Annotated in this window: 54 protein-coding genes, 4 tRNA genes and 1 pseudogene (2 of these 59 cut by a window edge); 42 read left to right on the top strand and 17 right to left on the bottom strand. The window is 57.1% G+C overall.

The window, feature by feature from the left end:
• The 3 genes from TU79_RS12695 to TU79_RS12685 form a co-directional block, all read left to right on the top strand.
• On the top strand, positions 1-96 hold the end of the coding sequence (locus TU79_RS12695) for an MFS transporter (RefSeq protein ID WP_057008298.1). Its footprint begins 1,104 nt before the window's first position; 96 of the gene's 1,200 nt are visible here — the last part of the coding sequence; its start codon lies beyond the left edge, outside the window; it ends in the stop codon at positions 94-96.
• Positions 97-173: 77 nt separating this feature from the next.
• Positions 174-1,322, top strand: coding sequence for a TDT family transporter (locus tag TU79_RS12690; RefSeq protein ID WP_057008297.1), 1,149 nt, complete (start codon positions 174-176; stop codon positions 1,320-1,322).
• A gap of 58 nt (positions 1,323-1,380) precedes the next feature.
• On the top strand, positions 1,381-3,255 hold the full coding sequence (locus TU79_RS12685; RefSeq protein WP_057008296.1) for an MFS transporter: 1,875 nt from the start codon (positions 1,381-1,383) through the stop codon (positions 3,253-3,255).
• A gap of 102 nt (positions 3,256-3,357) precedes the next feature.
• Here TU79_RS12685 and sugE read toward each other — a convergent pair whose 3' ends face one another.
• The 3 genes from sugE to rdgC all read right to left on the bottom strand — a co-directional run bounded on the left by sugE (position 3,358) and on the right by rdgC (position 5,798).
• A complete protein-coding gene (gene sugE / locus TU79_RS12680) occupies positions 3,358-3,672 on the bottom strand; it encodes a quaternary ammonium compound efflux SMR transporter SugE (RefSeq protein ID WP_015371673.1) in 315 nt (104 codons plus the stop codon).
• A 107-nt stretch (positions 3,673-3,779) separates the two neighbouring features.
• A complete protein-coding gene (locus TU79_RS12675) occupies positions 3,780-4,745 on the bottom strand; it encodes a bile acid:sodium symporter family protein (protein WP_057008295.1) in 966 nt (321 codons plus the stop codon).
• A gap of 132 nt (positions 4,746-4,877) precedes the next feature.
• Positions 4,878-5,798 (bottom strand): recombination-associated protein RdgC, encoded by a 921-nt coding sequence (rdgC, locus tag TU79_RS12670; RefSeq protein WP_057008294.1) that lies wholly within the window; start codon positions 5,796-5,798, stop codon positions 4,878-4,880.
• A 159-nt stretch (positions 5,799-5,957) separates the two neighbouring features.
• Between rdgC and TU79_RS12665 the strand changes: the two genes are divergently transcribed.
• From TU79_RS12665 to TU79_RS26590, 4 genes are all read left to right on the top strand, one after another.
• A tRNA-Val gene (locus TU79_RS12665) sits at positions 5,958-6,033 on the top strand.
• Between the two features lie 19 nt (positions 6,034-6,052).
• Positions 6,053-6,129 (top strand) — tRNA-Asp (locus tag TU79_RS12660).
• 233 nt (positions 6,130-6,362) lie between these two features.
• Positions 6,363-6,632: an Arm DNA-binding domain-containing protein gene (locus tag TU79_RS26595; RefSeq protein WP_231986791.1), complete on the top strand. Its 270-nt coding sequence runs from the start codon at positions 6,363-6,365 to the stop codon at positions 6,630-6,632.
• Positions 6,577-7,041, top strand: a complete 465-nt coding sequence (locus TU79_RS26590) for a tyrosine-type recombinase/integrase (RefSeq protein WP_414896169.1) — start codon at positions 6,577-6,579, stop codon at positions 7,039-7,041. Before TU79_RS26595 ends, TU79_RS26590 begins: the two co-directional genes overlap by 56 nt.
• Positions 7,042-7,448: 407 nt before the next feature.
• On the opposite strand, the pseudogene TU79_RS25290 reads toward TU79_RS26590, so the two are convergent.
• From TU79_RS25290 to TU79_RS12645, 3 genes and pseudogenes are all read right to left on the bottom strand, one after another.
• Positions 7,449-7,836: pseudogene (locus tag TU79_RS25290) on the bottom strand (FAD-binding oxidoreductase); the annotation flags it as partial.
• Positions 7,837-7,839: 3 nt separating this feature from the next.
• Positions 7,840-9,090, bottom strand: a complete 1,251-nt coding sequence (locus TU79_RS12650; RefSeq protein ID WP_057008293.1) for a 2-aminoadipate transaminase — start codon at positions 9,088-9,090, stop codon at positions 7,840-7,842.
• A gap of 228 nt (positions 9,091-9,318) precedes the next feature.
• Complete coding sequence (locus tag TU79_RS12645; RefSeq protein ID WP_057008292.1) at positions 9,319-10,224, bottom strand: LysR substrate-binding domain-containing protein; 906 nt, start codon at positions 10,222-10,224, stop codon at positions 9,319-9,321.
• A 141-nt stretch (positions 10,225-10,365) separates the two neighbouring features.
• Between TU79_RS12645 and amaB the strand changes: the two genes are divergently transcribed.
• Positions 10,366-11,856 carry an L-piperidine-6-carboxylate dehydrogenase gene (gene amaB / locus TU79_RS12640; RefSeq protein WP_057008291.1) on the top strand — a complete coding sequence of 497 codons (1,491 nt, stop codon included), beginning with the start codon at positions 10,366-10,368 and terminating at the stop codon, positions 11,854-11,856.
• Positions 11,857-12,132: 276 nt separating this feature from the next.
• The gene (amaA, locus tag TU79_RS12635; protein WP_057008290.1) at positions 12,133-13,419 is read left to right on the top strand and encodes an L-pipecolate oxidase; all 1,287 of its coding nucleotides are present in this window, start codon (positions 12,133-12,135) and stop codon (positions 13,417-13,419) included.
• Between the two features lie 61 nt (positions 13,420-13,480).
• Here amaA and TU79_RS12630 read toward each other — a convergent pair whose 3' ends face one another.
• Positions 13,481-14,473, bottom strand: coding sequence for a GlxA family transcriptional regulator (locus TU79_RS12630; RefSeq protein WP_057008289.1), 993 nt, complete (start codon positions 14,471-14,473; stop codon positions 13,481-13,483).
• Positions 14,474-14,609: 136 nt separating this feature from the next.
• On the opposite strand from TU79_RS12630, the gene TU79_RS12625 reads away from it, so the two are divergent.
• Both TU79_RS12625 and TU79_RS12620 read left to right on the top strand, forming a co-directional pair.
• Entirely contained in the window at positions 14,610-15,722 is a 1,113-nt protein-coding gene (locus tag TU79_RS12625) for an S-(hydroxymethyl)glutathione dehydrogenase/class III alcohol dehydrogenase (RefSeq protein WP_057008288.1), read from the top strand.
• A 70-nt stretch (positions 15,723-15,792) separates the two neighbouring features.
• On the top strand, positions 15,793-16,176 hold the full coding sequence (locus TU79_RS12620; protein WP_057008287.1) for a VOC family protein: 384 nt from the start codon (positions 15,793-15,795) through the stop codon (positions 16,174-16,176).
• Between the two features lie 180 nt (positions 16,177-16,356).
• Here TU79_RS12620 and TU79_RS12615 read toward each other — a convergent pair whose 3' ends face one another.
• Positions 16,357-17,016, bottom strand: coding sequence for a TetR/AcrR family transcriptional regulator (locus TU79_RS12615; protein ID WP_057008286.1), 660 nt, complete (start codon positions 17,014-17,016; stop codon positions 16,357-16,359).
• 137 nt (positions 17,017-17,153) lie between these two features.
• Here TU79_RS12615 and TU79_RS12610 point away from each other — a divergent pair, with 137 nt between their 5' ends.
• From TU79_RS12610 to TU79_RS12585, 6 genes are all read left to right on the top strand, one after another.
• Positions 17,154-19,190, top strand: coding sequence for an NADH:flavin oxidoreductase (locus TU79_RS12610; protein WP_057008285.1), 2,037 nt, complete (start codon positions 17,154-17,156; stop codon positions 19,188-19,190).
• Between the two features lie 403 nt (positions 19,191-19,593).
• Positions 19,594-20,403: an amino acid ABC transporter ATP-binding protein gene (locus TU79_RS12605; protein WP_057008284.1), complete on the top strand. Its 810-nt coding sequence runs from the start codon at positions 19,594-19,596 to the stop codon at positions 20,401-20,403.
• Positions 20,403-21,044 (top strand): amino acid ABC transporter permease, encoded by a 642-nt coding sequence (locus TU79_RS12600; protein WP_057008283.1) that lies wholly within the window; start codon positions 20,403-20,405, stop codon positions 21,042-21,044. Before TU79_RS12605 ends, TU79_RS12600 begins: the two co-directional genes overlap by 1 nt.
• Positions 21,041-21,703 (top strand): amino acid ABC transporter permease, encoded by a 663-nt coding sequence (locus TU79_RS12595; RefSeq protein ID WP_057008282.1) that lies wholly within the window; start codon positions 21,041-21,043, stop codon positions 21,701-21,703. Before TU79_RS12600 ends, TU79_RS12595 begins: the two co-directional genes overlap by 4 nt.
• A 52-nt stretch (positions 21,704-21,755) precedes the next feature.
• A complete protein-coding gene (locus TU79_RS12590) occupies positions 21,756-22,589 on the top strand; it encodes a substrate-binding periplasmic protein (protein ID WP_057008281.1) in 834 nt (277 codons plus the stop codon).
• A gap of 30 nt (positions 22,590-22,619) precedes the next feature.
• Positions 22,620-23,246, top strand: coding sequence for a TetR/AcrR family transcriptional regulator (locus tag TU79_RS12585; protein ID WP_082638483.1), 627 nt, complete (start codon positions 22,620-22,622; stop codon positions 23,244-23,246).
• 28 nt (positions 23,247-23,274) lie between these two features.
• Here the strand turns inward: TU79_RS12585 and TU79_RS12580 are convergent, their stop codons facing one another.
• On the bottom strand, positions 23,275-24,186 hold the full coding sequence (locus TU79_RS12580; protein ID WP_057008279.1) for a LysR family transcriptional regulator: 912 nt from the start codon (positions 24,184-24,186) through the stop codon (positions 23,275-23,277).
• A gap of 148 nt (positions 24,187-24,334) precedes the next feature.
• Between TU79_RS12580 and TU79_RS12575 the strand changes: the two genes are divergently transcribed.
• The 4 genes from TU79_RS12575 (at position 24,335) to TU79_RS12565 (ending at position 27,975) form a co-directional block, all read left to right on the top strand.
• Positions 24,335-25,588 (top strand): aromatic ring-hydroxylating oxygenase subunit alpha, encoded by a 1,254-nt coding sequence (locus TU79_RS12575; RefSeq protein ID WP_057008278.1) that lies wholly within the window; start codon positions 24,335-24,337, stop codon positions 25,586-25,588.
• Entirely contained in the window at positions 25,578-26,666 is a 1,089-nt protein-coding gene (locus TU79_RS25285) for an FAD-binding oxidoreductase (protein ID WP_069665361.1), read from the top strand. The genes TU79_RS12575 and TU79_RS25285 overlap by 11 nt, the downstream gene beginning before the upstream one ends.
• Before the next feature lie 57 nt (positions 26,667-26,723).
• Positions 26,724-27,068 carry a cupin domain-containing protein gene (locus TU79_RS12570; protein WP_082638481.1) on the top strand — a complete coding sequence of 115 codons (345 nt, stop codon included), beginning with the start codon at positions 26,724-26,726 and terminating at the stop codon, positions 27,066-27,068.
• A 70-nt stretch (positions 27,069-27,138) separates the two neighbouring features.
• Entirely contained in the window at positions 27,139-27,975 is an 837-nt protein-coding gene (locus TU79_RS12565; protein WP_057008276.1) for a substrate-binding periplasmic protein, read from the top strand.
• Between the two features lie 102 nt (positions 27,976-28,077).
• Here the strand turns inward: TU79_RS12565 and TU79_RS12560 are convergent, their stop codons facing one another.
• Positions 28,078-28,998 carry a LysR substrate-binding domain-containing protein gene (locus TU79_RS12560; RefSeq protein ID WP_057008275.1) on the bottom strand — a complete coding sequence of 307 codons (921 nt, stop codon included), beginning with the start codon at positions 28,996-28,998 and terminating at the stop codon, positions 28,078-28,080.
• Between the two features lie 103 nt (positions 28,999-29,101).
• Between TU79_RS12560 and TU79_RS12555 the strand changes: the two genes are divergently transcribed.
• Positions 29,102-29,806, top strand: a complete 705-nt coding sequence (locus TU79_RS12555; RefSeq protein ID WP_057008274.1) for an SDR family oxidoreductase — start codon at positions 29,102-29,104, stop codon at positions 29,804-29,806.
• Positions 29,807-29,976: 170 nt separating this feature from the next.
• Positions 29,977-30,357, top strand: a complete 381-nt coding sequence (locus tag TU79_RS12550) for a Rid family detoxifying hydrolase (protein ID WP_057008273.1) — start codon at positions 29,977-29,979, stop codon at positions 30,355-30,357.
• A gap of 334 nt (positions 30,358-30,691) precedes the next feature.
• Here the strand turns inward: TU79_RS12550 and TU79_RS12545 are convergent, their stop codons facing one another.
• Positions 30,692-32,116, bottom strand: coding sequence for a methyl-accepting chemotaxis protein (locus TU79_RS12545; RefSeq protein WP_428839032.1), 1,425 nt, complete (start codon positions 32,114-32,116; stop codon positions 30,692-30,694).
• Positions 32,117-32,146: 30 nt separating this feature from the next.
• On the bottom strand, positions 32,147-32,635 hold the full coding sequence (locus TU79_RS26915; protein ID WP_414896171.1) for a hypothetical protein: 489 nt from the start codon (positions 32,633-32,635) through the stop codon (positions 32,147-32,149).
• A 440-nt stretch (positions 32,636-33,075) separates the two neighbouring features.
• On the opposite strand from TU79_RS26915, the gene TU79_RS12540 reads away from it, so the two are divergent.
• Positions 33,076-33,151: transfer RNA gene (locus TU79_RS12540), tRNA-Val, on the top strand.
• 19 nt (positions 33,152-33,170) lie between these two features.
• Positions 33,171-33,247 (top strand) — tRNA-Asp (locus TU79_RS12535).
• 280 nt (positions 33,248-33,527) lie between these two features.
• Here TU79_RS12535 and TU79_RS12530 read toward each other — a convergent pair.
• Positions 33,528-34,538 (bottom strand): LysR substrate-binding domain-containing protein, encoded by a 1,011-nt coding sequence (locus TU79_RS12530; protein WP_231986793.1) that lies wholly within the window; start codon positions 34,536-34,538, stop codon positions 33,528-33,530.
• A gap of 81 nt (positions 34,539-34,619) precedes the next feature.
• Between TU79_RS12530 and TU79_RS12525 the strand changes: the two genes are divergently transcribed.
• A complete protein-coding gene (locus tag TU79_RS12525) occupies positions 34,620-35,555 on the top strand; it encodes a DMT family transporter (RefSeq protein ID WP_057008272.1) in 936 nt (311 codons plus the stop codon).
• A 34-nt stretch (positions 35,556-35,589) separates the two neighbouring features.
• Here TU79_RS12525 and TU79_RS12520 read toward each other — a convergent pair whose 3' ends face one another.
• Positions 35,590-36,213, bottom strand: coding sequence for a helix-turn-helix transcriptional regulator (locus TU79_RS12520; protein ID WP_057008271.1), 624 nt, complete (start codon positions 36,211-36,213; stop codon positions 35,590-35,592).
• A gap of 186 nt (positions 36,214-36,399) precedes the next feature.
• Between TU79_RS12520 and TU79_RS12515 the strand changes: the two genes are divergently transcribed.
• From TU79_RS12515 to TU79_RS12505, 3 genes are all read left to right on the top strand, one after another.
• The gene (locus tag TU79_RS12515; RefSeq protein ID WP_057008270.1) at positions 36,400-37,347 is read left to right on the top strand and encodes an ornithine cyclodeaminase family protein; all 948 of its coding nucleotides are present in this window, start codon (positions 36,400-36,402) and stop codon (positions 37,345-37,347) included.
• 30 nt (positions 37,348-37,377) lie between these two features.
• On the top strand, positions 37,378-38,388 hold the full coding sequence (locus TU79_RS12510) for a membrane dipeptidase (RefSeq protein WP_231986795.1): 1,011 nt from the start codon (positions 37,378-37,380) through the stop codon (positions 38,386-38,388).
• Positions 38,389-38,490: 102 nt separating this feature from the next.
• On the top strand, positions 38,491-39,117 hold the full coding sequence (locus TU79_RS12505; RefSeq protein WP_057008269.1) for a TetR/AcrR family transcriptional regulator: 627 nt from the start codon (positions 38,491-38,493) through the stop codon (positions 39,115-39,117).
• A gap of 20 nt (positions 39,118-39,137) precedes the next feature.
• On the opposite strand, the gene TU79_RS12500 is transcribed toward TU79_RS12505, so the two are convergent.
• Positions 39,138-41,894, bottom strand: coding sequence for a beta-glucosidase (locus TU79_RS12500; RefSeq protein WP_057008268.1), 2,757 nt, complete (start codon positions 41,892-41,894; stop codon positions 39,138-39,140).
• Between the two features lie 509 nt (positions 41,895-42,403).
• Between TU79_RS12500 and TU79_RS12495 the strand changes: the two genes are divergently transcribed.
• The 12 genes from TU79_RS12495 (at position 42,404) to gspD (ending at position 52,602) form a co-directional block, all read left to right on the top strand.
• The gene (locus tag TU79_RS12495; RefSeq protein WP_057008267.1) at positions 42,404-42,625 is read left to right on the top strand and encodes a hypothetical protein; all 222 of its coding nucleotides are present in this window, start codon (positions 42,404-42,406) and stop codon (positions 42,623-42,625) included.
• A gap of 63 nt (positions 42,626-42,688) precedes the next feature.
• Positions 42,689-44,419, top strand: a complete 1,731-nt coding sequence (gspE, locus tag TU79_RS12490) for a type II secretion system ATPase GspE (RefSeq protein WP_057008266.1) — start codon at positions 42,689-42,691, stop codon at positions 44,417-44,419.
• Positions 44,416-45,618: a type II secretion system inner membrane protein GspF gene (gspF, locus tag TU79_RS12485; RefSeq protein WP_057008265.1), complete on the top strand. Its 1,203-nt coding sequence runs from the start codon at positions 44,416-44,418 to the stop codon at positions 45,616-45,618. Before gspE ends, gspF begins: the two co-directional genes overlap by 4 nt.
• A gap of 19 nt (positions 45,619-45,637) precedes the next feature.
• Positions 45,638-46,063 (top strand): type II secretion system major pseudopilin GspG, encoded by a 426-nt coding sequence (gspG, locus tag TU79_RS12480; RefSeq protein WP_003231965.1) that lies wholly within the window; start codon positions 45,638-45,640, stop codon positions 46,061-46,063.
• A gap of 10 nt (positions 46,064-46,073) precedes the next feature.
• Positions 46,074-46,505: a type II secretion system protein gene (locus TU79_RS12475; protein WP_057008264.1), complete on the top strand. Its 432-nt coding sequence runs from the start codon at positions 46,074-46,076 to the stop codon at positions 46,503-46,505.
• Entirely contained in the window at positions 46,502-46,864 is a 363-nt protein-coding gene (locus TU79_RS12470) for a type II secretion system protein (protein ID WP_057008263.1), read from the top strand. Before TU79_RS12475 ends, TU79_RS12470 begins: the two co-directional genes overlap by 4 nt.
• On the top strand, positions 46,861-47,490 hold the full coding sequence (locus tag TU79_RS12465) for a prepilin-type N-terminal cleavage/methylation domain-containing protein (protein ID WP_057008262.1): 630 nt from the start codon (positions 46,861-46,863) through the stop codon (positions 47,488-47,490). The genes TU79_RS12470 and TU79_RS12465 overlap by 4 nt, the downstream gene beginning before the upstream one ends.
• Positions 47,487-48,212, top strand: coding sequence for a type II secretion system protein GspK (locus tag TU79_RS12460; RefSeq protein ID WP_057008261.1), 726 nt, complete (start codon positions 47,487-47,489; stop codon positions 48,210-48,212). The genes TU79_RS12465 and TU79_RS12460 overlap by 4 nt, the downstream gene beginning before the upstream one ends.
• Positions 48,209-49,252, top strand: coding sequence for a PilN domain-containing protein (locus tag TU79_RS12455; RefSeq protein WP_057008260.1), 1,044 nt, complete (start codon positions 48,209-48,211; stop codon positions 49,250-49,252). The genes TU79_RS12460 and TU79_RS12455 overlap by 4 nt, the downstream gene beginning before the upstream one ends.
• Positions 49,227-49,838 (top strand): type II secretion system protein GspM, encoded by a 612-nt coding sequence (gene gspM / locus TU79_RS12450; RefSeq protein WP_057008259.1) that lies wholly within the window; start codon positions 49,227-49,229, stop codon positions 49,836-49,838. Before TU79_RS12455 ends, gspM begins: the two co-directional genes overlap by 26 nt.
• Positions 49,835-50,359 carry a hypothetical protein gene (locus TU79_RS12445; protein ID WP_057008258.1) on the top strand — a complete coding sequence of 175 codons (525 nt, stop codon included), beginning with the start codon at positions 49,835-49,837 and terminating at the stop codon, positions 50,357-50,359. Before gspM ends, TU79_RS12445 begins: the two co-directional genes overlap by 4 nt.
• Positions 50,356-52,602 (top strand): type II secretion system secretin GspD, encoded by a 2,247-nt coding sequence (gene gspD, locus TU79_RS12440; protein ID WP_057008257.1) that lies wholly within the window; start codon positions 50,356-50,358, stop codon positions 52,600-52,602. The genes TU79_RS12445 and gspD overlap by 4 nt, the downstream gene beginning before the upstream one ends.
• Positions 52,603-52,613: 11 nt before the next feature.
• On the opposite strand, the gene TU79_RS12435 is transcribed toward gspD, so the two are convergent.
• The gene (locus TU79_RS12435) at positions 52,614-53,477 is read right to left on the bottom strand and encodes a hypothetical protein (RefSeq protein WP_057008256.1); all 864 of its coding nucleotides are present in this window, start codon (positions 53,475-53,477) and stop codon (positions 52,614-52,616) included.
• A 60-nt stretch (positions 53,478-53,537) separates the two neighbouring features.
• Complete coding sequence (locus TU79_RS12430) at positions 53,538-55,316, bottom strand: sigma-54-dependent Fis family transcriptional regulator (protein ID WP_057008255.1); 1,779 nt, start codon at positions 55,314-55,316, stop codon at positions 53,538-53,540.
• Positions 55,317-55,797: 481 nt separating this feature from the next.
• Between TU79_RS12430 and TU79_RS12425 the strand changes: the two genes are divergently transcribed.
• Positions 55,798-56,009: the 5' portion of a benzaldehyde dehydrogenase gene (locus TU79_RS12425; RefSeq protein ID WP_057008254.1), read on the top strand. 1,264 nt of this gene lie beyond the right edge of the window; 212 of the gene's 1,476 nt are visible here — the first part of the coding sequence; its start codon is at positions 55,798-55,800; its stop codon lies off the right edge, out of view.

The following is a 56,009-nucleotide window of genomic DNA, read 5'->3' as shown; positions in this document are numbered from 1 at the left end:
GGCGCGGTGCTGATCCTGCTGGCGTTGGGCGCCCTGGCTGCGCTGATGTGGCAGAGCCGGCAGTCGGTGTATATTGGTAAAACAGATAACAGTTAGAGATATTACCCGTTATATAGATATTCGATCAGGTTCTACCATGGGCTCAACCTCATACGAGGAAGAGGATCGCCAGCATGACCTGTCCGAATACCATCAGTTACAAGCCGTTCAGCCACCTGACCCGCCCCCGGGAAGTGATTCGCCAGTTCACCCCCAACTGGTTCGCCGCCACCATGGGCACCGGCGTGCTCGCGCTGGCCCTGGCCCAATTGCCGGTCAACCTGCCCGCGCTGCGCACGCTGGGTGAAGGGTTATGGCTGTTCACCATCGGCCTGTTCATCCTGTTCAGCGTGTTGTATGCCGCGCGCTGGGTGATGTTTTTCCATGAGGCGCGGCGCATTTTCGGGCACTCCACGGTGTCGATGTTCTTCGGCACGATCCCCATGGGGCTGGCGACCATTCTCAACGGCCTGCTGGTGTTCGGCCTGCCGCGCTGGGGCGGCGACGTGATCGCGCTGGCTGAAGTCATCTGGTGGCTCGATGTGGCGATGGCCCTGGCCTGCGGCGTATTGATCCCATTCATGATGTTCACCCGCCAGGAGCACAGCATCGACCAGATGACGGCCGTCTGGCTGTTGCCGGTGGTCGCCGCTGAAGTCGCGGCGGCGAGCGGTGGGCTGCTGGCGCCGCACCTGGCGGATGCCCATTCGCAGTGGGTGATGCTGGTGACCAGCTATGTGTTGTGGGCGTTTTCCCTGCCGGTGGCGTTCAGCATCCTGACCATCCTCATGCTGCGCATGGCCCTGCATAAACTGCCCCACGCCAACATGGCCGCGTCGAGTTGGCTGGCGCTCGGGCCTATCGGCACCGGCGCACTGGGCATGTTGCTGCTGGGCGGCGATGCGCCAGCGATTTTTGCCAGCAACGGGTTGCCCGGGGTCGGCGAGATGGCGAACGGCCTGGGCCTGGTGGCGGGCATAACGCTGTGGGGTTTCGGTTTGTGGTGGATGTTGATCGCCGTGTTGATCACCCTGCGTTATCTGCGCGCCGGCATTCCGTTCAACCTCGGTTGGTGGGGCTTTACCTTTCCTTTGGGGGTGTATGCGCTGGCAACGCTGAAGCTGGCGAATCTGCTGCACCTGCAGTTTTTCAGCGTGTTCGGCAGCGTGCTGGTGGTGGCGTTAGCGCTGATGTGGCTGATCGTGGCCAGGCGTACCGTGCAGGGCGCCTATAAAGGTGAGCTTTTTGTTTCACCTTGTATTGCAGGGTTAGCGAATAAGTAGGCGGAGTTAGGTAAAGTCGTGGCCTGACTCGATAACAGGCCACGCAGGAACACGGACGATGAGCCACCCCTCACAATTCACCTTGCTGCGCACTCGGCGTTTTCTGCCGTTTTTCATCACCCAGTTGCTGGGCGCGTTCAATGACAATATCTTCAAGCAATCGCTGATTCTGGCGATTCTCTACAAGCTGACCCTCGACGGTGATCGCTCGATCTGGGTCAATCTCTGCGCCTTGCTGTTTATCCTGCCGTTCTTCCTGTTTTCGGCGCTGGCCGGGCAGTTTGGCGAGAAATTCAACAAGGATGCGTTGATCCGCGCGATCAAGATCGGCGAAATCGTGATCATGGCCGTGGGCGCCACCGGCTTGCTGATCAATCACCTCGAGCTGATGTTGCTGGCGCTGTTTGCCATGGGCACGCACTCGGCGCTGTTCGGTCCGGTGAAGTATTCGATCATGCCCCAGGCCTTGCACGACGATGAGCTTGTGGGCGGCAACGGACTGGTGGAGATGGGCACCTTCCTCGCGATCCTCGCCGGCACCATTGGTGCGGGCATCATGATGTCATCCGCCCATTACGCACCCTTGGTGGCCACCGCGATTGTCGGCGTGGCGGTGCTGGGCTATCTGGCCAGCCGCAGCATTCCACGAGCGGCGGCGTCCACCCCGCACTTGCGCCTGGACTGGAACATTTTCACCCAGTCGTGGGCCACCTTGCGCATGGGGCTTGGGCAGACGCCGGCGGTGTCGCGCTCGATCGTCGGTAACTCATGGTTCTGGTTTGTCGGGGCGATTTACCTTACGCAGATTCCGGCCTACGCCAAGGAGTGGCTGTACGGCGACGAAACCGTGGTGACGCTGATCCTCACGGTATTCTCGGTGGGCATCGCGCTGGGCTCGATGCTCTGCGAAAAACTCTCCGGGCGTAAGGTGGAGATCGGTCTGGTGCCGTTCGGCTCGTTCGGGTTGACGGTGTTCGGCCTGCTGCTGTGGTGGCATTCCGGCGGTTTCCCGCAGAACGTTCAGCCCAATGATTGGCTGGCCGTGCTCGGCTACGGCCAGGCGTGGTGGGTGTTGCTCGATATTCTCGGCCTGGGCGTGTTCGGTGGTTTCTACATCGTGCCGCTGTATGCGCTGATCCAGTCGCGCACCGCCGAAAACGAACGTGCACGGGTAATTGCCGCCAACAATATTCTCAATGCGTTGTTCATGGTGGTATCGGCCATCGTGTCGATCCTGCTGCTGAGCGTGGCCAAGCTGTCGATTCCCGAATTGTTCCTGGTGGTGTCGCTGCTCAATATTGCGGTCAATACCTACATCTTCAGGATCGTCCCCGAGTTCACCATGCGCTTCATGATCTGGCTGCTCAGCCATTCCATGTACCGCGTGGAGCATCGCCATCTGGAACAGATCCCGGACGAGGGCGCCGCCTTGCTGGTGTGCAACCACGTGTCGTTTGTTGATGCGCTGTTAATCGGCGGTGCGGTGCGTCGGCCGATCCGGTTCGTGATGTATTACAAGATCTACCGGCTGCCGGTGCTGAACTTCATCTTCCGCACCGCCGGGGCGATTCCGATTGCCGGGCGGCATGAAGATATCCAAATCTATGAAAAGGCCTTCACACGCATTGCCCGGTATCTGCAAGAGGGCGAACTGGTGTGCATCTTCCCCGAGGGCAAGTTGACGTCTGACGGCGAGATGAATGAGTTTCGCGGTGGGCTGACGCGCATTCTCGAGGAGACGCCGGTGCCGGTGATTCCGATGGCGCTGCAGGGGTTGTGGGGCAGTTTTTTCAGCCGGGATCCGCACAAGGGATTCTTCCATCGCATCTGGTCGCGGGTGGTGCTGGTGGCGGGCGAGCCGGTATTGATCGAGTCAGCGACGCCGGCGCATTTGCAGGCGGTGGTGGGTGGGTTGCGCGGGAGTATCAGGTAGTTGTGTGTCGGCAGTGAGGGCCTCATCGAAGGCCAGCCAGCTCCCACATTTGAAATGCATTCCAAGTGTGGGAGCTGGCTTGCTCCCGATAGCGGCAGTGGCTTAGGTGGAGATCTTGAGGCCAATGAGCCCGCAGATAATCAACGCTACACTCGCCAATCGGAACAGCGCCATGGATTCCCCAAACAGAACAATCCCGGCAATCACTGTGCCCACCGCACCCACGCCGGTCCAGATGGCGTAGGCAGTGCCCAGCGGCAGCTCCTTCATGGCCAGGCCCAGCAGGCCGAGGCTGATGGCCATGGCGGCAATCGTCAGGGCGGTGGGCAGTGGCTTGCTGAAACCGTCGGTGTACTTCAAACCCACGGCCCAGCCCACTTCAAACAGGCCGGCAAAAAACAGGATGATCCAGGACATGATGACCTCGCTTTCTCAGGCGGGGTCGTCCCCGGATTCGGCGCTTTGACAGCGTCGCGAGGTCGTCCCCGCGAAGCTCGGTAGAGTGCCGAAGATTGATCGAACGATCAAGTTTGCGGCGCGTTCTCCAGCGCGCGACGGTCTTCCTTCTCGCTCATGCGCCGGAAGTAGGTCGACAGCAACGCCCCGGAAATATTGTGCCAGACGCTGAACAATGCGCTCGGCACCGCCGCCAGTGGCGAAAAGTGTGCGCTGGCCAATGCCGCGCCCAGCCCGGAATTCTGCATGCCCACTTCCAGGGCCAGCGATTTGCGTTGCGCCAGCGGCAGCTTGAACACACGTCCGGTGAAGTAGCCCAGCAGGTAGCCGAAACTGTTGTGCAGCATCACCACGGCCATGATCAGCAGGCCAGACTCGGCGATTTTCGCCTGGCTGGCAGCCACCACTGCGGCGACGATGATCACGATACTGATCACGGACACCAGTGGCAGCACGTCCACCGCATGGCGCACCCGCGCGCCGAGCACGCGTTGCGCCACCACGCCAAGCACGATCGGCAGCAGCACCACTTGCAGGATCGACCAGAACAGCTCCATGAACGACACCGGCAGCCAGGCCGAGGCCAGCAGCCAGATCAACGCGGGCGTGAGCAGCGGCGCGAGGAGGGTGGTGACGGCGGCAATTGCTACCGACAACGCCAGGTCGCCCCGGGCCAGCCAGGTCATCACGTTGGACGAGGTGCCGCTCGGGCAGCAGCCGACCAGGATCACGCCGACGGCAATTTCCGGCGGCAGGTTGAAGGCCTGGCACAGCAACCAGGCCACGCCCGGCATGATCACGAAGTGCGCAACCACGCCCAGGGCCACGCGCCACGGGTGGCGGGCGACCTCGGCGAAGTCTTCGAGTTTCAGGGTCAGCCCCATGCCGAACATCACCAGGCCCAGCAGCGGGACGATGGCGCTTTTCAGGCCGATGAACCAGCCGGGTTCGAGGAAGGCGAGCACCGCAAAAATCAACACCCAGTAAGCGAAGGTATTGCCGACGAAGCGGCTCAGGGAGGCGAGTGCGCGCATGGGGATGTCCTGGTTATTGGATTCTTGAAGTGTAAACACACATCAAATGTGGGAACGGGCTTGCTCGCGAAGGCGGTGTGCCAGTCAATAGAGTTGCTGATTGATCCACCGCTTTTTGATCTTCACATGGTTTTAGATGCCCTGCGGGGTCTCTTCGCCGCCCAACGCTTCGATCAGCGCCGGCAGGAAATCACCGAACGTCAGCATCATCAGGGTAAAGCTGGCGTCCAGTTGACCCAGGGCTTCGTCGCCGCCGTCCTGTTCGGCCTGGTCCTGCAGCAGGTCTTCAAACTTCAGGCGCTTGACGGTCATCTTGTCGTCGAGCATGAACGACAGCTTGTCCTGCCAGGCCAGCGACAACTGGGTCACCACCTTGCCGGTGGTCAGGTGCAGCTGGATTTCTTCGCTGGTCAGGTCCTGGCGCTTGCAGCGCACGATGCCGCCGTCTTCGTGGGTATCGCGCAGTTCGCATTCGTCGAGCACGAAGAAATCGTCGGCCGGTTTCTGGGTAGTGACCCAGTCGGTCATGATCGCGGTCGGTGCGGTTTTCACCGTGAGCGGGCGTACCGGCAGGGTGCCGATCACTTCGCGCAGGGTCGACAGCAGGTCTTCGGCGCGTTTCGGGCTGGCCGAGTTGACCAGGATCAGGCCCTGTTTCGGCGCAATGGCGGCGAAGGTCGACGAGCGACGAATGAAGGCCCGCGGCAGGAACGCCTGGATGATTTCATCCTTGATCTGATCGCGTTCCTTCTTGTAGACCTTGCGCATCTGCTCGGCTTCGATCTCTTCGACTTTCTCCTTGACGGCATCACGCACCACACTGCCCGGCAGGATACGTTCTTCCTTGCGCGCAGCGATCAGCAGGAAGTCGCCACTGACGTGAACCAGAGGCGCGTCCTCACCTTTACCGAAAGGGGCGACGAAACCGTAGGTGGTCAGCTCCTGGCTCGCACACGGGCGCGCCAGTTTGGTGGCCATGGCCGCTTCCAACGCCTCGGCATCAACAGGCAGATCTTGGGTCAGGCGATAGATAAGCAGGTTCTTGAACCACATGGGGTGAGTCTCTCCTCTACACAAAGGGGGGCATTATTCTCTTGATATGGTCGCAGGCCAACCCTGCGTAAGCCATTGGAAGGGCTGAAAAAAAAGATTCAAGAAAGTGCTTGCCAGACCCAGGGTCGCTCCGTAGAATGCGCGCCACACCGAAACGAAGGGTGATTAGCTCAGCTGGGAGAGCATCTGCCTTACAAGCAGAGGGTCGGCGGTTCGATCCCGTCATCACCCACCATTCGCTTTACGTGTTACGCGCAGCGGTAGTTCAGTCGGTTAGAATACCGGCCTGTCACGCCGGGGGTCGCGGGTTCGAGTCCCGTCCGCTGCGCCATATTTGCTTCCACCAAGGCCCACTGAACGCCTGGAAGCCACGGAAATAGCGGCCTTGAGCCGCTTTTTTCGTTTTCTGAATTCCACTGGAATCCATCTCCAGCCACGGTTTTTAAGTACACATTTAAGTACACCGCTGGCACAGCCTTTTACGATTCCTTGCGCATCAATTTTCGTATTGGTCCGTCTACCGCTGGGTTGTATTCCCCTCCTTGATGCAAAAGGAGGTGTCTGATGGCTCTGACAGATACAGCGATCAAGCAAGCCAAGCCCGCCAGCAAGCCTTATACGTTCACTGATGGGGATGGCTTATCTCTGCAAGTGCCCACGACGGGGTCGAAGCGCTGGCATTTCCGTTTCTATTGGCATGACAAGCAATTGCGTATTTCCCTTGGCATCTATCCCAACGTCAGTCTCAAGGAGGCTAGCCAGCGGAGAGAGGCTGCACGTGCGCTGGTGGCCGACAATATCGATCCCCGCTCACGCCGCCAACAATACGCTTGAAGCGGTTGCTGGTCGCTGGCATGAGTTCCGAAGTAAAAAGCTGACGAAAAGTAGGAAGGGCAGTGCAGGACAAGTGAGCAGATACCTGAAGAAGGACATGCTGCCGTGTTTGGGCGATCCTGCGATCTCAGATATTTCTCGTGGTGACGTGCTGGAGGTCATTAGGCGAATTGAGCGCAGAGGGGTGCTGGTCTCTGCTCGAAAGGTACGCACCTGGCTCAACCAGATCTTTCGTCTTGCCATGGCGGAAGGGCTCGTTGATGTGAACCCAGCAGCAGACCTTGATATTGTTGCCGAGACGCCGCGGCCAGTTCGCCATAATCCCTTCCTCCAGGTAAATGAACTTCCAGGACTGCTCAGGACCGTTACCCACTACGGGTGTGGCTTGGTATTCGTCTATTGCTGTTGACAGGAGGGTGTACAGGAGAGCTGCGGTCGGAGACGCCAGACCAATTCGACCTCGACAAAGGGATCTGGTTGGTGCCGCCGGAGGGTGTCAAGCAACTCTGGAGCCGTGTTCGAACCCAGGGCAATGAGATCCCACCTTATGTGATTCCACTGTCTACCCAAGCAATTGCAATTGTGCAGCGGCTAATGCAGTTAAGGGCGCGCGGTGCGCGGTGCCCAAATATTGCACTGCTGAGTTCCACTGAATTCTGTTGGCGATTGAAATCAGGACCTTCGGGTCCTTTTCTTTTATGAGGGCCGACTCGAATCTCATCGCAAGGGGAAGGACTGGCTGCCAACTTGCGCCAGGCTGGGTTCGTGGACGTTCCGACATGGCCAGCTATCGATACAAAAAGGCAGTGAACGGTGATGTGGCTTGGTCTTACTCAACACGCAGGCCAGAGCCCATCGGCTACTTTGCCCGCTGGCATCAGTGTTGATCATGCCGCCGATAGTGGCCCGATTCGATGTTGAAAGCTCTGCGGCAAAAAACAAACCATGAGGTTTCAAGGCCGCATTGAGCTGGTCTTTGACAACACCAGCCTGTACTCGAACCCAACGCTCCTGGACGTTGATTTCCAGGATTTGGTTGAGGTGTTTCGAAAGATCGACGATAGATCGAATGGTTGGTCGCGAGCACCATCCGGTTGGCGTAGTCAGGCGTTATGTCTCCCTTAAAACCTTGCGCATGAAGTGAGTTGAGGAAAGTACGATATATCCTTGTGAGCTCTATCGGTGCAGCAATCTGGGCGATCATGTTTTAGCGAATTCCAGCCAGGCAGCTCTCGAAAATATCGAGACCTTCGTTCAAGATTTCCGGTTCGATAGTGAGTGGTGGTAGCAATCGGATGATGTGGCGGGATTTTCCACTGGGCATTAGAAGCAGACCGTTCTGTCTGGCGCTTTCAAGTAGCTGTGCTAATACCGACGTAGCTGGCGTTCCCTCAGGCGTTATCAGCTCGATACCTCTCATTGCCCCGACGCCAGTCAATCTTCCGAGATAAGGAGAGATCTTCTTTTGCTTCCATGCGAAATACCGGTCAACGATTGCCTTTTCCTGATTTTCGCCCCAGGAAGAAAGGTTTGTGTCTGTCATCTCGTCCAGTGTGGCGAGCGCAGCTGCGCAGGCAATTGGGTTGCCTGAGTACGTCCCACCCAGTCCACCTTTGGGCAAGGTGTCGAGCAGATATTTTTTTCCGACCACCGCTCCCAGTGGAAGGCCACCGGCAATGCTTTTGCCCAGCAGGATCAAATCGGGCTCGATGCCCAGCCTTGTAAAGGCAAAGCGCTGTCCGGTGCGACCGAATCCGGACTGAATTTCATCGGCTATCAGCAAAATACCCTTTTCGTCGCAGAACTTGCGTAACGCTTGCGCAAATTGAGGGTCGAGAGCAAGGAATCCGCCTTCGCCCTGGACGGGTTCCAGAATGAAGCAGGCGACTTCATCGACATCGATTTCGACGCTGAAGAGCCGATCCATCGCGTTGAGCGCTTCCTGTGCCGTGATACCAGTGTCTTCACTCGGGTAGGGCAGGTGATAAACAGGGCCTGGCAATGTGCCGACACGCTGTTTGTAGGGGGCCACTTTGCCGTTCAAATTCAGGGTGGCCAACGTACGTCCATGAAAGCCGCCGTCGAATGCAATAACTGCAGTGCGACCGGTAGCGGCGCGTACGATTTTCAGCGCATTCTCTGCTGCCTCGGCGCCGCTGTTGGTCAACATGCCACTGACCGGATAGGACACAGGGATGAACTCGGCCAGTCGAACCATCAGTTTCTTATAGGGGGCGTGAGGCGCTGCATTGAATGCGTAATGCGTCAGCCTGGAGGCTTGCGCGCACACTGCCTCAACTATGCGTGGATTGCAGTGGCCTAGATTCAGCACGCCAATGCCGCCTACGAAATCGATATAGCGCTTGCCGTCTGTGTCCCATACTTGCGCGTTGATGCCGTGGCTCAATGTGATCGGATGGACGATTGAGATGGACTCGCTGATGGAAGAAAGTGTCATGGCAGTACGCTTTCCATTGCCTCAGGTGACATGTTTTCGCTGCGCTTTTTCTCGTACGGAGAACTGGCAAACTTCAGACTGAGAGGTGTCGTCCATAGGTAATTGTTAGAGGCAAGCGTTCGCATTTTGATATTCCTGACGGCATAGGTTTTTTCTATGTAAGCGAGGAATGCTTGGTCACGACAAGCGAAAAGAAATTACAGAATCATTCCGTAAACTCTTGAAGGGTCAAGTCGGGTAGTTTCCAAATTCGGCTTGCTCCAGTACCCACTCGGCAAAATTGCGTACCTTTGGGATGTCGACAGCGTGTTCTGAATAGGCCATGAAATGCGAGCCGGAGCTTCGCACGGAGTAGTCCCAGGCAACGACCAGTTTCTTGTCGGCGATCTCGTCAGTGACAAGAAACTTTGGTACCAAGGCTACTCCGCAGCCTGCCTGGGCTGCGCGAATGCACATGTAAAAAGTGTCAAAGCGTGGCCCGTGGTAGCTGTTTTCAGTATGCAGATTCTGCTCAAGAAACCATTCATGCCAAGCCTCGGGTCGAGAAGTGCATTGCAGCAAGATCAGATCAGTGAGGTCCGCTGCACTCTTGATAGGTTTGTTTTCAAGCGTTTCAGGAGAGCACACGGGAACTACATCCTCTCCGAAAAGCCTGGTGCAGACGGCTCCAGGCCACGAGCCCTGTCCGAAAAAGAAGGCCACATCCGCCTTGGCCTTCAGCAGGTCGAAAGGCTCCAGTTCGCTGCGAATTTCCAGATGGATATTAGGAAAACGCTTACTGAAACCTTTGAGATTAGGCACTAGCCAGCGTGCGCCGAAAGTCGGTTGGGTTGCCACCCGCAGGACTTCTGTCTCGCCTCCGTATGAAAGAATGTACCGACTGGACATATCAACCTGGGTCAATATTTTATCAACCTCCGCAAGGTAGAGCTCGCCCGCCGGTGTTAGCTGCAGGCGTCGGCGCACCCTGTGAAAGAGAAGGTGTCGCAGCATTTCCTCCAATTGAGCCACCTGTTTACTGACTGCGCTTTGGGTCAGGTGAAGTTCTTCGGCTGCACGAGTGAAGCTCAGATGACGAGCGGCAGCTTCGAAGCACTGTAGGGCAGCCATTGAAGGAGTAAGGCGTTTGGACATGTCTCTCTCTATCTAGTGAAGGCCGAGCTCATTAGCTCAGGGAATGATGTGCTGAGTAAACGTCGTTTGTTGAACGGGGAGGGCGGTTTAATACTGAACTAGATAAATAATTTCGACCACCATCAGATACAGGAGAAAAAAATGGTTGATGGACTGCTTAAAGGCCTTGGCGTTTCCGAGGTTACATTCACGAATGGCGGTTATCCCGTTCATACACCAATCGATGGTAGTCAAATCGCTTCCGTGGCTTTGGAGGGCAAAGCCACGGTCGCCAGGAAGATCGATCTTGCCCATCAGGCCTTTCTGGCTTGGCGTGATGTTCCGGCGCCACGCCGTGGTGAACTCGTGCGTGTGTTCGGCGAAGTGTTGCGCAAAAACAAAGAACAGCTTGGTGAATTGGTCTCGGTAGAAACCGGGAAAATCCTTCAGGAAGGTCTGGGCGAAGTTCAAGAGATGATTGATATATGTGATTTCGCAGTCGGTCTCTCTCGCCAGTTGTACGGCTTGACTATCGCGTCCGAGCGTCCGGGTCACCATATGCGTGAAACATGGCAGCCTCTGGGCGTAGTCGGCGTGATCAGTGCGTTCAACTTCCCGGCCGCTGTGTGGGCCTGGAACACGACTCTGGCGTTGGTTTGCGGCAACTCTGTACTGTGGAAACCGTCCGAAAAAACCCCTCTGACTGCTCTGGCGTGCCAGGCACTGTTCGAGCAAGCACTGAAGATCTTTGGGCCGGCACCAGAGGGGCTTAGCCAACTGCTCATCGGTGATCGTGAGGCTGGTGAGGTTCTCGTCGATGATCCGCGCATTCCTCTGATCAGTGCGACTGGCAGCACCCGCATGGGTCGTGAAGTCGGCCCACGAGTGGCTGCTCGTTTCGGTCGTAGCATCCTTGAGCTCGGTGGCAACAATGCGATGATCCTGGCGCCAAGTGCCGACCTTGATTTGGCCGTGCGTGGCATCCTGTTCAGTGCTGTCGGGACTGCTGGTCAGCGCTGCACTACGCTGCGTCGTTTGATCGTGCACCGTTCGATCAAGGATGACGTTGTTGCTCGAGTGAAAGCTGCATACGCCAAGGTGCGTATTGGCGATCCACGCAAGGACAATTTGATCGGTCCGCTGATTGATAGGCACGCTTTCGATTCGATGCAAGGTGCATTGAACCAGGCACGTGACGAAGGTGGCCAGGTATTTGGTGGTGAACGCAAGTTGCAGGATCAGTACCCGAACGCTTACTACGTTGCGCCGGCCATTGTCGAGATGCCAGGCCAGTCCGACGTCGTTCGTCACGAAACCTTTGCGCCGATTCTTTACGTGTTGGCTTATGACGAGTTTGAAGACGCACTTCGTCTTAACAACGAAGTTCCGCAAGGCCTGTCGTCCTGCATCTTCACGTTGGACGTGCGCGAAGCTGAGCGTTTCCAAAGCGCGTCCGGCAGTGATTGCGGTATCGCCAACGTCAACATCGGTACCAGTGGTGCCGAAATTGGCGGTGCATTCGGCGGCGAGAAAGAAACCGGTGGCGGCCGTGAGTCCGGTTCGGATTCCTGGAGAGCCTACATGCGTCGTCAGACCAATACGATCAACTATTCTCGCGAGCTGCCTCTGGCTCAAGGTATTGTCTTCGATTGATCACGTTACCCCCGCGCCGGTTTTGATCGGTGCGGGAAGCTTCAATTTTCGAGAGCAAAATCAGTCGTTAGGATGTAAATGAGCGAAGCCGACAAACACCATATGTATGCTTGTCCAGGCTGTAATGTCTTCTTTCTTCGAGTCTCGAATCCCACTGCGGACGCTTTTAAAGCCAGGCCCAGGTGTCGGGCGAGTCGTGTGAGTTCATCCTTCCTGAACCTCTGGTTCTATAAACCTATGTGTTTCACTGCGAGTTGCGGTAGAGAGGTCGAGTGTATGGTTGAGTTACGTCGAGAGTGTCTCTGGGAGCATGTAACTCCCCAACTTGCATCGCCAACTGTTCTGGCAAGTACTATCAAGGTGGACGTCTGTGTCATTGGTGGCGGTATCACAGGGTTGTCTGCTGCGCTGAAGCTGCTCGAGAAAGGCAAAAGCGTTGCTGTACTTGAAGCTCATCAAGTGGGGCACGGTGGATCTGGGCGCAACGTAGGTTTGGTCAATGCCGGTACCTGGATTCGACCCGATGATGTTGAGGCTACGTTAGGGACTAAGGTGGGTGCTCGCCTTAACCAGGTTCTTGGAGACGCACCCGCGCAGGTTTTTGCCACGATCAACAGACTGGGTATCGATTGCCAGGCGCGTAACGACGGTACCCTTCATATGGCGCACAACGCTTCAGGTGTCGCTGATTTGCAAGCCCGTCATGATCAGTGGAAGCGTCGAGGGGCGGATGTTGAACTGCTGACAGGACCCCAATGCCAGGAGTATTGCGGTACGGATAAGATTTCAGCGGCCTTGCTGGATCGTCGCGCGGGAACAATCAATCCAATGGGCTATACCACTGGATTGGCCGAAGCTGTGCAGCGACTGGGTGGGCGATTGTTCCAGAACTCGGCCGTTATCCGGTTGGAGAAGCAGGGGAGTTCCTGGCTGGTCAAAACTGCGGATGGAATGATTGTGTCAGACAAAGTCGTCATTTCGACCGGCGCCTATACTGAGGGAGATTGGTCTGAGCTGCAGAAGAATTATTTTCGCGGCTATTACTATCAAGTGGCCTCGAAACCTCTGGTGGGTGCAGCGGCTGACAACGTTCTGAAGCATGGCCAGGGTTCCTGGGACACGCGTACGGTGTTGAGTAGTATCCGCCGGGATGCTGACGGGCGACTGTTGCTTGGCAGTCTTGGACGAACAGATAACAAGCCGACCTGGTTTATAAAAAGTTGGGCGGACAGGATTCAGCGTCACTACTTCCCTCAGTTGGGCAAGATCGAGTGGGACATGCATTGGACGGGTTGTATCGACTTCACGCCGGATCACTTGATGCGTTTGTTTGAACCGGTCGCTGGCGTCGTCGCCGTTACTGGTTATAACGGGCGTGGAAATACTACCGGTACTGTTGTTGGCAAGGCCTTGGCCGACTACTTGATCGACGACCTGCCTGAAGAGTTACCGATACCGTTCTCTACAATGAAGCCCATTCAGGGGGCTGGATTGCGAAGTGCATTCTATGAGAGTGGATTTTCTCTCTACCATGCGGGCCAATGTTTGAGAGTCGTTCTGTAAAAGTAGACTTTTGACTGGCGGGGCGCAGCCGAATTTAATCTTGGGTTCGGCTGAAAGGCCGTCAGACGCCTAAGAATCGATCCCGATAATCCTTAGGCGTGACGGACAGATATTTGCGAAAACCAATACGCATCTGGTCTGTATTCGAAAAACCGCATTTATAAGCGATACTTTTCATCGGTAGCTCACTTTCGCTCAGCAGCCGGCGCGCCATATCGATTCGGGCCTTTTCAAGAAACTCGGATGGGCGCATTTTCACCTCCTTATGAAATGTCCGAGTGAAGTGCCTGAGGCTCATTGAAGCCCGCTCGGCCATCAGCGGGACGCTTATCTTTTGATCAATATTGCTCAATACCCATTCCTGCACTGCACGCATGCTTGAAGACTGTGTCATTTGGCTTGTCAGGTTGGCGCTGAATTGAGATTGCCCTCCCGGACGTTTAAGAAAAATCACAAGGTCCCTGGCGACTTGCAGGGCAAGCTCATGCCCAAAATCAGCCTCCACGAAGGCTAAGGCCAGATCCACTGAGGCGCTTACGCCAGCGGACGTCCAAAGATTGCCTTGCTGAGTAAAAATGGAATCAATGTCTACCTGAACCTTTGGATATTTCTGCTGCATAACCTCCGCCATTCGCCAATGAGTAGTTGCGCGTTTGTCATTCAGCAGGCCTGCTTCCGCCAGGAAGAATGCACCGGAGCATAGACCCGCAAAGCGAGGTACCTTTGGAGCGACACGCTTGGTCCATTCCACAATTTCGGGTTGTTCTTCCACGATCCGCTCAATCTCATGGGCTCCGACTATCATCACCGAATGGGGGAGGTCGGATTCGATCAATGGGTGGGAGGCATGCAAACTCATCAATGTGTCGGAGGTAATAGGGCCTACTGTTGTCGAGATGATTCTGAGTCGATATCCCAATGGCTTTTCTTGAGCTTCCAAGTGCTTATTCGCATAAGTAAATACCGTCATCGGACCAATGGCTTCAAATGATTTAAAGTCTGGATAAATCACAATATCGATCGTTCTGCAGGTTGTACTTTCAATGTCGTTCATGAAATGGCTCTCTTCTTGAATGCTTGGCCCAATATCATGGCAACTTGGCCGGATTCCATGTCGGTTACAACAGCAAACCGGGTCTATTTTTTCTATTGTGGGTTACCTGAATTACAGTCGATAGGTGCCCAATCCCATGATCAAGTCGCGCGCAGCTGTTGCATTCGGCCCTAATGAGCCCCTCAAGATCGTTGAGGTTGATGTTCAGCCTCCGAAGTTTGGTGAGGTTTTGGTTCGTATCGTTGCAAGCGGTGTTTGCCACACAGACGCTTACACACTTTCCGGTCAGGATTCCGAAGGCGTATTCCCGTGTATTCTTGGCCATGAAGGTGGCGGTATTGTTGAAGCTGTCGGCGAAGGCGTGACCTCGCTGCAGATAGGCGACCATGTTATTCCGCTGTACACCGCAGAGTGTGGGAAGTGCAAATTTTGCGTTTCCGGCAAGACCAATCTGTGTCAGGCGGTGCGTGCTACCCAAGGTAAAGGGCTTATGCCCGATGGAACCACCCGTTTCAGCTACAACGGCGAGCCGGTTTACCACTATATGGGCTGTTCCACCTTTTCTGAGTACACCGTGCTGCCGGAAATCTCCTTGGCGAAGATCCCGAAGGAGGCTCCACTTGAGAAGGTATGTCTCCTGGGCTGCGGCGTAACTACCGGCATTGGCGCTGTGCTGAACACCGCCAAGGTGGAAGAGGGCGCAACAGTTGCTGTCTTTGGCTTGGGAGGTATTGGTTTGGCCGCAATTATTGGCGCCCGGATGGTTAAGGCATCGCGCATCATCGCCATTGACATCAACCCGAGCAAGTTTGGTATCGCGCAGGAATTGGGAGCCACTGATTTCCTCAATCCGAAGGACTTTGATCGTCCAATCCAAGAGGTTATCGTCGAGTTGACCGACGGCGGAGTTGATTACTCTTTCGAATGTATTGGCAATGTTCAACTTATGCGTGCGGCGCTTGAGTCCTGCCATAAGGGCTGGGGCGAGTCCATCATTATTGGTGTTGCTCCCTCTGGCGCCGAAATCAGCACTCGCCCCTTCCAGTTGGTGACCGGGCGCGTATGGCGCGGCTCTGCATTCGGTGGCGTGAAAGGGCGTACTGAGCTGCCAAGCTACGTTGCCAAATCCGAGCGGGGAGAGATCCCGCTGGAAAAGTTCATCACTCACACCATGAGTCTGGAGCAGATCAACGAGGCCTTTGAATTGATGCATGAAGGCAAAAGCATTCGTTCGGTCGTCCACTTCTAAGCAGTCTCCCGATGTCTCTTCGCAGACATCGGTTTCTTTCCACAATAACCCACCTGCGACGGAGAAATTCATGTCGATCTTCACTCATGTAACTGTTGGCACTAACGATCTGGAAAAAGCGCGTAAGTTTTACGACGAGGTACTCGGCAAGATTGGCTTCAAGCGAATCGCCGACTTGGGCGATAATGGTTCTATCTGGGGTGTGGACAAGCCTTCCTTTTTCGTACTCAAGCCTGCAAACGGCCAGCCTGCTACCGTGGGCAACGGTGTAACTGTCAGCTTCGAGGCTCCAAATCGCGCCGCGATCAACGCCTTCCATGAGGCAGCTCTCGCGGCTGGTGGCAAAGACGAGGGCGCGGCCGGGACTCGCGACTGGGCACCTAATGCCTATGCTGCTTACACTCGTGACCTGGATGGCAACAAACTCGCTGTTTATAGCTTTAAAGCCGAGTAATCGGTTTCGGCGGCGCCGTGGGCGCCGTCGTCTTATGCCCGGTGACTGGCCATGATTAACGGTTCATGAGTTGTTTAAAATACCATGGAGAAACTGGCCATTGGCGTATGGAAGGTGTGACGACGCTCATTGGGAAGGATAGGGCTTCTGGAATATTACTCCAAAGATACAGTCTCTGACTTATGCATTGTCTTTGGAGAAATCAACGTCAGATAAAGTAAATCCGTGTCGGCTATAAAATCTCTCAAGTTCACGGCGCTCAGGCTCTACCCCCGTAAAAATCTTCAAGTATTCAGGGATGTAGCGCATTCTATACTCGGTCGGTTCCGCCATTTTCATGCTGATGTAACCAATCTGAGTGAGATAGAGTGCTCTGGCACGCGTTCTGGCTTCAAGTGGATTAAAACCGAAACGACCGAACATGTTCGCCAACGCATCAATTCTTAGCGCGTCCGCAGACAGAATTTCCTTAGAAACTTCTTCAGACTGTAGGGCCCAACTTCTCATGGCAAATTCAAGCTGCGAGTCGAACAGCTCAGTATTCAGCCAGCAATCAAAGACATTCAGTATGGCCTCGGAAAGTGATTCCGCATACGCTCTCGACTGCTTGACCAAATTTTCTGTATTTTTGTTTTTCCATAATCCAATCAATGCAGTTAGCAGTGCATCACGATCCTCAAAGTACCAATAAAAACTTGTACGTGAGATGTTTAATTTCTTTGCTAACGGCAAAACTTTTACGGCATCGATACCGGACTCAATCAAGCTGTCGTAAGCCGCTTTAAGCCAGCTTTCAAGCGGCACGCGGATAGTTTCTGTATTAGGCAGGGGCTTGTTCATGTGTCGGATAGTACAAGGCAGATCGCTACCCCGCAAGCGGTTAAAACACATATGAACACCCGCTTGACACATGTGTACATTGGGTCGTAATGTCGTCCATAGCTGATGTCCAACAATAAAGACCTGAGACGCCTTCCATGAAAAACGATCCGCTGCTGCAGCCCTTCCAACTGAAGCATCTCACCCTGCGCAACCGCATCATGACCACCTCCCACGAACCTGCTTACCCTGAAGATGGCATGCCCAAGAAGCTGTATCGTGCCTATCATGTCGAGCGTGCCAAGGCGGGTGTTGCGATGACGATGACCGCCGGCTCCGCAGCGATCTCTCGTGACAGCCCGCCTGTATTCAACAACATCCTTGCTTATAAGGATGAGGTGGTCGGATGGATGAAGGATCTGACGGACGAATGTCACGAACACGGCGCTGCTGTGATGATTCAGTTGACTCACCTCGGCCGTCGCACTCGCTGGGATAAAGGAGATTGGCTACCTGTCGTCTCGCCGTCCCATAACCGCGAAGTGGCTCACCGCGCGTTCCCGAAGGTTATCGAACAGTGGGACATTGACAGGATCATCCGGGATTATGCAGATGCAGCTGAGCGTATGAAGGCAGCAGGGCTGGATGGTATTGAGCTTCAAGCGTATGGCCACTTGATGGATCAATTCTGGTCACCGCTTACCAACGAACTGGATAACCCTTACGGTGGCTCGCTTCAAAATCGCCTTCGTTTCACATTTGAAGTCCTGACCGCTATCCGTAAGCGAGTAGGTACTGAGTTCATCGTTGGCATTCGCTATACCGGTGATGAGTTACTCGCAGGAGGTCTGCAAAAAGACGAGGGGCTGGAGACCTCGATGCTGCTCAAAGACAGTGGCATGATCGATTTCCTGAACGTCATTCGTGGCAACATTGCGACCGATGCCGGCCTGACCGACATCATTCCTATTCAGGGTATGCGCAACGCGCCCCACCTGGATTTTGCAGGTGAGATCAAGTCGCTTACAGGGTTCCCAACCTTTCACGCTGCCAAGATCCCCGACGTGGCAACTGCTCGTCATGCTATCGCATCGGGTTTGATTGACATGGTCGGTATGACACGGGCTCACATGACTGACCCGCACATTGTCAGAAAAATCATTGAAGGGCGTGAGGATGATATCCGACCATGCGTAGGGGCCAACTACTGCCTGGATCGAATCTACAACGCTGGCGCAGCCTATTGTATTCATAACGCTGCGACTGGCCGTGAAACTACGATGCCTCACGACATTCCCAAAGCTGACAAGAAGCGCAAGATCGTCATCATCGGCGCGGGTCCCGGGGGATTGGAGGCCGCTCGGGTCGCTGGCGAACGCGGGCATGAGGTCGTAGTCTATGAAGTCGCAGACCAGCCCGGTGGTCAAATTCGCTTGACGGCACAATCGGAGCGACGTAAGGAAATGATCAGCATCATTGATTGGCGTATGGCTCAATGCGAACGCTTCAATGTGAGATTCAATTTCAACACTTGGGCCGATACCGCCATCGTACTCGGTGAAAATGCCGATGTAGTAATTGTGGCGACTGGAGGTCTACCGCACACGGAAGTCCTGGCGAAAGGTAACGATTTGGTTGTTTCGGCTTGGGACATCATTTCCGGAGACGTTAAGCCTGGGAAAAATGTGCTGGTATTCGACGACGCAGGTGACCATGCGGGGCTGCAGGCCGCCGAGTTCATCGCCAAAGCCGGTGCGCGTACGGAGATCATGACGCCTGACCGCAACTTTGCGCCTGAGGTGATGAGCATGAACCTTGTTCCATACATGCGTTCATTACAAGAGCTGGACACGACGTTTACCGTTACTTACCGTCTGATGGCGGTTGAGCGAGAGGGCAATCAGCTCAAAGCGATAGTAGGTACGGACTATAGCTCTTTAACAAAGGTGCGTATTGTCGACCAGGTGGTTGTAAATCATGGTACTCGCCCACTGGACGAGTTGTATTTTGATCTGAAGCCGTTCGCTTCCAACGAAGGCGCTGTCGAGTACATGGACTTGATAGCTGGCAACCCCCAAAAAATCGACACCAATCCAAATGGTAAATTCCAGCTATTCCGAATCGGCGATGCCGTTTCCGCAAGGAATACACATGCGGCTATCTATGACGCATTGCGTATCGTCAAAGACCTGTAATAGAAAATATACCTATAATATTTTATAAAGCCGTACCCTTGCACTGCCATTAAAACAATATATAAATCATCAGGCTGGTTGAGGTTAGTATGACCAATAATAAAAACCGTTATTTGATTTCGTTGGAAGCAGGTGGTCGTAGGCACGATCACATGCCGAGATATCCGATAAACGAGTTAATTCAATTCAGTCTTTGTCTTCCTGCCCACGACCGGTGGGTTGCGCAAAAAACACTCGAATAATTTATAAATAGAGTGCGCGCAACCGACACAACAGACACAAGGCACAATGACTACATCATCCAGCCGGAGATGGAGTCTGAAACCGGATTCAGCGGTGGTCCTCAGCAAGATGAGACCTGTGCAGTCAAAATAGCGTCAGTGCGCATTTGGAGGATTACAAGATGAGTTCGGTAAGCCCCGTGAGTACCGCAGCACCTTCGGTTATTAAGGTGCAAAAAACAGAACAGGCTTTCCTGAGCCTGAAAGGACTCCACAAGAGCTTCGGGCCTTATGAGGTTCTGCACGACGTTAGCCTTGAGATGCATAAAGGTGAAGTGCTCGCGATCATTGGTCCCAGCGGATCAGGCAAAAGTACGCTGCTGCGTTGCATTAATCAGTTGTCGCCGCCTACGGCAGGGTCCGTCAGCATGGATGGAGTTACTATTGAGGCGGGCTGTTCTTCATCGCGAAATGACCTGGTTAAGCTTCGACGACGAATCGGAATGGTTTTTCAATCATTCAACTTGTTCCCTCACCTTACTGTCCTTCAAAACGTTAGCCTTGCACAGGTACGTACGATGGGACGCTCAAAACGAGACGCCGACAAAAAGTCTTTAGAACTGCTCGACCGCGTGGGCTTGGCCAATAAAGCCGAGCTGTATCCGGCTCGGTGTTCAGGTGGCCAGCAACAGCGGATTGCCATCGCTCGTGCGCTCGCTCTGGAGCCGGAGCTGATGCTTTTTGATGAGCCAACTTCCGCTCTCGATCCAGAACTCGGGCTGGAAGTTCTTGCGGTAATGAAAGAACTCGCCAACGAAGGCATGTCGATGATCATGGTCACCCATGAAATGCACTTCGCGGAAACCGTATCCGACCGCGTTGTTGTGATGGCGGAGGGGCGAATCCTTGAGCAAGGGATAAGCCGAGAGGTGATGCGTAATCCACAACACGAGCGGGTAGTGCAGTTTCTCCGGGCCGTGAGGGACAGGTAATGTTTGACGTATTCAAAGCAATGCTCGACGGTGTCCCCTGGACGATTGCCGTCACACTACTTTCATTTACGATAGGCTGTCTGCTTGGCTTCCCTATATGCTGGCTTAGAATGTCGCCATTCAGGGTCATTTCCTTTGCGACGGCTTCGCTGGTTTTAATTATCCGATCCATCCCGCCTATTGTATGGCTCTTCTTCGTCTTCTTTGGCGCGGGTGGTGGCTTACTTAATCTTTCACCGATTGCAGCCGCTGTTACGGGCCTTGGGATAATCACGGCTGCGCAAATGTCTGAAGTGTATCGTGGAGCGCTCAGCGCTGTGCCGGTCGGGCAATACGAAGCAGCACACGTGCTGAACCTCAATGCCAGGCAACGGTTCGTTGATATCATTCTTCCTCAAATGCTCAGGATTGTGGTGCCTTCAGCTGCAACGTACGCGATCAGTCTGCTGAAGGACTCAGCCGTGGCCTCTACTATTGGTGTCACGGATATCAGCGCAGTGGCCTACCAAGTCACTCAGCAGACGTTCAAAGGGATCGAAGTCTATACCACCGCAGCGTTGCTTTACTTGCTTCTAAGCGTACCTGTCGCATTGTTTTCGCGTTGGCTCGGGGCGACGTTGAACACGAGGATTTCCAAATGAATGAACTTCTTGGTCTGTGGTGGGAATGGTTTCCGGATCTTCTACAGGGATTTTTTCTGTCTTTGCAGGTTACCGGCGTCTGTCTGTTGTTGGGGATTCCACTGGGGCTGGTTTTTGCACTCGGTGTCTCTGCGCCAAACAAGGCTGTCAGGTTAATATTTTTATTCGTGGTAGAGCTGGGGCGCGGCGCACCGGCATTGATATTATTACAATATTTCTACTATGGACTTCCTTCCGCCGGCATTACATTTTCCTCATTCACTGCGGCGGCATTAGCGTTGGCTTATTGTACTGGCGCCTACACGAGTGAAATTATCAGGGGCGGACTTGAAGCAGTAGCAAGTGGGCAGAGAGAAGCAGCTGATGTTATTGGGCTTAACAAGCTGGACGCACTCAGGTTTATTATAGTTCCTCAAGCCTTGCGCATTGCCATTCCGTCGTTGCTGGGCTTTTCAATCATTATGTTTCAGGCCTCATCGTTATGCTTTACTATCGCTCTTCCAGAGCTTGTGAGTCGGGCTTCAGCGATTGGGTCGAATACGTTTCAATATATGCCAGTGCTTGCGTTGGCCGGGATTATGTACGCGGTTGTATGTATCCCTGCCACGATCATTGTGACTTCGCTGGAAAAAAAGCTGGGTGCGAGCAGTCAAACCTAATAGGTTAGTGTTGCCGCAAGTTGAACTTAATTGGCATAAAGGAAAGCATGGCATGAAGGTTTTATCTGAACTAATCAAGTGTGCTTTGATCGCGGGTGCTGTTGCTGGCGGTGTCGTTCAGGCCGCAGAAGAGTGCGTGCCGGTGCATAAATTCGAAACATTGACGCCGGGAGTGTTAACGGTTGCGGCCTATGCTTTTCCGCCTTACTCGATACCCAAAGGGGGGAACGATATAAGTGGTGTAGAGGGTGAGATTCTTAAAGTTATAGCGAAAAATGAGTGTCTGACAATAAAGACGACGGTTGTTGACCCCTCTGCCGTTATTCAGTCAGTGGTCTCCAAAAGAGTAGACATTGGCATGGGTGATTGGTACCGCACAGCTGAACGTAACAAGATTTTAGGTTTGTCAGCCCCGATTTATTTGGATGCAATGGGCATAATATCGGCTGACGGTATTGCAAAAATTTCGGATCTCAAGGGTAAGAAAATAGGTACCGCGCAAGGTAATCTTTGGGTTGCCGATCTCAAAAAGATACTTGGCGATAACCTGGTGTTGTATCCAAATGCAGTTGCAGCAGCACAAGATCTCGCATCAAACCGTCTTCAGGCAGTAGCGGATAGCTTCGCAGTGGCTATTGCCGCGCAGCAAAAAGGAGCCTATGGAAACAACAAGATTGTTGTTGCCGATGCTGATGACAGGGTCAAAGCAACTATGCAGCCGGGCCAGGTTGCATTTGTTTATACAAAGTCTAATGAGCTACTGGGCAGCGCGCTATCCGGTAATATACGGGCCATGCACGAAAACGGTCAGATCAAGAAAATCGTCACCTCGTTTGGGTTGAACGAGTCTATTACCGAGGTAGGAGAGCCCCGCCTGATAGAGTAACAGGATCGATGCAGACAGGCGCCAATTGACATGGCGGTTGGTGCCGTTAAAATTTCAGGAGTTACAATATCTATGCCAGCACTCCTTTCGAATGTCGAAGGTGGCACCCGCGATCGCATAATAGATGCTGCAATAGCACTATTTTCCGAATATGGTTTCCAGTCCATCAGTATGAGAGATTTGGCCAAACAGGTCGGTGTCAATGCGGGGTCGTTGTACAATCACATTGAAAACAAACAAGAGTTATTGTACGAAATTCTCGAGCTGACGCTTTCCAGCCTGATCGCTACGACTAAGCGTTCGACTAAAAGACAGGATACCCCGGCAAAAAAATTTCAGGCATTCCTCCAGTCATTCAATGTTTTCAGAGGCGTTGATGAGCGCGGGCTTATTCTGCTTTATAGGGAGGTTGTCAGCCTGGATGTGAAGCGACAAATGGATATACGTAATCTCCAGAAATGTTATTTGTTGTTGCTGGAAGATATTCTTTCTCCGATGTATTCAATGTCTGTGCCAGGGCGTTTGTCGTATATATCAAGAATAGTCGTTGGCTTTATTTTTGGACAGCTTCAGTGGTCAACTGCGGATCTACACGACAAAATACTAACGGCACATTTGATAAGATTTGTCACCGAGTCTGCCAGCCAAAACGCTTGAATCTGGTTTTGCCCAAAAATCTTCAAGGTTACTGATTGTCAGTCGAATCCTGCAGTGCTGAGATAAGCCAGTTGGCGGCGAGTTCTCCCACACCATTTCTCGGAGAGTTTAAAGGTACCAATATATTGTATAGACCATCCGGAACCAAGGTGCGTTCAGACAATACAACCAGGCTTCCATCCTGGATGAATGTGTTGACCAGCACCCCCCAACCCAGTGCTACACCTTGACCTGCTTTTGCGGCTGCGATAGTTTCAGTGTAATGGCTGAATTTCATCGATGGCTCACCGGATGGTTTTTTGAGTCCCATCTGCGTATACCATTTTGGCCAGCTGTACCACAAACTATCTGCTGCATCATACTCGATAAGGTCGGTTCCAATTTCCCAAAAATTTTTATCTGCGATCTTGGTTGCATACTCAGGCGAGCAAACGGGAACGATGGTGTCTCCACAAGAGGCTAATACTGTTGCATCGTCAAAGGGGGGGGTGCCATAACGAATCAGCACATCCACATTGCTGGACTCCATGTTAATCCTGGGGTCTTGCGAAATAACTCGGAGTTGTATTTCCGGGTGCAGCCGTCGAAACTCAATCAATCTCGAAAGAAGCCAAAAAGTCGAAAATGCCACTGTTGCACCAATAGTGACTACCTGCTCCTTACCTGTCGCGCGGATAGATTCAACTGCCTCCGTAATGCCTGAAAAATTTTCTGCCAAAGCGACGCCCAGCGCTGCACAAGCATTGGTTGGTTGGATGGAGCGATGCCCCCTGGTAAAAAGTGACACTCCTAAATCCTGTTCCAGGCAGGCTATTTGCCTGCTGACCGCAGCTTGGGTAACGCCGAGCTCGCGGGCCGCTTCGGTAAAACTTTTGTGCCGAATTACCGCCTCCAGTGCGACAAGCGCGGTCAGCGACGGTACATTTCTGAGTAATCTCATCAGACAGGGCCTCCGGTCAAAATGCAGGGGTGAATGTATAATATTTTATTATGCGTGACGTAATAATTTATGCGGTTGTAAGGTTTGTTGTTCAGGGCAATATTATCACCATCACGGAATCGTTAGTAACAATAAGCCTGGTGACGTTATGAATATCAATCCCGAACCGCAGATTTCATCGCTGGTCGCATCGCGAATCAAGGGGCAACCCCTACCTGGTGGGTTGTACACACGGAGCGATGTTTTTCAGGCGGAGTTAGAGGTTTTTTTTTACAATCATTGGATTTACGTTGGCCTGGAGTGTGATGTCCCCGAGCCAGGAGATGTGTCGGTTATTGATATTGGTAACACGAGCTTGATACTTCTACGGAATGAAGACGAGTCTATACGTGTCGTGCGTAACGTATGCCGTCACCGAGGATCAAGGCTGCTTGAACCAGGCAGTCACATAATTTCCAAGTTGGTTTGCCCCTATCATCAATGGACTTACGAGCTGACCGGGGAGTTGGTCTATGCTCCCCATATGGGGCTTGATTTTGATAAGTCTTGCAGGGCACTAAAGCCTGTAAATTTCAGGTCTGTTGGCGGGCTTATATATGTCTGTCTCTCTGATAATCCTCCCGCAGATATTGATAATCTGGAGCGGGTGATGACTGAGCGCCTGCGTCCCTATGATATTAAAAATACCAGGATAGCCTACCAGACGGATGTAATCGAAGAGGGCAATTGGAAGTTAACAATCGAGAATAATCGCGAGTGCTATCATTGTTCTGCCAATCATCCTGAGTTGTGCGTATCCTTTTTTGAGGTTGATTTCGGCTACGATCCCGCAGTGTTAAGTGACGAAGATCGTGAAATCGCCATTCAGCACGGTATCCGCTACGCAGAGCAGACAAAGGCTTGGGAGGCGGAAGGTTATCCATCAGCGGCTGTAGAACAACTGTCCGGGAATGCTACAAATTTCAGAACTCAGCGGCTGATTATTTCGGGTGCCGGCGAATCACAAACTCCCGACGCTACCGCTGCATCGGCAAAACTTATGGGTATGCTTACACGTAAAGATCTCGGTGATACGCATCTTTGGGGGCACAACTCCTGGAATCACTTTATGTGTGATCATGCGGTGACGTCCATGTTAATCCCTTTGGCGCCAGGTAAAACGTTGGTTAGAACGAAATGGCTCGTTCATAAAGATGCCGTAGAAGGCGTCGACTATGATTTAGAGAAATTGACAAACGTTTGGATTGCGACAACCGACCAAGATGCAAAATTGGTTGCTCGCTCCCATGATGGAATTAACGACCCGGCCTATGAGCCAGGCGTTTATTCGGATTTCACGGAACGTCAATTGGACAATTTCTCTACCTGGTATGTGGAACGGATGAAAGCCCATGGATACTGAACCTGTCTTTTCGACTATGGAGCGCGTCCAGGTCGATTACTGGGATCAAGAAACGGATGAAAATCTTGTTTGTATAGACGTGCATTCTGAAACGCACGACGTGAAAACGTTCACCTTTGTCTCTCTAGACGGAAAGTTTTTCCGATTTCGCGCGGGTCAGTATTTTGCGTTCGACTTGCCTGTTAATCGTGAGCTTACGAGCCGCTGTTATAGTATTTCATCATCGCCGTTGAGGCCTAACGCTATCTCGGTCACTGTGAAACGCGTCCCCGGTGGTGCCGTTTCCAACTGGATGCATGAAAATCTCATGCCGAATACGGTGGTAAAAGGATTTGGTCCACTTGGAAGTTTCACTAAGTCGGCAAATCAAACCGAAAAATATCTGTTCCTTTCAGCCGGTTCCGGCATCACACCAATGATGTCGATGGTCAGAGAGTTGGCTGATCTTTCTGCCACGGCAGAGGTGACGTTCGTACATGCAGCAAGAAGCCCTCAGGATTTTATTTTTCGAGATGAGCTGGCAATTCTCGCAACGAAACTTAAGTCCCTTCGGCTTATTCTTATTCCTGAGGAGATATCCAACGAGAAGTCTTGGCCCGGTTTTGTTGGGCGTATATCACAAGAGTTACTCTCCCTTACAGTGCCGGATATTTCTCAAAGACTGGTTATGTGTTGCGGCCCTGGGCCGTTCATGTCTGCTGCACGAGACATAACTGCTCGGATGGGTGTGCCTGGGTCACGTTATATTGAAGAAAGCTTCCAGGATACGATACCGCTGCCCGTTATTGACCCTGTTCAAGAGGTGATGGCCGAAACGGGGTACAGGGTCGAATTTATCAAGCAAACCCGCACCATTGATGTTGCGTGTGATCAGACTGTGTTGGCCGCCGCTAAAAAGTCAGGCATTAAGATCCCATCCTCTTGCTCTAATGGCTTGTGTGGAACCTGCAAATCAAAACTCATTAGCGGTTCTGTGTCTATGAATCATAATGGCGGAATTCGTCAGCGGGAGATTGACGCTGGAATGTTTCTTCCCTGTTGCTCAACACCTCTGTCCGATCTTGTGGTTGATCGCTGACGTGAGTCCGGTGCTATAAAATAAACTTTTTAATAACCCTGTAAGAGGGTGTTGGAAATGAATATGACACCATTAGATAGACAGAAAGTTGGTACTCATCGAATTAATCTTCCTGCGTATGACTGGGAGTCGACGGATTTAAACGGTTTTTTAATAAAGCCCATCTTCGAAGATAAGAAAACCGGTGAGCGAACGATGCTTATGAAGGTCGAGCCGGGTGCTTTCACCGAATCTCACTGTCACGATCAATTGGAAGAGGTGTTCATCCTCGAAGGGACGCTCTACGACGACGAAAACGTCTATAGCGCGGGGCAATACTGTCAGCGTGCGGTTGGAGCATTCCATACTGCTGGCTCGCAAGAGGGTTGTGTAGTTTTACTGGTTTATCGCTGTGACCAATAAATGTTGTTATGAAAGCCTGATTACAATCTGCCAAAACTAAAATAAATGTATAGTCTGCGAGGAAGCCCTGATGATTCGTAACATTCGCACCGTCGCAATGCTAGCTATCTCATCGATCGTAACCCTTTCTGGCGTTAGCGCTTACGCCGATGAATGTAAACCCGCACACAAATTCGAAACCATCAAACCCGGTGTTTTGTTAGTGGCCGCATATGAGTTTCCTCCCTATTCGTATACAGGAGCGAACAAGGCTCTTACGGGCGTAGACGCAGAGGTCGTCAAGCTCATTGCGGAGGTGGAATGCCTTAAAGTAGAGCCACTTATGATGGACCCTGCGGCGACTATTCAGTATGTCGTTACTAAGAGGGCTGATGTAGCCATCGGCGACTGGTACAGGACTGCAGAGCGGGCTAAAATCATGGGTCTTTCCGCCCCCATGTATCTTGACCAGATGGCGCTTCTGAGTAAGGCGGGTTATACAAAAATTGAAGAGATTAAAGACAAGAAGGTAGGTACTGTACAGGGATCATTGTGGGTAAAAAACCTTCAGGAAGTGGTGGGCTCAAACTTAACAATTTATCCTAACTCCGTGGCAATGGCTCAAGATTTGTCTGCAGGGAGAATTGAAGTCGGCACAGACAGTTACGCGGTTGGACTCACTGCTCAGAAGAAAGGTGCTTATTCAGGCGTTCTGATAAAAGTTTCCGAACCGGATGAGCGCGTTCGAGCAACTATTCAAGCGGGACAAGCGACGTTGCCCCATGATAAGGCTAATACTGGACTCCGCGACGCATTAAACGCCAATATTGATGCGTTTCGTCGTTCAGGCAAGATTGCCGAAATTTTAACGAAGTTTGGACTTGATGTAGGCGCCGCAGAGGTGGGTGAACCACGCTTGATCGAGTAATGTATTATTAATGTGTGTTAATAGCCGAACCTCTGGTTCGGCGTCTTACTTAAAGCCTCGCTGTCAATTAGGGGCTCAAGTGTTCAAACGGGCAAGAACGTATTAACGCAAGCAATCTTGATTAGCCTCACTCAACAGCCAATCGACTACCTTCGCTACAGCGGGGGAGGGTGTTGAGTCTTCGCCGGTTAGAATGTAAAAGCCAGCATCAGTATCCAATTGGAACTCGCCGCCCAAGACTCTTATCAGCGTGCCGGATTTGAGTGAGTTCTCCACCAACAACCCTGGAACGAGAGCAACGCCCATTCCCTGCTCAGCTGCTTCCAGGGCCAGATTTGTTTGCGAAAAGGTCGGCCCTGTTATTTTTGTCTTGTTCTCGCCGTATGTTGCATACCAACGTTGCCAATTGTTGTGACTGTCGGATATGTGCGGCACTTCAGCGAGGTCATCAGGCTGACGCCACTCAGACGCTCCCGCTAGAGACGGTGAACACACAACGAAAGCGCGCCCGGAGAGAAGATAGCGGGTATGAACGTTATTGAACGGTGGTGTGCCCCAACGCACGGCCATGTCCACACGGCCTTTCCCCTTCAGAGGTCTCGTAACGTCCGAGGCGTCGATCATCAAGGAAACATCCGGGTAGAGGTCTGCAAGGTGACTGAGCTTGGGAATCAGCCATCGACTGGCAAATGCAGGCGTGGTGCTGATCAACACTTGGTTGGGCAAATTCAGCTCATCGCGATTCAGAAGGTCTTCGGTCGCATCTTCAATTATCCCCAATGCGAGTCTGATCCTGGCGACGTATTCCAAACCATGCTGATTCGGCTTCAGGCCGCGCGGCAGCCGGTCGAACAGCTCAACGCCTAACTTATCCTCCAGGGCTCTAACCTGCTGCGCTACAGCGCCTTGAGTCACAAACATTTCTTCAGCAGCGGCGCGAAAACTACCAAGCCGAGCGGCGGTCTCGAATGCGACCAAGTGATTGAGCACACCGATGAGAGGGCGATGATGTTTGGCGAGCATCCTGTAATTTTCCTACTGTCTTATGAGTGCATAAGTGGTTGGTGCGAAGGTTGGGATTCTGGCCTCATAGCAAGCAGGTTATTAATCAATCGAGGAACAGGCTATGTCAATTCAAAAAGTAGCTATCATCACGGCTGGCGGTAGCGGGATGGGGGCAGACGCCGCTCGCAGGCTTGCTGCGGACGGCTTCAAAGTAGCGATTCTGTCTTCGTCCGGTAAAGGTGAAGCACTGGCGAAAGAGTTAGGCGGTATTGGCATTACGGGTTCTAACCAATCGAATGAAGATCTCACCCGCCTGGTGGACTTGACGATTGCCACGTGGGGCCGTATCGATGTTCTGGTTAACAGCGCGGGCCATGGTCCACGTGCGCCTGTCTTGGAATTGACCGATGAAGATTGGCACAAGGGGATGGACGTCTATTTCCTGAACGTTGTGCGCCCGACTCGTCTGGTCACCCCAATCATGCAGAAGCAAAAATCGGGTGTGATCATCAATATTTCTACATTCGCAGCGTTTGAGCCGGATCCGGTGTTCCCGACGTCTGGTGTATTCCGCGCGGGCTTGGCTGCATTCACCAAGCTGTTCGCCGACAAATATGCGGCTGAAAATATTCGCATGAACAACGTGCTGCCGGGTTTTATTGACAGCCTTCCCGAAAAGGAAGAGTTCCGTAGCCGTATTCCGATGAAACGCTACGGCAAGTCGGCGGAAATCGCTGCAACTATCAGCTTTCTGGCTTCTGAAGGCGGTGGTTACATCACCGGGCAGAACCTTCGCGTAGACGGTGGCATTACTCGCTCAGTTTAATGTTCAATGTTGAGCGCTCGTTGAAATCGGGCCTGGGAACGCAGTGAGGCGAGCGTGATTCCGATGGATCAAGGCTCACTGCGTCATCTCTGCCAAAAGTTCAATAATGTCGAGTGTGTCCTATCGCTGGGCTGCACCTTGAATTTAACGTGTTACTTGAGTAATTGAACATGTCCAAGTCAGCAGTACACAGTGATAATGCCCCCGCTGCGATGGGTACTTACTCGCAAGCAGTGAAAGTAAATGACACTGTGTATTTCACTGGGCAAATTGCCTTGCACCCACAGACAATGATTCTGGCTGAAGGTTTTGAAGCGCAAGTCGTACAGGTATTTGAAAATTTGGCGGCCGTCGCAATGGCTGCGGGCGGATCGATGAAGGATATCGTAAGGCTGGGTATCTTTCTCACAGATCTCTCTAACTTTGGCACGGTCAATGAAGTCATGACGCGCTACTTTAACGCTCCCTTCCCAGCCCGCTCAACCATTGCCGTTTCCGGATTAGCCAGGGATGCGCTTGTGTCGATTGATGCAATCATGGTGCTGAAGTAAAGCGACGCTGACGTTCTAGCCTAAACTGTGGCGCCCAATCAGTGGAATCCAGTTTCTACAAACCTGATCTGCACCCACCGGCCTTCTGGCAAAATCAATGAAAAGCCTAAGGCCGTGCACCGCATCGTCTTGCTCTTCAACAGTAGTAAAGTCTACGACCGTGGCAGCATCGCAGGAGTCGAATTTTCGCAAGGTGCGCGGTTGCAACGTGCATAACGCAGTCCTGCGCTTCAAACTCGCCAGCGCCGCCAAGGGGCGGCTGCACGCCTCGGGAATACCGGAAAAACCGCTGGAAAAAGGCGGTGAAAGGCTCACCGCCTGCTTCGGGACGGGGTCAGAACTTGAAGCGGCCCACCAGGCCTTTGAGTTGCCCGGAAATATCCGTCAACCGACCCGAGCCGGTCTGCGCCGTGTGCGCAAACTCTTCGACCAGTTGCGCATCGGCATGAATCTGCGCGATATGCCGGTTGATCTCCTCGGCCACCTGGTGCTGCTCTTCAGCGGCTGTGGCGATCTGGGTATTCTGGTCGCGGATCGAGTCCACCGAGCCGCGGATCTTGTCGAAACTGTCGCGGGCCTGCTGGATGCGTTCCACGCTGGTGTGGGAGACCTGCAGGCTGCCTTGCATTTGCTGCGTCACTTCCTGGGTGCGGCGCGCGAGGTTGCCGAGCAGGCTGTCGATTTCGCCGGTCGAGTCGGCGGTGCGGCGGGCGAGGGCGCGGACTTCGTCGGCGACCACCGCGAAGCCACGGCCCTGGTCACCGGCGCGTGCGGCCTCGATCGCTGCGTTGAGCGCCAGCAGGTTGGTCTGTTCGGCAATCGAACGGATGGTGTCGAGGATGGTGTTGATGTTCTGGCTGTCCTGCTCTAGCAACTGCATGGTATGGGTTGATTTCTGCAGGTCTTCGCTGAGCTTGAGCACGCTGCTGGTGGCTTCACCGATGTGCTGCTGGCCATTGTGCACGTCGCGGTAGCCATCGTCGGCGCTCAAGGCGGCGGCGCTGCAAGAGCGTGCGACTTCATTGGCGGTGGCGACCATTTCGTTGAACGCGGTGCTCACCAGCTCCACCGCTGCGCGTTGACGACCAGCGGCCTGGTTCATGTTGTGGGCCACTTCGCTGGTATCGGCGGCGGCGCTCTGCAGGTCTGAGGAGGCGCTACCGATGCGCTGTACCAGTTGGGATATCATACTCAGGAACTGGTTGAACCAGCCGGCCAGGCTGGCGGTTTCGTCCTTGCCTTGCACCTTGAGCTGACGTGTCAGGTCGCCTTCACCTTCGGCGATCTCTTGCAGGCCGTCGGCCACGCCGCGAATCGGGCGCACGATCACACCGGCGAAACTGGCGCCGACAATGGCGAACACCACTGCCAGGACTGCGGCGATGGCAGCGATCAACCAGGTCAAGCGGGTTGCATCGGCCATCACTTCATCGCGCTTGATCAGGCCGATAAAGCGCCAGCCCAGGTCTTTGGAACTGACCATGTTAGCCATGTAAGCCACGCCGTCGATGTCGATCTGGGTCACGCCGTCGCCGCGCTTGGCCAGTTCGGCGTAGTTGGGACCCAGCTCGGCCAGGGGCTTGAAATTATGCTTTGCATCGCTGGCGTCCACCAGCACGTTGCCGCTGCCTTCCACCAGCATCAGGTAGCCGCTGTTGCCCAGCTTGAGCTTTTTGACCAGTTCGGTCAGTTGATTGAGCGAAACATCGAGCCCCATTACCCCCACAACTTTGGCGTTTGCGTCAGTAATGGTATGCACGGTGCCTATCAGCGTCACGTCAGCGGGTGCTCAATAGTAGGCGGCTGTACGCGAGGTGGTGCTTGGTGCGCTCATTGCGGTTTTATACCATGGCCGCACGCGTGGATCGTAATTGGCCAAGGTTTTGTCGTCAGGCCAACCGGCGTAGCCCCCATCATCCATCGCCACGGATAAATACGCGGTGTTCGGATGGGTTTTGGCAAAGCTGTCGAAGATTTCCAGTAGTTGTTGATTGCTTTCAGGAAGAGAGATCTGGGCCGCGTCGGCACCCATGTAGCTTTTCAGGCCCTTGGCCGCGACGACCTGGGGATTCTTGGCCAGATACTCAACGTTCTGGTTGATGCCGTCAAAGAACTGCTTCATGCCATTGTCGATCTGGCGGATCTCGCGGCCGCTGCTGTCGAGAAAGTTGTCCACTGCCCCCTCCCGCAGATTCAGCACGACCAGCACGGCTACCAGAATAACCGGCACACACGCGATGGCCGCAAACGCCCAGGTCAGCTTTTGCTTGATATTCATGACTTCACCCACAGGTATTTATAGTTTTTGGCAAGGGGAAAACAGTAGCGTCGCACGTGTTGTTTTGAGGGGCGTGACCCATGCGTACTCGCTATGTATCGACCGCGGGAGCCCTCACTTGAGGCCGAGGGATAATTGAGCCGATGCGCTCGCCGTTCAGCGCATCAAGCTGCATCGATTGAGTCCATCAAGGAACGGCAACGTCATAAAAAACTTAAAATTTCAAAGAGTTGGGAGATGAGTTATCATCCCGTCCGCGGCGCCATATTCGGTTACCTGGAACGCTGAACGCCAGGTCGCCACTGAAAGCCCGCTTAATGGCGGGCTTTTTATTGCCCGAAATATGGCAAACAGGCGTGAGCTGATTTTTTTTAAATAAAGTGCATTTAAATCAAGACATTACGATTTTTTGGTGTATGATGCGCCCACACCGAAACGAAGGGTGATTAGCTCAGCTGGGAGAGCATCTGCCTTACAAGCAGAGGGTCGGCGGTTCGATCCCGTCATCACCCACCATTCGCTTCATGTGTTACGCGCAGCGGTAGTTCAGTCGGTTAGAATACCGGCCTGTCACGCCGGGGGTCGCGGGTTCGAGTCCCGTCCGCTGCGCCATATTTGCTTCCACCAAGGCCAATTCAGCGCCTGGAAGCCACGGAAACAGCGGCCTTGCGCCGCTTTTTTCGTTTTTCAATTCCACTGAAACTCTTCTCCAGCCACGGTTTTCAAGTAAACCGCCGGCATTTCCATTTCCATTTCTATTGGCATGACAAGCAATTGCGTATTAGCGGATTTGCGATGCGTGATTGCACCTTGGGAGCCTTGGCGAAAGCGTCTGGCAACGTCACGTGCGCGGCCGCTGCCGTTCACGCTAAACAAAAGCGCCGCCCTTGAGTTATCGATTTTCCCGAGCGCTCTGCGCGACATCGCAAAGCCACCGGCGCAATAAGTGGGCTGCCTCACCCAACACCACATCTTTGGCCTGCACCAGGTAATAGCCCTTGCCCGTCTTTAGTGCGGAGTCAAAGACAGGGACGAGGAGGCCCAGTTGTACGTCTTCCTCAACCAGCCAAGGGCTGGTGAGTACTAAACCCTGATTGCGTCGGGCCGCGTCGATTGCCAGCTCGGACTGATCAAATTTGAGACCGCTGGAGAAGCTATCGGGAGACATTGCGACCGATGATAACCATTGGGACCAGTGGGCATGAGACGTCGTATAGAGCAAGGTTGCTCCCGGCAAACAATCAAGGCTATGCAACCCGAGCCGGTCGCGGTAAGCCGGGCTGCAATAAACCCTTACCTCGTCCGGCAAGAGCAGTTCTGCGTTAACGTCACTGCCATGCCCATCGAAATGCCGCACTGCCAAATCGCAGGTAGCGTCATTGAAATCCACGGTATCGGTGGAGGTGCTCAGGTGCAGTTGCACTTCTGGATGACGCGCCGTGAACAATGGCATCCGCATTGCGAACCAGGCGTTAGCGAACGCCGGCGGCAGGCTTAAGCGTACCTGCCTGTCCCTGACGCCTCGGGCGGCGAGATTGGCGGTCTCCAGTTGGCGAAGCGCCGGCTTCACCTGTTCCCAATAGCTCAAAGCTTCAGCCGTTGGTCGTAGCCTGCGCACATTACGCACAAACAGCGGCGTTCCCAGCCAACCTTCCAGCTTGCGAATTTGTTGCCCTACGGCTCCCGGCGTCACAAACAACTGGCTTGCTGCAAGACTGACGCTTCCCGTTTGCATGACCGCGTCGAAGCACGCGATGGCCCGAAGGGGCGTATCAGCTCTCATGGCGTAGTTTTTCTCTTCTATAGACTGAAAACACATGATTTGTAGCGGCTTATGTACTTTCGCACAATCGACGTTCGCCGCAGGCCAACAACAGATTCCAACTTCCAGGGAAAAGCCCATGCCGATTATCCGAGTCACCTGCCTTGACGATAAAGCACCTGAGGTAAAGCGCAGGCCGTCCACATCAAAAGGTATCGATAAATGAGGAAGCCCGTAGACGGAGCCGCCACGGCGGTGATGATTCTGCTATGCCTTATATGGGGGGCACAGCAAGTGGCGATAAAAGCCGTTGCGCACGACATTGCACCTGTCATGCAAGTCGCCGTTCGCTCCGGAGTCGCGGCATTGCTGGTCTGGCTGATAGGAAAATGGATCATGCGGGAGCAATGGTTACCAAGCGTCTGGTACCGCTCCGGGTTAGTCGTGGCCGTTCTGTTTGCCGCCGAATTTCTATTTGTTGCGCAAGGACTGCGCTGGACGAGTGCTTCGCATATGGCGGTTTTTCTTTATACCGCTCCGTTATTCGCCGCCATCGGCCTGCATCTGCGCCTGCCGGAGGAGCGCCTGGGGGCGCTTCAATGGCTTGGCATGTCTTTAGCGTTCGCGGGTATTGCCATCACCTTTCTCATGCCGCGTGACGGGGTCGCTACTCAGCTGGCCATCACCGACAGTCTGCTGGGCGATCTGCTGGGTTTGTGCGCAGGTGCGGCCTGGGGATTCACGACGGTAGCGGTGCGCACCAGCCGCCTCAGTGAGGCACCCCCAACGCAGACCCTGTTCTACCAGCTCGCGGGCGCGTTTATCCTCTTGTTGCCCGTGAGCCTGCTGCCAGGCCAGAACGCAGTGACCTTTTCAACCAATGCCGTGGCCAGCTTGATTTTTCAAACAGTGATTGTGTCAGTCGCAAGCTATTTAATCTGGTTCTGGATGCTCCGTCGCTACCTCGCTGCTCGTCTTGGCGTACTGGCTTTCATGAGTCCGCTCTTTGGCGTACTCATGGGGCATCTATGGCTTGGGGAACAGACGAGTTTCGGATTTCTGCTGGGCGCAAGCCTCACTATCGTGGGCCTGCTGGTAGTGAATCTCAGCAAGGCAAGCGTACAGAATCAGGAAGAAAGAAGTTATCTGAGACGCTGAGCGAGCCTGGTCATACGCCCAGGGCGAACTCGCACTAATCAGCAGTGGCTGCCCTGGAGCGCCTGAGATACTTGTATACGGTAGCCCGTGATAGGGATAACAGCCCGCAGATATAATTGGTTGCATTGCGCAGCGCGAAGACGCCGCCTTTATCCATTTCACCAATCAATGCCACCATTTCTTCTGACGTCAGCGACGCCAATGTCACCCTGCGAGCCTTCAAGAATTCATCCATGATTGAGTTCGCTGACTCTTGAAAGTCTGTGGCAAACAATCCCGGAGGCTTCTCAACTGTCTGTTCAAGACCTAAAAATGATGCAGCGATTTCTGCCATCCCGCTCATGACAGTGATATCAAAATTTACGCACAAGAGCCCGATCTGGACTCCGTCAGGATTGCGCAGCACCGCTGTGACCGACCTTAGCTGCCGGCGATCAAAATTCACCTTTCTATAGGGCCCCGCAACATCTCCCTCGAATGATGCGCCATCATTGATATCAGTCAACGAACTGTCGCCGACCCGCCGCCGAGAAAATGCATTGAAGATATGTGCAATTTTTCCCGAGGCCAGGTCATGAATAATGACCTCGGCGTGCGGGTCCAGGAGCTTCGCAATCGCCTGGGCGATGCTGATGTAATTATCCAGGTGTTTATTCACGGGAAAATCGCGCCTTAAGAAATACGAAATGTCAGCAGGATACTAAATGTGTTTCTGTGTTATGTTTATGCCCGCTTTCACTGAAGTGCCCGATTGTAGCGCCATATCCCCGCTAACGGCGGCGAGTGGCCGCGAGTCAGTCGGGTACGCGCAACGCCCGTCTTTGAATCGTCGAGGGAGCAATCGATGAATATCTACACCCGAGCGCAAATCATGACTTCCTTGTGTCCAGGAGACGCTGCTGCGCTGATTGCGCAAGGATTCATTGCCCAGGCTGAAGGACGGGTGCAGTTACCTCCGATTCAGAGCCTCCAGTTCCCGGCCAGCAACGGTGACTGCTGCGTGAAGTCGGCTTGGATGTCAGGCGATGAGGTATTTTCAGTCAGGGTCTCGGCCGGTTTCTACGACAATCCCGCGAAGGGTTTTTCCAGCAATGATGGGTTGACGCTGATTTTCTCGGCCTTGACCGGGCAACCCGTCGCTTTGCTTCGCGATGGCGGCTGGCTGACCTCGATGCGGACAGCGCTGGCGGGGCAAATCGTGGCGAGGGCTATGGCGCCTTCACAGGTGAGCGGCATTGGTGTAGTCGGTACTGGCGAGCAGGCACGCATGCAACTGGAACAGCTGATGCCCGTTACTGCATGCCGACGCTTGACGGTTTATGGCCGTAACCGGCAACGCTTGAAACAATACTGTGAATTTGCCGAGGCTTTAGGTTTTGATGTTGCTGCCACCCAAAATGCAAAGGACGTTGCGACCCACTCGAACCTGATCATCACTGCGACACCCTCGCGCGAGGCAATCATCGCCAATGAATGGGTCAACCCCGGGACCCACATCACGGCGATTGGCGCAGACAGCCCTGGCAAGCAGGAGCTGGATGCGCACCTGGTTGCACGTGCAGATGTCATCGTCGTGGACTCAATCGAACAATGCTGCCAATTCGGTGAAATTTCAGGGGCCCTCAAATCCGGGCTGATCGACAAGGGCAGGCTTTTAGTACTTGGCAGCGTATTGAGCGGTCGCGCCATCGGACGACGGGACGACACGCAGATTACTGTTGCAGACCTTACAGGCTTGGGCGTACAGGATGCTCAGATTGCAAAATGCGCCATGGCGTCATTGGCGCACTAGTGGATAGCGAAGCTATCAGGCGGGGTTTAAATGATGAAGTTTGATCCATCGGGCGTCACTGAGACCCCGGCGATTCAATGGGAGGCCCATGCGTGCTTGCCATTGATTCCCGGGCAGGATATGTCCCGTCTGAACAGGTATCGGGAAGCCGGCTTTCATCATGTGTCGATCAACGTCGGCATGGACATGACCCCGTTTGAAACCGTGATGCGAACGATTGCAGGTTTTAGAAGCTGGCTGGCCGACCACCCTGAAGAGTTTGTGCGGGTGACCACCGCTGACGATATCTACCAGGCGCAAAAGCATCGAAAGCTCGCGGTCTCCTTTGACCTCGAAGGTACAAACATGCTGCTGCAGGACCCTGCGATGGTGGAACTATTCGCAAGCTTGGGGGTTCGCCAAATGTTGCTTGCCTACAACCGCGACAACAGTTGCGCTGGCGGCTGTCATGGGGCGGGTACCGGATTGACCACCCTGGGACGCAAGATCGTACAGCGTATTAATACCGCGGGAATTACGATTGATTGTTCGCACGCCAGCAAACGCTCGAGTCTTGAGATCATGGAAGTTTCACGGCTCCCCGCCATTTTTTCCCACACCAACGTAAAAGCGATTTTTGACCACCCGCGAACCATCGACGACGAACAAATATTCGCGTGTGCCGCGCAAGGTGGAGTGATCGGACTGACAGGCTTAGGCATATTCCTGGGCGACCCGGCCGCTTCTGTAGACACTTACGTTCGACAGATCGACTATCTGGCAGAGCGCGTCGGGACCCGCCATATTGGTATCGGTCTGGATACCGAGCTGCACCCTGAGCATAAAGATTTGCCAGAAGGTGAAGAAGAGGGCGACTGGTGGCCGATTGAGCACTACGGCCAAATGAACGGACATGCTCAGTTGCAGCCGGAGACGCTGAGTGAGGTTGCACAACGGTTGATGCGCTTGGGTTATTCGGATGCGGATATCCAAGCGATCTACGGCAATAATTTCATGCGTATTGCAAAGGCAACCTGGCCAGGGTCGAACGCTGAGACTTGAATCGCACCCCGTTAATTGCGCTCGCGTTTGGGCACCTCGCGCTTTATTTGCGACTCGCCCGCAATTTGGATACGGTGCACGCCTGCCCACAAGGACGTCCCCATGATCAAGCCCGCCCCCAAGACCCGCCGCGCGCCCAAAGGTGAAAAACGCCGCGAAGCGCTGCTCGACGCTGCCTTGCAGGTGTTTTCCCTGGAAGGCTACAGCGGCGCATCCGTGGCCCGGGTGGCGGCGATTGCCGGCATCTCGGTGGCCGGACTGCTGCATCACTTTCCCAGCAAGATTTCATTATTGATGGGCGTATTGCAGCGCCGCGACGAGGTGAATCAGCGGATTGCCGACGAGGTGCGGGCGGAGAAGTCGCTGTCCGGATTGCTTGGCAGCCTGCGCGCGATCAACCGCTCCAATGCCAGTGCGCCGGGGGTGGTGCGGGCTTTCACGATTTTGAATGCGGAAAATCTGCTCGACACTCAACCCGCCTGGACTTGGTTCCAGGAACGTTATGCGGGCATTCAGCAGCGACTGCATGGGCAGTTTGCCGATCTGGTGGCGATGGGGGAGGTGCGCGGGGATGTAGACCTTGCCGGGCTGACCGAAGAGATCCTGGCCATGATGGACGGCCTGCAGATCCAATGGCTGCGCTTTCCCGAGCAGGTGGATCTGGTGGCGCGGTTTGATACTTACATCGCGCGGGTCGATGCAGCCATCAGGTTCGTCCCTGAACCGTGATCTATCCCTGAATCAGCCGATCAATTGCCGGCTGCGCTGCCCTGGCTGCTGTCATCGGACATGTCGTAGCCATCACCTTCGCTGGTGTCGCTGTCGGTATTTTCGTTCTGCTTGAGCACGCCACCGGTTTTCACCTTTGGCGCTTCACGCAGCGTCGAATTGAGCGCCGAACGCGGCAACGGGTTGCTGCTGGTGGTCGACAGTTCCTGGCGGAACGAGTTGACCAGTTTGGCGTTCAGACGGATGTCCTGGGACGACCCACCCACCGACAGGTTGAAGCTGTCGGCATCCACCACCCACTGCTTGCTGGCCTCGTCAAAGTAGGCCAGCGAGCGGTCGTTCAGCTCGATGGTCACGCGCTTGCTTTCGCCTGGCTTGAGGAACACTTTCTTGTAGCCCTTGAGCTCTTTGGGTGCGCGTTCAACCTTGGGATTGTTCTGCCCCACATACAGCTCGGCCACCTCGGCACCGGCGACCTTGCCGGTGTTGGCCAGGTCGAACGACACCTTGACCGGTGCGCCGGCCACCGCGACCCCAGGGGTCACACTGATGTTGCTGTAGCCGAAGGTGGTGTACGACAGGCCGTAGCCGAACGGGTAGAGCGGCTTGATGCCTTTTTTCTCGTAACCGCGATAGCCGACGAACAGGTCATCCTTGTAGCTCATCTCGGCCAGGGTTTCCTGGTTGTCGAACTTGGGGAAGGTCGCGTAGATCGGGTTGTCTTCGATGTTGCGTTCAATACTGATCGGCAGCTTGGCCGACGGATTGACCTTGCCCAGCAGGATTTCCGCCAGGGCCTGGCCGCCGTTCTGGCCAGGGTAGAACGCATGCAGCGCGGCCGGCACCTGGTCGATCCAGTCGCTCATTTTCAGCCCGGTGCCGCCGTGCAGGGTCACCACGGTGTTCGGGTTGACCTTGGCGATGCTCTGGATCAGCTGACCCTGGAACTCCGGCAGGTCGAAGCTGTGGTCGAAGCCTTCACCTTCGTATTCACTGCTGTTGCCGGCGGCTACCAGCACGGCGTCGTACTTGGCCAGGTCCTGCGGCGCAACCAGCGATGCCCAGCTCATCTGCACGCCCACCAGGCCGCCCATGGTCGAGAGGTAGCCGTTGCGGCGCGAGTACTCGAGCTTGATGTCCACCGGCTTGCCGGCTTCCAGGTTGACCTTGGCGAACACGGGGATGGTCGGCGGGATGCTGTTGTTCGGCAGCGGCTTGCCGTCGCCGTTGTCGAGCACCTTCTTGCCGTTGACGTAGAGGCGTACCGCACCGTCGGCGCGAATCTTGAACACCTGTTCGCCGCTGACGGTCGGGGTGATCTGGCCGCTGTAGCGGATCGACGTCGCCGCCGTATCGCCGTTCACCGGCAGGCTGTCGGTCGACCAGTCCAGGTCAACGTGCTGATCGGTGCGGCTGGCGGCCGGGTCGCCGGACCAGTTGGTGTTGCTGAAGAACTCGGTCTTCACGCCTTTGACGCTGTTGCCGTTGCCGTCCAGATGGGTCCAGTTCGAGGCGCTCGGGTCCAGGGACAGACCGTCGATGAACTCGACCTTGGCACCCGGTGCCAGTTGCTGCAGGCCGCTCAGTTCGCTGACGTAGTTGGCCGCCATCACGTTCGCGCTGCCGAAACCGGTCGGCGGTGCGTACTTGGCGAGGTTGCCCACCACGGCGATGGTCTTGACCTTTTTCGCGTCCAGCGGCAGCAGGTTGTTCTGGTTCTTCAGCAGCACAATACCTTCGCGCGCGGCGTTCAGCGCCACGCGGTTGCTGGTGGCGCTGTTCATGTTGTGGCTGGTCAACGGCGCCTTGCTGTCGAATTTGTACAGGTAGATCTGCTTGAGGATGCGGCGCACCTTGTCATCGATGGTTGCGCTGCTTAGCTCGCCACTGTCCAGGAACGGCTTGAGCACCGTGCTGTTCATCTGGTAGCCCATCATGTCCAGGTCGGTGCCGGCCTGTGCGGCGGGCAGGCCATTGACCACGGCGTTGTAGTCGCTCTGGACGAAGCCCGGATAGCCCCATTCGGTTTTCAGGATGTCGTGGATCAGGTGCGAGTTTTCGCAGGCGAACTCGCCGTTCACCTTCTGGAACGCACACATCATCATCGCCACCTTGCTGTTCTTCGAGGCGGACTCGAAAGGCGGCAGGGTCATCTCGCGCAGCACGCGCTCGCTGATGGTTTCGTTGAGGTGGAAGCGGTTGCTTTCCTGGTCATTGGCCGCGTAGTGCTTGGCGTTGGCCCACACCCCGCGTGACTGGATACCATTGATCAGCGCCGGGCCGAGGCTGGCGCCGAGGAACGGGTCTTCACCGGACAGGTACTCGAACGCACGGCCGCTGTAGGGCATGCGGTACAGGTTCATGCCGGGGCCGGTGACGAACTGGTAACCGCCGCTGGCGGTGTCGTAGCCCAGGGCGCGACCCACGTCGATGGCGCGGCGCGGGTTCCAGCTGGCCGCCAGGTTCGGGCCGGACGGGTACACCACGCCCTGGGCATTGCCCTCGCTGGTGTAACGCACGCCCACGCCGCCATCGGCGCCGTGAATCTGCGGGATGCCGTACTGGCTCAACGGCTTGACGTCCCAGCCACCGGTGCCGCCGATGTAGGCGAGTTTTTCTTCCATGGTCATTTTGGCCAGGGTCTTGTCCGCGGCCTTTTCCGCGCGGCTCACGCGGCCTTCATCCAGCGCCGGGCTGGTCGCCGCGTGCACCTGGGATACCGCCAGTGCCAGCAGGGCAAAAGCCGACTGCGCACCGATCATCTTGCGTTTACTCATGGGTCTCTCCAGTCACTGTTTATTGAACATGGCGCTGCAGCAAGTGTGTTCCAGCGCACACGCTCGTCACTTTTTCACAGGCAATAGTTGGCCATTAACGCAATTTTTAGCCGATGGCTAATTGCAATTATTTGGCGAATTTCACTGTTTTAAGAGTGTTAAAAATGTATGAGTTATTCTTATAAATAGTGTCTATGCGATATCATGCGATGGCATTTTGAATCGCAAAAACCCGATAATTAAGGCAATTCTTGCGGTAATAAGTCAAACAAAAGCTATTTTTTGCGCGAAATAAGAAATATTTCATTACGTTTTGGAACCAATACTAAACCTACTGGTCGATTGGTTTAAGAAAATGTCAGCCGGGGTGGCGAACTAATGGCTCTGTCCAATAGTTCTAAAAGGCCATGCCCTAAACAGGCTGTCATATACACGGCTTTGGTGTAGGGTCTTGAGCGAGTTCAAGACGCCACTCGAGCTAATCGCTGTTGTTGATCTGGAGAAAGTTGATGAAGATTTCCCTGTTGAGTGCCGGTGTTGTGCTGGGCGTTGCACTGAGTGGCGCGGCCATGGCTGCTGAATCCACCGATGCCGACGCCAAGTCCGGCGCCACCGATTCCACCGTGCTGACCCAGGCCCACGACGCCAAGGCAGCGAAAAAACAGAAGGCCGAAACCACCAAGGGCGGCCGCCCGCAGAACAGTTCGGGCACGCCGAAAACGTCCAACTAAGCGCAACCCTTTGCAGGAGCGAGCTCCTGGCTCCTGCAAACTATTCCTCTCAGACAGTCGCCCATGCCCAGCCCGTCAACACCCCTCAATGCCTGCCAGATACACATTCCGGATACCGACCAGGTATGCGCGTGGCTGATGCAGCAGGCCGGGTTGAAAACCGTTGACCTGGAGCGCGCCCGGCGCCTGTCCCAGGAATCCGACGACACCGAATTGCTCGGCCTGCTCACCCGCCTCGGGCTGGTCTCGGAAATAGAACTGGCCCGCGCCTGGGCCGACCTGCTCGGCGCACCGCTGGTGCTGGCCGATGCCGCACCGCCGTTGCTCGACCCACTGCCGGCCCTGACCGAGCGCTTCATGCGCCATTACCAGGTGGTGCCCGTGGGCTGGAGCCAGGGCGGTTTGCGCGTGCTGGCCGCCAACCCCGCGCAGGCCTACCCGTTCCAGGCCATGGCCTATGCCTGCGGCGTACCGGTGTGGCTGGCGGTGGGCCCGCGCAATGAGGTCGAAACCCTGATCGAGCGGTACTATGGCCAGGGCCGCTCGGCCATGGGCACCCTGATCGAAAACCTCGACGAGCAGGGCGGCACGCTGGAAGACATCGAACACCTCAAGGACATGGCCTCCGAAGCGCCGGTGATTCGCCTGGTCAACCTGATCCTGCAACGCGCGGTGGAACATCGCGCCTCCGACATCCATATCGAACCCTTCGAAAACCAGCTCAAGGTGCGCTACCGCATCGATGGCGTGCTGCACGAAGCCGAAGCGCCGCCGTCCAGCTCGTCGGCGGCGGTGATTTCGCGGGTAAAGATCATGGCGCGGCTGGACATCGCCGAGCGGCGCCTGCCCCAGGATGGCCGCATCATGCTGCGCATCCAGGGCAAGGAACTCGACTTGCGGGTGTCCACCGTGCCCACCAGTTTTGGCGAGTCGGTGGTGATGCGCCTGCTCGACCGCCAGACCGTGCAGTTCGATTTCCAGAGCCTGGGCTTCGACGGCCAGCGATTGGAAACCTTCCTTGAAGTGCTGGAGCGCCCCCACGGCATCCTGCTGGTCACCGGCCCCACCGGCTCGGGCAAGACCACCACGCTGTACACCGCGCTGTCACGGCTCAACACCGCCGAGCGCAAGATCATCACCGTTGAAGACCCGGTGGAATACCAGCTCGAAGGCATCAACCAGATCCAGGTCAAACCCGCCATCGGCCTCGACTTTGCCGGCGCGTTGCGCTCTATCGTGCGGCAGGACCCGGACGTGATCATGATCGGTGAAATCCGCGACCTCGAAACCTGCCGCATCGCCATCCAGTCTTCGCTGACCGGCCACCTGGTGCTCTCGACCCTGCACACCAACAGTGCGGCGGCGAGTATCACGCGCCTGTTGGACATGGGCGTCGAAAGCTACCTGATCGCCTCGACAGTCAATGGCATCCTCGCCCAGCGCCTGGTGCGCCGTCTCGACCCGGCCACGCGTGAAGCCTTCGAAGCGCCGCCGGAACTGATCGCCGAACACGGCCTGGACCGCTTTACCGAACAACGCCCGATCCTGCTTTATCGCCCCCGCGCCGACGCGCCGGGCGGCGGCTATCACGGGCGCAGCGCGATCACCGAATTGCTGGTGATGAACGACGAACTGCGCAGCCTGCTGATGCGCCAGGCCGACGCCGCCACCCTCGAACAGGCCGCCCGCCGTGGCGGCCTGCGCACCTTGCATGAAGAGGGCCTGCGCCAGGCCGTGGCGGGTGTCACCTCGCTGGAAGAAGTGCTGCGCGTCACCCGTGGAGACGGCGCGTGAGCCTGTTCAAATACCGCGCCCTCGACAGCCAGGGCCAGCCGCAAAACGGCACCCTGGAAGCCAGGGACCAGGACGCCGCCGTCGCCGCGCTGCACAAGCGCGGCCTGCTGTTGTTGCACATCGATGTGGCCGGTGCCCAGGGCCTGCGCAAGGCCTTCGGCCGTGGTCAGTTGAACGGCGCGGCGCTGGTCAGTTTCACCCAGCAACTGGCAACCCTGCTCGGCGCCGGGCAACCCCTGGAACGTTCCCTGGGCATCCTGCTCAAACAGCCTGGCCAGCCGCAGACCCGCGCGCTGATCGAGCGCATTCGCGAACACGTCAAGGCCGGCCAGCCGTTATCCAAAGCACTGGAGGAGGAGGGCAGCCAGTTCTCGCCGCTGTACCTGAGCATGGTGCGCGCCGGCGAGGCCGGTGGCGCCCTGGAAAATACCCTGCGTCAGCTCAGTGATTACCTGGAGCGCAGCCAACTGTTGAGAGGGGAAGTGATCAACGCGCTGATCTATCCCGCGTTTCTGGTGGTCGGCGTGCTCGGTTCGCTGGCCCTTCTGCTGGCGTACGTGGTGCCGCAATTCGTGCCGATCTTCAAAGACCTGGGCGTGCCGATCCCGTTGATCACTGAAGTGATCCTCGGCCTCGGGCAGTTTCTGGGTGCGTACGGGCTGGCCGTGCTGGCGGGCCTGATCGTCGCCTGCTGGACGCTCGCCGCGCGCCTGCGCGACCCGCAGCGGCGTGAGCGTTACGACCGGCGCCTGCTCGGCATCCGCGTGATCGGCCCGCTGCTGCAACGCGTCGAGGCGGCTCGCTTGACGCGTACCCTTGGCACCTTGCTCAGCAATGGCGTGGCGCTGCTGCAAGCGCTGGTGATTGCGCGGCAGGTCTGCACCAACCGTGCGCTGCAGGCCCAGGTCGCCGACGCCGCCGATTCGGTCAAGGGCGGCGGCACCCTGGCCAGCGCCTTTGGCGCGCAGCCGCTGCTGCCCGACCTGGCCCTGCAAATGATTGAAGTCGGCGAACAGGCCGGCGAACTCGACAGCATGCTGCTCAAGGTCGCCGACGTGTTCGACGTGGAGGCCAAACGCGGCATCGACCGCCTGCTGGCCGCCCTGGTGCCGTCCCTGACCGTGGTCATGGCGGTGCTGGTGGCGGTGATTATGCTGGCGATCATGCTGCCGCTGATGAGCCTGACCAGCAATATATGAACCCTTGAGGAAGCAACCCATGCGTCACACCCGATTCAAGCCCGCCCGCCGCCAGGGCGGTTTCACCCTGCTGGAAATGCTCGCGGTTATCGTGCTGCTGGGCATCGTCGCCACCATCGTGGTGCGTCAGGTCGGCGGCAACGTCGACAAGGGCAAGTACGGCGCCGGCAAGGCGCAACTGGCCAGCCTGGGCATGAAGATCGAAAGCTACGGGCTGGACGTCGGCTCGCCGCCCAAGTCCCTGCAGCAACTGGTCGAAAAGCCGGGCAACACCGCCGGTTGGGCCGGCCCCTACGCCAAGCAGTCGGACCTCAAGGACCCGTTCGGCCATGCCTTCGGCTATCGCTTCCCCGGCGAGCACGGCGCGTTCGACCTGATCTTCTACGGCCAGGACGGCCAGCCCGGCGGCGAAGGCTACAGCGCCGACCTGGGCAACTGGGAATAAACCTGCGCCCATGCCCAACCTCCAACGCGGCTTTACCTTGCTCGAAATGCTGGTGGTGATCGTGCTGATCAGCATCGCGGCCGGCCTGGTGGGGTTTGGCCTGCAACAAGGCCTGCGCGCGGCAAAAGAACGCCAGGTAGTCGGGCAGATGGTCGAAGCGCTGCGCAGTACGCGGGCGCGGGCCATTGTCAGCGGCACGGCGCAACACACCGTGTTCGACTTGCGCAGGCTGAGCTTTGCCGCGCCGGGCCGGCCAACAAAATACTGGCCGGCCGATCTGCAGGTCACCTTGCACACCGCTGAACAGGCAGGTTCCACCGTGGAGTTCTACCCGGATGGCAGTTCCACCGGCGGCAACCTGCTGTTGGCCAACGGCACTCGGCGCTGGCGCATCGACGTTGGCTGGCTGACCGGCAGCGTAGAATCCAGGGCCTTGCCATGAAGCGACAGCGCGGGTTTACCCTGCTGGAAATGCTCGCCGCGCTGACGCTCATGGCCATCTGCAGCACGGTGTTGCTGGTCGCTTTCGGCCAGAGCGCGCGCTCGTTGTTGCAGGTCAATCGCAGTGATCGCCTGACCCTTGCGGCGCAGAGCCTGCTGGACCAGGAAACCATGGGCCCGTTGGTCAGCGAGGTGCGCCAGGGCGAGTTCGACGGCATCCATTGGCAACTGAACATCGCCCAGCAGCCGACCCGCATGGGCCAGCCGCACCTGTTTCGCCTCGACTTGACCGTCAGCGAGGGCGCGCGTCAGGCGCACTTCAGCACGTTGAAACTGCGTGCCGCCGGGGCCGGTTTGTGACGCGGCGGCAGCAGGGCTTCACCCTGCTTGAAATCATGATCGTGCTCAGCCTGCTCGGCGTGTTGCTGACCCTGGTCGGCGGTGCCTTGCTCGGTGCCAATCGCGCGGTGCTCAAGGCCCAGCGCTACACGGTCAGCCTGGATGAAATGCGTGCTGCCCAGCAGTTTTTGCGCACCGCCATCAGCGAGGCGTTGCCGCTGGACGTGACCGAGGACGACAGCCAGGCCGACGGCTTTTTCAGCGGCACCGCGCAGCGCATGCAGTTTGTCGCGACCTTGCCCGGTGTGCTGGGCGGCGGCATCCAGCGCTTTACCCTGCAACTGAGCGGCCCCGAGGCCGCGCGTGATTTGCAGGTGGCGTTCGCGCGGTTCGAGTCGGCGGCGCAGGTCAGCGTGCCGGCCTCGCGCGGCGAACCGCAGGTGCTGCTCAAAGGCGTCGAGGACGTGCAGTTCAGCTATCGCGGCGTGTCGCCCAAGGGCCAGGCCACCGGCTGGATCAACGAGTGGCCGTGGAGCAAGCGCCTGCCCTATGCGGTGCGCATCGACGCACGGGTGAACGGGCCGGTGCCCTGGGTCACCCAGGTGGTTGCGCTACGGCTGAACCTGTCGGGCGGAGCGCCGGAATGATCAAGCAGCAACGCGGTGTCGCGCTGTTATTGGTGCTGTGGGTGCTGGCCTTGCTCAGCCTGCTGCTGGGCGGGCTGGCCGGCTGGGTACAACTGCAGACCCGCCAGGCTGCGTGGCATCGCCAGCACACCCAGGCGCTGCTGGCCGCCGAGGCGGGCGTGGCATTGACCCTGCAGGCGCTGGCTGATCCGACGCAGCGCAAGCAGTGGGTGGCCGACGGTCGTGAGGTCCCGCTGACGTTCGATGATGCGCAATTGCGCGTCAGCGTTCGCAGCGACCTCGGCAAGCTGTACCTCAACAGCGCCGACGTGGGAGATTTTGCGCGCCTGGCCCTGGCCTGCGGCGCCACCCAGGCCCAGGCCGACCAGTTGGCCAGAGCCCTGGAGGTGCGGCGCAACCAGGGCCATGCGCCGTTTCGCGTGGTGGAAGAACTGCGCCAGTTGCCGGGCATGAGTCGCGCGCTGTACAGCGAAATGGTGCCGCAGATCAGCCTGTGGAGCGGGCTGGACCGGCCCGACCCGGCGTTCGCCAGCCCGTTGATGCGCCGCGCCCTGAACCTGCCGCGTCAAAGCGCGGTGGGCGCCAACGCCGGTGATGTGCTGGTGATCGACAGCCGCGCACAACGCCCCGGCGGTTATCACGCGCAGTTGCAAGTCACGGTTTTATTGAGTCCCGCGCAAGGCAGCGCACAACCTTATCGAGTCCTACGTTGGCAAGAATGAATGAACACCTGGCCGCCCGCCTGCAGGTGCTGATCGAACCGGTCGCACGGCGCTGGCACGGCAGCGTCCTGCAACAGGGCTGGCGACTGTGGCTCAAGGAGCTGCGCGGCTGCGTGCCGGCATGGCTGCTGGTGCAGGATGCGGCCGAGCAGGTTTACCGCTGGCCGCTGACCGCGCCGGTGCAAACCCTCGCGGGCGACGCGCGCCAGGTACTGCTGCTGGGCCGCGACGCGGTGCTGCGCCAGACCCTGCAATTGCCGCTGGCCGCCGCGCGCAACCTGTCGACGGTGGTCGGCTATGAACTTGACCGCTTTACGCCGTTCGACGCCGCACAGGTGTACTTCGTCGCACGCCAGGAGCGCCGCACAGCGACCCATGTTGAGGTGACGCTGGTGGCGATCCTGCGCGAGCGCCTGGACCGGATTCTCGAAGAGTGCGCCGCCCTTGGCCTGCGTCCCCATGCGGTGGACGTGGACGATGGCGCGGGGCAGGTGATGGGCATCGATCTGCTGCCGGCGCCGCTGCGTCCACGCCAGCGCCCTGCCGGCAAGGGTTTGCAGCGCAGCCTGCCGTGGCTGTGCGGCGCGCTGCTGATTGCGGCGATGCTGTTGTGGCTCAACGACCGTCAGCGCGTGCTCGACGCCATGCATCACAGTGTGCGCGAGCAAAAAGCCGAGGTGGCGCAGGTGCAGGCGCTGCGTCAGCAATTGCTCAATACCCGTGGCGCCGCGCAGTACCTGATCCGCCGCAAAATGGCGCAACCGCCGCTGGCGGCGCTGCTCAATGAACTGACCGCGTGCCTGCCGTCCGACACCTGGATCGACCAGTTGGAAGTCAACGATGGCGCCGACGTTTCGTTCTCCGGGCAAAGCGCCAAGGCCAGTGCCCTGATCACCCGCATCAAGGCCTGCCGCAGCCTGGAAAACGCCCAGTTCGAAGGGGTGATCCAGCCCGATGCGCAAACCGGCAAGGATCAGTTTTCCTTGCGCGCCCACCTGCACCAGGAGGCTGCCGATGCGCCGTCCACTGACACCCCGTGAACGCCGTGGCGCGGCCTTGATCGCCCTCGCGCTGGTGCTCGGCGCCGCGTACTGGCTGTTGATCGACAGCTGGTTCGCCGGGCCGTTGCGCGCCATGGGCGAGCAGGCCGAACAATTGCGCGAGCAGCAGCAGCGTTACGCCGGCGTGTTGCGCCAGCGCGACAGCCTGCGCGAACAACTGGAGCAGGCGCGCCAGGACCCGGCGAGCAGCACCAGCCTGCTGCCGGGGGACGATCCCAGCGCCGTGGCGGCGGACCTGATGCAACGCCTCGCCGACCTGATCAACAGCCGCGCCAGCCTCGGCGGCGGCTGCAGCCTGACCCAGCGCATGCCCATCACCCCGGAGCAGGACGAGGCCGAGCCGTATCGCCAGGTCAAGGTCAGCCTGACCCTCAATTGCGCGATTGAACCGCTGACGGCGATCCTGCATGAACTGGAATATCAGCGGCCGTTTCTGTTCGTCGATGAAATGAGCATTCGCCGTGGCCCCAATGCGCCCGCCAGCGGCGCCGCCGGCAAACTGGTGGTGCACCTGCTGGTGCGCGGCTACCTGCAACCGGCCGCTGCCGCGCAGGTGCGCCGATGATCAATCCATTGCGTCCCCTGGAGTGGGGCCTGCTCGTCGTGGCCGGGCTGCTGGGTGTTTTGATGGTCGGCATTCTCAGCAACCTCGGCGATGCGCCGCAGTGGTTGCCGCCGCCCGCGCCGGATGCGCGGGCCAACGCCTCGGCCACGGTGCTGGTGGCGCCGAGCGCGACCCTCGACAGCCTGGCCGGCACCTGGCAGGCGCCGCTGTTCAGCCCCGACCGCAGCCCCGACCGCGCCGTCGGCCAGGCCCAGGCCTCCAGCCTGTCGAGCCTGACGCTGACCGGCATCGTGCTCGACGGCGACCTGCGCGTGGCGCTGCTCAAGCGTGCCGACGGCCCCGCGCTGAAAGTCCGCCAGGGCCAGACCCTGCCCAATGGCTGGGTGCTGGAACACCTCGACGCCCGGACTGCCCGTTTCGTGCTGGATGGCCGCACGCAAACCCTGAGCCTGCGGGCCCTGCGTTTGCCGCCGCCGTCCAGCACACCCCCAATTACCCTTTCTCACGAGCCATCCCCTTGATCGATTCCTACCCCGGCGCCTTGCGCACCACCGTGTTTTGCCTGGCCACCGCCGTTGCCCTTGGCGGCTGCGGGTCATTCCCCAAGCACCCAGCGCCTGACGAGTCCCTGCTGCATGAGGCGCTGCAGGGCACCGGTTCGCAGCGCCCGGCCGTGGACCCGGCCAGTGAACAGGCGTCGCCCAGCAGCAGCCAGCCCCAGGCAAGCACGCCGCCGCAGCGCCAGTTGATTCGCGGCAACCAGCAGTTCGTGCGTCAGCCGGCCGCGACCCGCGCCGGCAAGGAGGAGGCCGGCGGCGACATCGTGTTCAACTTCGCCGACCAGCCCATCGAGGCGGTCATCAACAGCGTGATGGGCGACCTGCTGCACGAGAGCTACAGCATTGCCCAGGGGGTGAAAGGCAACGTCAGCTTTTCCACCTCCAAGCCGGTGAACAAACAGCAGGCGCTGTCGATTCTCGAAACCCTGTTGTCGTGGACCGACAACGCCATGATCAAGCAGGGCAACCGCTATGTGATCCTGCCGGCCAACCAGGCGGTATCGGGCAAGCTGGTGCCGCAGATGCGCGTGTCGCAACCGTCCAGCGGCCTGTCGGCGCGGCTGTTTCCGTTGCGCTACATCTCGGCCACCGAGATGCAGAAACTGCTCAAGCCGTTCGCCCGGGAAAATGCATTTTTGCTGGTGGACCCGGCGCGCAACGTGCTGAGCCTGGCCGGCACACCCGAGGAATTGGCCAACTACCAGGACACCATCGACACCTTCGATGTGGACTGGCTCAAGGGCATGTCGGTGGGCGTGTTCGGCCTGCAGCGCGCGTCCGTGGCCGAGCTGATGCCCGAGCTGCAAAAAATGTTCGGCCCCGACAGCGGCATGCCCCTGGCGGGCATGGTGCGCTTTTTGCCCATCGAGCGGACCAATTCGGTGGTCGCGATCTCGTCCCAGCCGCAGTACCTCAGCGAGGTCGGCGACTGGATACACACCATCGACGAAGGCGGCGGCAACGAGCCACAAATGTACGTCTACGACGTGCGCAACATGAAGGCCACTGACTTGGCCAAATACCTGCGTCAGATCTACGGCAGTGGCGCGATCAAGGACGACGCGCCGGCGAAAGTCGCCCCCGGTCTGCGCACCGCGACCTTGTCATCGCCCGGCACCAACAGCACCTCCGGCAGCCTGCCCGGTGGCCTCAATGGCAACGGCAATGGTATGGGCAATAACCCGCCTGCCTCTGCCGGGCAAGAGGAGCAGGAACCCGACACCGAGGCCGAGCAGGGCAGCGAGAGCGCCGAGCAGGGCGCCGGCGAAGGAGAAGGCGCAGCGGCCAAAAGCCTCGACGCCGGCACGCGCATCACCGCGCAAAAAAGCAGTAACCAGTTGCTGGTGCGCACGCGCCCGGTGCAGTGGAAGGAGATCGAATCGGCGATCAAGCGCCTCGACAATCCGCCGCTGCAGGTGCAGATCGAAACGCGCATTCTGGAGGTCAAGCTCACCGGCGAACTGGACCTCGGCGTGCAATGGTACCTGGGTCGCCTGGCGGGCAATTCCACCAGCAACACCGTGGCCAATGCGGTCGGCAGCCAGGGCGCATTGGGAGCGGGCGGTGCCGGCCTGGGCGCCGATTCGTTGTTCTATTCGTTCGTCAGCACCAACCTGCAAGTGGCGCTGCACGCGCTGGAAACCAATGGCCGCACCCAAGTGCTGTCGGCGCCGTCGCTGGTGGTGATGAACAACCAGCCGGCGCAGATTCAGGTGGGTGACAACATTCCCATCAGCCAGACCACCGTTAACACCGGCGCCTCCGACACCACCTTGAGCAGTGTCGAATACGTACAGACCGGGGTGATCCTCGACGTGGTGCCACGCATCAATCCGGGGGGCCTGGTGTACATGGACATTCAGCAGCAAGTCAGCGATGCCCAGGACCAGCCGTCCAACAACGATCCGCAAAACAACCCGCGTATTTCCACGCGTTCGGTGTCCACCCAGGTGGCCGTGCAAAGCGGGCAGACCGTGTTGCTCGGCGGCCTGATCAAGCAGGACAACGCCGAGAGCGTCAGCGCCGTGCCGTACCTGGGCCGCATCCCCGGATTGCGCTGGCTGTTCGGTAACACCAGCAAATCCAAGGACCGCACCGAGTTGATCGTGCTGATCACCCCGAGGGTGATCACCAGCAGCAGCCAGGCTCGGCAGGTGACCGATGATTACCGCCAGCAGATGCAGTTGCTGCGGCCGGCAAAATGACCCCGCGCGGTTCAGCCGCGCAGGAACAACTGCTCGACCTCGGGGTTGAGCTGATTGTTGGCCCCCAGGTACTCGATCAACTGTGCCGTCCTGCTGCCGCGCAGCCCGGCGGTGGTCAGCGTTTTGTCGGTGACGTAGGTGTAGAGGCCGGACACCGCGAAGGCCTTGAGCTGTGCGATGTGTCGGGCCTGACCTGCCAAGGTGCGCTGGAAGGTCTCGCTGGCAAAGAACGCGCGGCGCGTCAGCGGGCTGGCGAAGGCGATTTCCATGATGGCCAGTTCTTCCCGCGCCGGGCTGGCATGGTGCGCGACATTCGGCGCCGGCGGGTGCATGCCGTCATTGTTGAAGCGCGACGTCAGGTGCAGCGTGAGTTTCAGCACGTCATCGGCGCTGCCGAGCACGTCGGCCAGTTCATGGCTGAGGTAGTCGTGCAGGTCGGCGAGGCTGCCGCGCGGGCTGAAATGCACATGGAGGCGGTCGACGTTGTCCGTGCCGTTGAAGGTGCTGTCATGCAAGCGATTGACGCGTTTTTGCGAGCCGTGCGGCAGGTCATAGGCGAGGGTTTCCTCGAACATGTTTTGTTCGTCGGAAAACAGCAGTGAGGCAGCCTCCTGGAACCGCTTCTGGTCATCAGCGTTGGCGAAGCCAATCTCGACCCCACCGTCCAGCTCGTAGTGTGCGATTTCGCTGATGCCGTCGGCCAGCGGCCACAGGTGCGCGTCCTGGTGACGGTCGAAGTGATGCTGGATGTACAAACCTAGCCCGGGCAAGCGCGCGCACAGCGGCCCGTGTGCGTCGCGCCAGTAGGTGGCGAAGATGTCGTGGGGGACGCGCTCGCGACGTTTCACGGTGGTGTAGCTGTTTAGCTGGATCATCACTGGCTTCCTTCAAGACGGTGTTCAAGAAGGCTGTGATCCAGCTGGCGTCCCCGTCGTTCAAGATTTTTCCTCAATCGACGGCTCCCGGGCCTCAGTCGGTTGCCGCTGGTGTTTCTTCAGCCGGTAGGCAAATTGCGCGCGGCTCAGCCCCACCAGCCTGGCGGCGGCGGCCAGGTTGCCGGCGTTGCGTTGCAGCGCTTCATTGATCAGGCGTGCTTCCAGGCCGTCGATGGAAAAACCCTGGTCCAGTTGGCCAAGGGTGTCGAGCAGGGCAGGGCGCACCACCGCCGTGGCATTGGACAGGCTGCCTTGCCCGTCGAGGCTGTACGGGTCCGCCGGCATGGGTTCATTGCGAAACAGGTGCACCAGGTCGATGGCCTGACCTTCGTCGCTGGCGATCAGGCCGCGTTCGATCAGGTTTTGCAGCTCGCGCACATTGCCGGCGAAGTCGTAGCGCAGCAGCACCTTGAGCGCGCGCATGGTCAGGCCGGCGGGCGTGCGCCCGTAGTCCTGGCAGAAGCGCATGAGGAATGCGTTGATCAGCAACGGAATGTCATCACGGCGTTCGCGCAGGGGCGGCAGCGCGATGGGGTAGACGTTGAGCCGGTAGAACAGGTCTTCGCGAAACGTGCCGTCGGCGACAGCCTTGCGCAGATCGATATTGGTGGCGGCCACCACCCGCACATCCACCTGGATGGCGCGCACGCCGCCGACCCGTTCGATTTCCCGCTCCTGCAGGGCGCGCAGCAGCTTGCTTTGCCCGGCCAGGCTGAGGCTGGTGATTTCATCCAGGAACAGCGTGCCGCCCTGGGCCCGCTCGAAGCGGCCGGGGCGCGCATGGGTGGCGCCGGTATAGGCGCCGCGCTCGACGCCAAACAGTTCGGACTCGATCAGGTTGTCCGGGATGGCCGCGCAATTGAGCGCCACGAACGCGCCGTCACGGCGTGGGCTGAGCTGGTGCAGCTGGCGGGCGAACATCTCCTTGCCCACCCCGGACTCGCCGCTGATCAGCACCGTCGCCGGGGTCGATGCGACGCGCGCCAGGGCTTGCGTGGCGGCGTTGAAGGTGGCGCTGGCGCCGATCAACGTGTCACGGGCGTTACTGCCGGGCAGGCTGTCGGGCGTGGACGCGAGCGGCGGGGTGCCAGGCATCTGCGACACATTCAGGTAGCGCAGGTCTTGCTCGACGTCCCCCCATTGCGCGGCCGTCTTGCCCACCACGCGGCAACTGCCGTGGCCCATGCCGCGGCATTCGACTTCACGAAAAATCACCATCTGCCCGAACAGCCCGCTGACGAAGCCCATGGCGTAGCCGGTTTCGGTCCAGCACACCGGGTCCTGGCCGATGCCGTACGCATTCACATGCTCATCGGCCTCGCACGAGTGGTGCCAGAGAAATTCGCCTTCGTAGAAACCGGAGTCGGCGTCGAACTTGAAATGCACGGGCTCGACCTTGGTCATGCCTTCCAGCGTGTGCAGGTGGGTGCCGGCGCGAAACACGGCGGCGGCATCGGCCTGGGGCCAGCGCTCGCGGATCAGGCGCGCGTCCCGTGCACCGGAGGCAAAGCCGGTGCGGGTGAACAGCCCGCGCGCCTGTTCCAGCCCCAGGCGCTCGATGATCTCTGCGCGCAGCGCGCCGAATGACGAACCGTGCAGCAGCACCATGCGCTGGTCGTTGAGCCAGATGCGCCCGTCTTCGGGCGAAAAGAACAGGCAGTCGGCAAGCTCCGCGGGGGTGGGCGAGCTGCTGTCGCTGAGCTGGCGGCTGTCGCCGCGCGGGTGATAAGGCGTGGTGGCCGCGTGAACGTCGGGGTGTGCGCTGAAGGGATGAGTCATTGTTATGCCCTGATGCCGTTCAGTTAAGGAAAATGTGTGGGCTTATTGTGGCGAGCGGGCTTGCCCCGCGTTGGGGGGGCGAAGCGTCCCCAATCGAGCAAAACGCGGTGTACCGGATACGGCTCAGCGCCTGGTTTTGGGGCTGCTGCACAGCCCAACGCAGGACAAGCCTGCTCGCCACAGGGAATCTGCGCTTAACTGAACGGCGTTGTTGTTATGCCCCTGCAAAGCGTGTGATCGATATGAGTAACCGCTGAGATAGTTATTAAACATAACCTTATCAATTGAACAAGTGGCAGCGAAGCGGTTTTTGCTGACGTTCCTGTGCGTGTGCCTGAGCCGTGAACGGCAAGCCCCGACGCAGAGCCTTGGAGGCGTTATGTCAGCGCCTTGGCCTTTAAACGGCACAGCCTTTGCTCAAGGCTTGAGGCGGCGTTTGCCTTTGTGCAGGCGATGACAATTACAAGAACCGGGAGTCACCATGTCAGTGTCTGAAACCATCCCCCTGTTACAGCGGGCCATCGAGTCCGAGTGCCTGTTCGACGGCGACTGGAGCAAAGCGTCCGGGACTGTGCTCCCGGTGATCGAGCCGGCCACCGGCGAAACCCTGATGCAATGCGCCATGGCCAGCCCGGCCGACGTTGCCATTGCCTGTCGCAGCGCGGCGCTGGCCCAGCCGGCCTGGGCCGCGCT

Source organism: Pseudomonas trivialis (genome assembly GCF_001439805.1).
GTDB classification, from domain to species: Bacteria; Pseudomonadota; Gammaproteobacteria; order Pseudomonadales; family Pseudomonadaceae; genus Aquipseudomonas; species Aquipseudomonas trivialis.
The sequence above is the reverse complement of the archived record's forward strand: the minus strand, read 5'-3'. Positions and strand labels throughout refer to the sequence as shown.

Excerpts from the sequence above, each read along its gene's own strand:
- TU79_RS12690 (WP_057008297.1), top strand. The coding sequence starts at position 174 with ATGACCTGTCCGAATACCATCAGTTACAAGCCGTTCAGCCACCTGACC.
- TU79_RS12685 (WP_057008296.1), top strand. The coding sequence starts at position 1,381 with ATGAGCCACCCCTCACAATTCACCTTGCTGCGCACTCGGCGTTTTCTG.
- sugE (WP_015371673.1), bottom strand. The coding sequence starts at position 3,672 with ATGTCCTGGATCATCCTGTTTTTTGCCGGCCTGTTTGAAGTGGGCTGG.
- TU79_RS12675 (WP_057008295.1), bottom strand. The coding sequence starts at position 4,745 with ATGCGCGCACTCGCCTCCCTGAGCCGCTTCGTCGGCAATACCTTCGCT.
- rdgC (WP_057008294.1), bottom strand. The coding sequence starts at position 5,798 with ATGTGGTTCAAGAACCTGCTTATCTATCGCCTGACCCAAGATCTGCCT.
- TU79_RS26595 (WP_231986791.1), top strand. The coding sequence starts at position 6,363 with ATGGCTCTGACAGATACAGCGATCAAGCAAGCCAAGCCCGCCAGCAAG.
- TU79_RS12650 (WP_057008293.1), bottom strand. The coding sequence starts at position 9,090 with ATGACACTTTCTTCCATCAGCGAGTCCATCTCAATCGTCCATCCGATC.
- TU79_RS12645 (WP_057008292.1), bottom strand. The coding sequence starts at position 10,224 with ATGTCCAAACGCCTTACTCCTTCAATGGCTGCCCTACAGTGCTTCGAA.
- amaB (WP_057008291.1), top strand. The coding sequence starts at position 10,366 with ATGGTTGATGGACTGCTTAAAGGCCTTGGCGTTTCCGAGGTTACATTC.
- amaA (WP_057008290.1), top strand. The coding sequence starts at position 12,133 with ATGGTTGAGTTACGTCGAGAGTGTCTCTGGGAGCATGTAACTCCCCAA.
- TU79_RS12630 (WP_057008289.1), bottom strand. The coding sequence starts at position 14,473 with ATGAACGACATTGAAAGTACAACCTGCAGAACGATCGATATTGTGATT.
- TU79_RS12625 (WP_057008288.1), top strand. The coding sequence starts at position 14,610 with ATGATCAAGTCGCGCGCAGCTGTTGCATTCGGCCCTAATGAGCCCCTC.
- TU79_RS12620 (WP_057008287.1), top strand. The coding sequence starts at position 15,793 with ATGTCGATCTTCACTCATGTAACTGTTGGCACTAACGATCTGGAAAAA.
- TU79_RS12615 (WP_057008286.1), bottom strand. The coding sequence starts at position 17,016 with ATGAACAAGCCCCTGCCTAATACAGAAACTATCCGCGTGCCGCTTGAA.
- TU79_RS12610 (WP_057008285.1), top strand. The coding sequence starts at position 17,154 with ATGAAAAACGATCCGCTGCTGCAGCCCTTCCAACTGAAGCATCTCACC.
- TU79_RS12605 (WP_057008284.1), top strand. The coding sequence starts at position 19,594 with ATGAGTTCGGTAAGCCCCGTGAGTACCGCAGCACCTTCGGTTATTAAG.
- TU79_RS12600 (WP_057008283.1), top strand. The coding sequence starts at position 20,403 with ATGTTTGACGTATTCAAAGCAATGCTCGACGGTGTCCCCTGGACGATT.
- TU79_RS12595 (WP_057008282.1), top strand. The coding sequence starts at position 21,041 with ATGAATGAACTTCTTGGTCTGTGGTGGGAATGGTTTCCGGATCTTCTA.
- TU79_RS12590 (WP_057008281.1), top strand. The coding sequence starts at position 21,756 with ATGAAGGTTTTATCTGAACTAATCAAGTGTGCTTTGATCGCGGGTGCT.
- TU79_RS12585 (WP_082638483.1), top strand. The coding sequence starts at position 22,620 with ATGGCGGTTGGTGCCGTTAAAATTTCAGGAGTTACAATATCTATGCCA.
- TU79_RS12580 (WP_057008279.1), bottom strand. The coding sequence starts at position 24,186 with ATGAGATTACTCAGAAATGTACCGTCGCTGACCGCGCTTGTCGCACTG.
- TU79_RS12575 (WP_057008278.1), top strand. The coding sequence starts at position 24,335 with ATGAATATCAATCCCGAACCGCAGATTTCATCGCTGGTCGCATCGCGA.
- TU79_RS25285 (WP_069665361.1), top strand. The coding sequence starts at position 25,578 with ATGGATACTGAACCTGTCTTTTCGACTATGGAGCGCGTCCAGGTCGAT.
- TU79_RS12570 (WP_082638481.1), top strand. The coding sequence starts at position 26,724 with ATGAATATGACACCATTAGATAGACAGAAAGTTGGTACTCATCGAATT.
- TU79_RS12565 (WP_057008276.1), top strand. The coding sequence starts at position 27,139 with ATGATTCGTAACATTCGCACCGTCGCAATGCTAGCTATCTCATCGATC.
- TU79_RS12560 (WP_057008275.1), bottom strand. The coding sequence starts at position 28,998 with ATGCTCGCCAAACATCATCGCCCTCTCATCGGTGTGCTCAATCACTTG.
- TU79_RS12555 (WP_057008274.1), top strand. The coding sequence starts at position 29,102 with ATGTCAATTCAAAAAGTAGCTATCATCACGGCTGGCGGTAGCGGGATG.
- TU79_RS12550 (WP_057008273.1), top strand. The coding sequence starts at position 29,977 with ATGTCCAAGTCAGCAGTACACAGTGATAATGCCCCCGCTGCGATGGGT.
- TU79_RS26915 (WP_414896171.1), bottom strand. The coding sequence starts at position 32,635 with ATGAATATCAAGCAAAAGCTGACCTGGGCGTTTGCGGCCATCGCGTGT.
- TU79_RS12530 (WP_231986793.1), bottom strand. The coding sequence starts at position 34,538 with ATGGGCTTTTCCCTGGAAGTTGGAATCTGTTGTTGGCCTGCGGCGAAC.
- TU79_RS12525 (WP_057008272.1), top strand. The coding sequence starts at position 34,620 with ATGAGGAAGCCCGTAGACGGAGCCGCCACGGCGGTGATGATTCTGCTA.
- TU79_RS12515 (WP_057008270.1), top strand. The coding sequence starts at position 36,400 with ATGAATATCTACACCCGAGCGCAAATCATGACTTCCTTGTGTCCAGGA.
- TU79_RS12510 (WP_231986795.1), top strand. The coding sequence starts at position 37,378 with ATGATGAAGTTTGATCCATCGGGCGTCACTGAGACCCCGGCGATTCAA.
- TU79_RS12505 (WP_057008269.1), top strand. The coding sequence starts at position 38,491 with ATGATCAAGCCCGCCCCCAAGACCCGCCGCGCGCCCAAAGGTGAAAAA.
- TU79_RS12500 (WP_057008268.1), bottom strand. The coding sequence starts at position 41,894 with ATGAGTAAACGCAAGATGATCGGTGCGCAGTCGGCTTTTGCCCTGCTG.
- TU79_RS12495 (WP_057008267.1), top strand. The coding sequence starts at position 42,404 with ATGAAGATTTCCCTGTTGAGTGCCGGTGTTGTGCTGGGCGTTGCACTG.
- gspE (WP_057008266.1), top strand. The coding sequence starts at position 42,689 with ATGCCCAGCCCGTCAACACCCCTCAATGCCTGCCAGATACACATTCCG.
- gspG (WP_003231965.1), top strand. The coding sequence starts at position 45,638 with ATGCGTCACACCCGATTCAAGCCCGCCCGCCGCCAGGGCGGTTTCACC.
- TU79_RS12475 (WP_057008264.1), top strand. The coding sequence starts at position 46,074 with ATGCCCAACCTCCAACGCGGCTTTACCTTGCTCGAAATGCTGGTGGTG.
- TU79_RS12470 (WP_057008263.1), top strand. The coding sequence starts at position 46,502 with ATGAAGCGACAGCGCGGGTTTACCCTGCTGGAAATGCTCGCCGCGCTG.
- TU79_RS12460 (WP_057008261.1), top strand. The coding sequence starts at position 47,487 with ATGATCAAGCAGCAACGCGGTGTCGCGCTGTTATTGGTGCTGTGGGTG.
- TU79_RS12455 (WP_057008260.1), top strand. The coding sequence starts at position 48,209 with ATGAATGAACACCTGGCCGCCCGCCTGCAGGTGCTGATCGAACCGGTC.
- gspM (WP_057008259.1), top strand. The coding sequence starts at position 49,227 with ATGCGCCGTCCACTGACACCCCGTGAACGCCGTGGCGCGGCCTTGATC.
- TU79_RS12445 (WP_057008258.1), top strand. The coding sequence starts at position 49,835 with ATGATCAATCCATTGCGTCCCCTGGAGTGGGGCCTGCTCGTCGTGGCC.
- TU79_RS12435 (WP_057008256.1), bottom strand. The coding sequence starts at position 53,477 with ATGATCCAGCTAAACAGCTACACCACCGTGAAACGTCGCGAGCGCGTC.
- TU79_RS12430 (WP_057008255.1), bottom strand. The coding sequence starts at position 55,316 with ATGACTCATCCCTTCAGCGCACACCCCGACGTTCACGCGGCCACCACG.